The sequence below is a fragment of the Pseudomonas sp. BP11-1-1 genome (assembly GCF_052112105.1).
Lineage (GTDB): Bacteria > Pseudomonadota > Gammaproteobacteria > Pseudomonadales > Pseudomonadaceae > Aquipseudomonas > Aquipseudomonas alvandae.
This window is the reverse complement of record NZ_JAUTYU010000013.1, coordinates 1-57,303: the sequence shown is the minus strand read 5'-3', so window position 1 is coordinate 57,303 and position 57,303 is coordinate 1. Positions and strand designations below refer to the sequence as shown.

General features: G+C 61.4%; 48 protein-coding genes and 1 riboswitch. Of the genes, 30 read left to right on the top strand and 18 right to left on the bottom strand.

The window, feature by feature from the left end:
- Positions 1–631: 631 nt before the first annotated feature.
- The gene (locus Q7C33_RS21625) at positions 632–865 is read right to left on the bottom strand and encodes a hypothetical protein (protein WP_030138600.1); all 234 of its coding nucleotides are present in this window, start codon (positions 863–865) and stop codon (positions 632–634) included.
- 206 nt (positions 866–1,071) lie between these two features.
- Between Q7C33_RS21625 and Q7C33_RS21620 the strand changes: the two genes are divergently transcribed.
- The gene (locus Q7C33_RS21620; protein ID WP_030138601.1) at positions 1,072–1,656 is read left to right on the top strand and encodes a YajG family lipoprotein; all 585 of its coding nucleotides are present in this window, start codon (positions 1,072–1,074) and stop codon (positions 1,654–1,656) included.
- Positions 1,657–1,786: 130 nt separating this feature from the next.
- Here Q7C33_RS21620 and Q7C33_RS21615 read toward each other — a convergent pair whose 3' ends face one another.
- Positions 1,787–1,993: a hypothetical protein gene (locus tag Q7C33_RS21615; RefSeq protein WP_030138602.1), complete on the bottom strand. Its 207-nt coding sequence runs from the start codon at positions 1,991–1,993 to the stop codon at positions 1,787–1,789.
- A 356-nt stretch (positions 1,994–2,349) separates the two neighbouring features.
- Between Q7C33_RS21615 and Q7C33_RS21610 the strand changes: the two genes are divergently transcribed.
- The gene (locus Q7C33_RS21610) at positions 2,350–2,631 is read left to right on the top strand and encodes a hypothetical protein (protein WP_030138603.1); all 282 of its coding nucleotides are present in this window, start codon (positions 2,350–2,352) and stop codon (positions 2,629–2,631) included.
- A 162-nt stretch (positions 2,632–2,793) separates the two neighbouring features.
- Here the strand turns inward: Q7C33_RS21610 and Q7C33_RS21605 are convergent, their stop codons facing one another.
- Complete coding sequence (locus Q7C33_RS21605) at positions 2,794–3,960, bottom strand: 1-acyl-sn-glycerol-3-phosphate acyltransferase (RefSeq protein WP_033864426.1); 1,167 nt, start codon at positions 3,958–3,960, stop codon at positions 2,794–2,796.
- Positions 3,961–4,099: 139 nt separating this feature from the next.
- Here Q7C33_RS21605 and Q7C33_RS21600 point away from each other — a divergent pair, with 139 nt between their 5' ends.
- The 4 genes from Q7C33_RS21600 (at position 4,100) to Q7C33_RS21585 (ending at position 6,182) form a co-directional block, all read left to right on the top strand.
- Positions 4,100–4,282, top strand: a complete 183-nt coding sequence (locus Q7C33_RS21600; RefSeq protein WP_030138605.1) for a CPXCG motif-containing cysteine-rich protein — start codon at positions 4,100–4,102, stop codon at positions 4,280–4,282.
- A gap of 10 nt (positions 4,283–4,292) precedes the next feature.
- Positions 4,293–4,553 (top strand): putative signal transducing protein, encoded by a 261-nt coding sequence (locus Q7C33_RS21595; protein WP_030138606.1) that lies wholly within the window; start codon positions 4,293–4,295, stop codon positions 4,551–4,553.
- Between the two features lie 36 nt (positions 4,554–4,589).
- Complete coding sequence (locus tag Q7C33_RS21590; RefSeq protein ID WP_030138607.1) at positions 4,590–5,213, top strand: SOS response-associated peptidase; 624 nt, start codon at positions 4,590–4,592, stop codon at positions 5,211–5,213.
- A gap of 153 nt (positions 5,214–5,366) precedes the next feature.
- Positions 5,367–6,182: a M48 family metallopeptidase gene (locus Q7C33_RS21585; RefSeq protein ID WP_030138608.1), complete on the top strand. Its 816-nt coding sequence runs from the start codon at positions 5,367–5,369 to the stop codon at positions 6,180–6,182.
- A gap of 128 nt (positions 6,183–6,310) precedes the next feature.
- On the opposite strand, the gene Q7C33_RS21580 is transcribed toward Q7C33_RS21585, so the two are convergent.
- The 3 genes from Q7C33_RS21580 to Q7C33_RS21570 form a co-directional block, all read right to left on the bottom strand.
- Positions 6,311–6,895 (bottom strand): TMEM165/GDT1 family protein, encoded by a 585-nt coding sequence (locus Q7C33_RS21580; RefSeq protein WP_030138609.1) that lies wholly within the window; start codon positions 6,893–6,895, stop codon positions 6,311–6,313.
- 90 nt (positions 6,896–6,985) lie between these two features.
- A riboswitch (yybP-ykoY riboswitch) is annotated at positions 6,986–7,107 on the bottom strand.
- A gap of 51 nt (positions 7,108–7,158) precedes the next feature.
- Positions 7,159–8,157, bottom strand: coding sequence for a class I SAM-dependent methyltransferase (locus tag Q7C33_RS21575; RefSeq protein WP_030138610.1), 999 nt, complete (start codon positions 8,155–8,157; stop codon positions 7,159–7,161).
- 33 nt (positions 8,158–8,190) lie between these two features.
- Positions 8,191–9,156: a 2-hydroxyacid dehydrogenase gene (locus Q7C33_RS21570; RefSeq protein WP_407684139.1), complete on the bottom strand. Its 966-nt coding sequence runs from the start codon at positions 9,154–9,156 to the stop codon at positions 8,191–8,193.
- A gap of 195 nt (positions 9,157–9,351) precedes the next feature.
- On the opposite strand from Q7C33_RS21570, the gene Q7C33_RS21565 reads away from it, so the two are divergent.
- The 7 genes from Q7C33_RS21565 (at position 9,352) to Q7C33_RS21535 (ending at position 19,697) form a co-directional block, all read left to right on the top strand.
- Entirely contained in the window at positions 9,352–9,981 is a 630-nt protein-coding gene (locus tag Q7C33_RS21565; RefSeq protein WP_198796258.1) for a LysE family transporter, read from the top strand.
- Positions 9,982–10,125: 144 nt separating this feature from the next.
- Positions 10,126–11,808 (top strand): fatty acid--CoA ligase, encoded by a 1,683-nt coding sequence (locus Q7C33_RS21560; protein ID WP_030138613.1) that lies wholly within the window; start codon positions 10,126–10,128, stop codon positions 11,806–11,808.
- Positions 11,809–12,095: 287 nt separating this feature from the next.
- On the top strand, positions 12,096–13,991 hold the full coding sequence (locus Q7C33_RS21555) for a DUF1302 domain-containing protein (RefSeq protein ID WP_198796259.1): 1,896 nt from the start codon (positions 12,096–12,098) through the stop codon (positions 13,989–13,991).
- Positions 13,992–14,016: 25 nt separating this feature from the next.
- Positions 14,017–15,381: a DUF1329 domain-containing protein gene (locus Q7C33_RS21550; protein WP_198796260.1), complete on the top strand. Its 1,365-nt coding sequence runs from the start codon at positions 14,017–14,019 to the stop codon at positions 15,379–15,381.
- A 207-nt stretch (positions 15,382–15,588) separates the two neighbouring features.
- Positions 15,589–18,324: a LuxR C-terminal-related transcriptional regulator gene (locus Q7C33_RS21545; protein WP_030138616.1), complete on the top strand. Its 2,736-nt coding sequence runs from the start codon at positions 15,589–15,591 to the stop codon at positions 18,322–18,324.
- Positions 18,325–18,405: 81 nt separating this feature from the next.
- Positions 18,406–18,906 carry a methylated-DNA--[protein]-cysteine S-methyltransferase gene (locus Q7C33_RS21540; RefSeq protein ID WP_030138617.1) on the top strand — a complete coding sequence of 167 codons (501 nt, stop codon included), beginning with the start codon at positions 18,406–18,408 and terminating at the stop codon, positions 18,904–18,906.
- A gap of 182 nt (positions 18,907–19,088) precedes the next feature.
- Entirely contained in the window at positions 19,089–19,697 is a 609-nt protein-coding gene (locus tag Q7C33_RS21535; protein WP_030138618.1) for a LysE family translocator, read from the top strand.
- On the opposite strand, the gene Q7C33_RS21530 is transcribed toward Q7C33_RS21535, so the two are convergent.
- The 5 genes from Q7C33_RS21530 to Q7C33_RS21510 form a co-directional block, all read right to left on the bottom strand.
- Entirely contained in the window at positions 19,698–21,605 is a 1,908-nt protein-coding gene (locus Q7C33_RS21530) for an alkaline phosphatase D family protein (RefSeq protein ID WP_407684138.1), read from the bottom strand.
- Between the two features lie 110 nt (positions 21,606–21,715).
- The gene (gene dctM / locus Q7C33_RS21525; protein WP_030138620.1) at positions 21,716–22,999 is read right to left on the bottom strand and encodes a C4-dicarboxylate TRAP transporter large permease protein DctM; all 1,284 of its coding nucleotides are present in this window, start codon (positions 22,997–22,999) and stop codon (positions 21,716–21,718) included.
- Positions 22,996–23,628, bottom strand: coding sequence for a TRAP transporter small permease (locus Q7C33_RS21520; protein ID WP_030138621.1), 633 nt, complete (start codon positions 23,626–23,628; stop codon positions 22,996–22,998). Before Q7C33_RS21520 ends, dctM begins: the two co-directional genes overlap by 4 nt.
- 66 nt (positions 23,629–23,694) lie before the next feature.
- Positions 23,695–24,690 (bottom strand): C4-dicarboxylate TRAP substrate-binding protein DctP, encoded by a 996-nt coding sequence (dctP, locus tag Q7C33_RS21515; RefSeq protein ID WP_030138622.1) that lies wholly within the window; start codon positions 24,688–24,690, stop codon positions 23,695–23,697.
- Between the two features lie 123 nt (positions 24,691–24,813).
- A complete protein-coding gene (locus Q7C33_RS21510) occupies positions 24,814–25,806 on the bottom strand; it encodes a TRAP transporter substrate-binding protein (RefSeq protein ID WP_407684137.1) in 993 nt (330 codons plus the stop codon).
- A gap of 172 nt (positions 25,807–25,978) precedes the next feature.
- Between Q7C33_RS21510 and Q7C33_RS21505 the strand changes: the two genes are divergently transcribed.
- Both Q7C33_RS21505 and Q7C33_RS21500 read left to right on the top strand, forming a co-directional pair.
- Positions 25,979–26,491 (top strand): type VI secretion system amidase effector protein Tae4, encoded by a 513-nt coding sequence (locus Q7C33_RS21505; RefSeq protein WP_407684136.1) that lies wholly within the window; start codon positions 25,979–25,981, stop codon positions 26,489–26,491.
- Positions 26,488–26,715 (top strand): hypothetical protein, encoded by a 228-nt coding sequence (locus Q7C33_RS21500; RefSeq protein WP_407684135.1) that lies wholly within the window; start codon positions 26,488–26,490, stop codon positions 26,713–26,715. The genes Q7C33_RS21505 and Q7C33_RS21500 overlap by 4 nt, the downstream gene beginning before the upstream one ends.
- Positions 26,716–26,782: 67 nt before the next feature.
- Here Q7C33_RS21500 and Q7C33_RS21495 read toward each other — a convergent pair whose 3' ends face one another.
- On the bottom strand, positions 26,783–27,199 hold the full coding sequence (locus Q7C33_RS21495) for a VOC family protein (protein WP_030138626.1): 417 nt from the start codon (positions 27,197–27,199) through the stop codon (positions 26,783–26,785).
- 266 nt (positions 27,200–27,465) lie between these two features.
- Between Q7C33_RS21495 and Q7C33_RS21490 the strand changes: the two genes are divergently transcribed.
- The 7 genes from Q7C33_RS21490 (at position 27,466) to Q7C33_RS21460 (ending at position 34,774) form a co-directional block, all read left to right on the top strand.
- Positions 27,466–28,620: a mandelate racemase family protein gene (locus Q7C33_RS21490; protein ID WP_407684134.1), complete on the top strand. Its 1,155-nt coding sequence runs from the start codon at positions 27,466–27,468 to the stop codon at positions 28,618–28,620.
- Positions 28,621–28,690: 70 nt separating this feature from the next.
- Positions 28,691–30,313, top strand: coding sequence for an ABC transporter substrate-binding protein (locus Q7C33_RS21485; protein ID WP_407684133.1), 1,623 nt, complete (start codon positions 28,691–28,693; stop codon positions 30,311–30,313).
- Between the two features lie 34 nt (positions 30,314–30,347).
- A complete protein-coding gene (locus Q7C33_RS21480) occupies positions 30,348–31,385 on the top strand; it encodes an ABC transporter permease (RefSeq protein ID WP_030138629.1) in 1,038 nt (345 codons plus the stop codon).
- A complete protein-coding gene (locus Q7C33_RS21475) occupies positions 31,385–32,293 on the top strand; it encodes an ABC transporter permease (protein ID WP_407684132.1) in 909 nt (302 codons plus the stop codon). The genes Q7C33_RS21480 and Q7C33_RS21475 overlap by 1 nt, the downstream gene beginning before the upstream one ends.
- A gap of 10 nt (positions 32,294–32,303) precedes the next feature.
- A complete protein-coding gene (locus tag Q7C33_RS21470) occupies positions 32,304–33,143 on the top strand; it encodes an ABC transporter ATP-binding protein (RefSeq protein ID WP_407684131.1) in 840 nt (279 codons plus the stop codon).
- A gap of 10 nt (positions 33,144–33,153) precedes the next feature.
- Positions 33,154–33,921, top strand: a complete 768-nt coding sequence (locus Q7C33_RS21465) for an ABC transporter ATP-binding protein (RefSeq protein ID WP_030138632.1) — start codon at positions 33,154–33,156, stop codon at positions 33,919–33,921.
- A 130-nt stretch (positions 33,922–34,051) separates the two neighbouring features.
- Positions 34,052–34,774 carry an oligogalacturonate-specific porin KdgM family protein gene (locus tag Q7C33_RS21460; RefSeq protein ID WP_030138633.1) on the top strand — a complete coding sequence of 241 codons (723 nt, stop codon included), beginning with the start codon at positions 34,052–34,054 and terminating at the stop codon, positions 34,772–34,774.
- A 177-nt stretch (positions 34,775–34,951) separates the two neighbouring features.
- Here Q7C33_RS21460 and Q7C33_RS21455 read toward each other — a convergent pair whose 3' ends face one another.
- Positions 34,952–35,695, bottom strand: coding sequence for a FadR/GntR family transcriptional regulator (locus tag Q7C33_RS21455; protein WP_030138634.1), 744 nt, complete (start codon positions 35,693–35,695; stop codon positions 34,952–34,954).
- A 96-nt stretch (positions 35,696–35,791) separates the two neighbouring features.
- On the opposite strand from Q7C33_RS21455, the gene Q7C33_RS21450 reads away from it, so the two are divergent.
- The gene (locus Q7C33_RS21450) at positions 35,792–36,505 is read left to right on the top strand and encodes a FadR/GntR family transcriptional regulator (protein ID WP_198796271.1); all 714 of its coding nucleotides are present in this window, start codon (positions 35,792–35,794) and stop codon (positions 36,503–36,505) included.
- A 198-nt stretch (positions 36,506–36,703) separates the two neighbouring features.
- Here the strand turns inward: Q7C33_RS21450 and Q7C33_RS21445 are convergent, their stop codons facing one another.
- Positions 36,704–37,753 carry a hypothetical protein gene (locus Q7C33_RS21445; protein ID WP_407684130.1) on the bottom strand — a complete coding sequence of 350 codons (1,050 nt, stop codon included), beginning with the start codon at positions 37,751–37,753 and terminating at the stop codon, positions 36,704–36,706.
- 275 nt (positions 37,754–38,028) lie between these two features.
- Between Q7C33_RS21445 and Q7C33_RS21440 the strand changes: the two genes are divergently transcribed.
- The gene (locus tag Q7C33_RS21440) at positions 38,029–38,778 is read left to right on the top strand and encodes a hydroxypyruvate isomerase family protein (RefSeq protein ID WP_407684129.1); all 750 of its coding nucleotides are present in this window, start codon (positions 38,029–38,031) and stop codon (positions 38,776–38,778) included.
- 159 nt (positions 38,779–38,937) lie between these two features.
- Here Q7C33_RS21440 and Q7C33_RS21435 read toward each other — a convergent pair whose 3' ends face one another.
- Positions 38,938–39,540 carry a DUF695 domain-containing protein gene (locus Q7C33_RS21435; protein ID WP_407684128.1) on the bottom strand — a complete coding sequence of 201 codons (603 nt, stop codon included), beginning with the start codon at positions 39,538–39,540 and terminating at the stop codon, positions 38,938–38,940.
- Between the two features lie 176 nt (positions 39,541–39,716).
- On the opposite strand from Q7C33_RS21435, the gene Q7C33_RS21430 reads away from it, so the two are divergent.
- Positions 39,717–40,262, top strand: a complete 546-nt coding sequence (locus Q7C33_RS21430) for a DUF4256 domain-containing protein (protein WP_407684127.1) — start codon at positions 39,717–39,719, stop codon at positions 40,260–40,262.
- Positions 40,263–40,524: 262 nt separating this feature from the next.
- Here the strand turns inward: Q7C33_RS21430 and Q7C33_RS21425 are convergent, their stop codons facing one another.
- Positions 40,525–42,030 (bottom strand): hypothetical protein, encoded by a 1,506-nt coding sequence (locus Q7C33_RS21425; RefSeq protein WP_407684126.1) that lies wholly within the window; start codon positions 42,028–42,030, stop codon positions 40,525–40,527.
- Positions 42,031–42,273: 243 nt separating this feature from the next.
- Positions 42,274–42,678 carry a DUF488 domain-containing protein gene (locus Q7C33_RS21420; protein ID WP_407684125.1) on the bottom strand — a complete coding sequence of 135 codons (405 nt, stop codon included), beginning with the start codon at positions 42,676–42,678 and terminating at the stop codon, positions 42,274–42,276.
- A gap of 285 nt (positions 42,679–42,963) precedes the next feature.
- Between Q7C33_RS21420 and Q7C33_RS21415 the strand changes: the two genes are divergently transcribed.
- The 5 genes from Q7C33_RS21415 (at position 42,964) to Q7C33_RS21395 (ending at position 56,173) form a co-directional block, all read left to right on the top strand.
- Positions 42,964–48,498: a two-partner secretion domain-containing protein gene (locus Q7C33_RS21415; protein WP_407684124.1), complete on the top strand. Its 5,535-nt coding sequence runs from the start codon at positions 42,964–42,966 to the stop codon at positions 48,496–48,498.
- A gap of 89 nt (positions 48,499–48,587) precedes the next feature.
- Positions 48,588–50,252, top strand: coding sequence for a ShlB/FhaC/HecB family hemolysin secretion/activation protein (locus Q7C33_RS21410; protein ID WP_407684123.1), 1,665 nt, complete (start codon positions 48,588–48,590; stop codon positions 50,250–50,252).
- A 347-nt stretch (positions 50,253–50,599) separates the two neighbouring features.
- Positions 50,600–51,436 (top strand): response regulator transcription factor, encoded by an 837-nt coding sequence (locus tag Q7C33_RS21405; RefSeq protein ID WP_407684122.1) that lies wholly within the window; start codon positions 50,600–50,602, stop codon positions 51,434–51,436.
- Positions 51,437–51,528: 92 nt separating this feature from the next.
- On the top strand, positions 51,529–53,823 hold the full coding sequence (locus tag Q7C33_RS21400) for a hybrid sensor histidine kinase/response regulator (protein WP_407684121.1): 2,295 nt from the start codon (positions 51,529–51,531) through the stop codon (positions 53,821–53,823).
- A 1-nt stretch (position 53,824) separates the two neighbouring features.
- On the top strand, positions 53,825–56,173 hold the full coding sequence (locus tag Q7C33_RS21395; RefSeq protein WP_407684120.1) for a TonB-dependent receptor: 2,349 nt from the start codon (positions 53,825–53,827) through the stop codon (positions 56,171–56,173).
- Here the strand turns inward: Q7C33_RS21395 and Q7C33_RS21390 are convergent.
- The coding region (locus Q7C33_RS21390; protein ID WP_407684119.1) for a diguanylate cyclase domain-containing protein at positions 56,157–57,303 on the bottom strand (1,147 nt) is incomplete at its 5' end. The two genes, Q7C33_RS21395 and Q7C33_RS21390, sit on opposite strands and share 17 nt — an antisense overlap.

The window sequence follows — 57,303 nt, the reverse complement described above, 5'->3', positions numbered from 1 at the left end:
CCGAATCTTCGCAATTTTTCGCAACACTGCGGATGCATGCAGCACGGCCTCAAGAGTCACATGAACTCATTTAAGCGCCGGGCAGGCAATTCGACTTATGGCCGAGACATCCGTTCGTGCAACCAAATCCGTAGCGGACAGGCTTCAGGCGCCGGTTATTGAACGATATCCGGTCCTGTGTCGTTGGGCTGTTCCAGACGCTAATGGTGCTTGTTCAGACGCAAAACTCTTCATTTGCTCGCCACACTCTTGTGAAGTTGTGAAAACCCGTTTTTTCACGCTCTTTTGAAGACGTGAACCTCAAAAAAGGGCTGTCCCAGCCTGGCACCGCGCCCGGTTTGGTTGCCCTCATGCAGTACATGACAGGCAAAACGGGCAGACAGCTCAGTGACCGAGCGTAATGACAGCTCTGCAGATTCGTGAAAAGCGGAGATTTTGCCCGGGAACAGCAAGCGCGCCAGCTTCACTCGATCTGTGTGGGCGGCTCTCTGTGGGCGGTGCGAAGTGCCAATACAAGCGCATCAGCGATGTTGCGAGGCCCGATCAGGAGACGTCCTTATAATCGGGGGGAGATTGTAACGAAGAAACGCGTGGAAATGGTCGTGTTTTATGACTTTTATTAGCCTTCCGGTCAGACGGCCAACAGTTGCCGGCTACGGGCGCGTGCGCGGGGCGGTTGCACTCGCGCTTCGACGGGCAGGGGCTGGTGCAGCCAGTTGAGGCGGATCTCTTCGATTTCCACCCAGCCTTCGCCCATGGGTTGCAAGCTGCATTGCTTGAACGCCTGGCAGCGACCGGCGCGGTCCAGCAGGGCAAAGCAGCGATGATGGGGACGGGGGGTAAACAGATCGATCAGAAAACGCATGGTCGGATACCGTGTCGAGGGAACTTGTGGACAGCCTGACAGCCGGCCATGACATGCTGGTTTAAGGAAGGTGACAACGGGGTGACAGGAACCGCCCACGGTGGCCCTTGTCAGACATCTCGGTATTCATGCTGCGACGCTGGTTCGCCGCGATGGCGCACCGCTATACTGCCGGCCTGTTTGTGCCCGATTCTGGAGAGAAGAGCATGTTGCAACGCCTGTTGTTCGGTTTGATCGCCGTGACCAGTCTGACCCTCGTCGGCTGTGCCCACAGCCCGCAGCAACTTAACCCGGAACCCAAGCTCAACGCCCAATTGGCGCCGGTGGGCCGTGGCCAGCCGGTCGTGGTGCGTGTCGTGGACGGTCGTCCGTCGCCGACCCTCGGCACCCGCGGTGGGTTGTACCCTGAAACCAGCGTGATCACGGTGCAGGGCGCGCAGATCCTGCCGAAGTTGCAGGCCCAGGCCGAGGCGGCCGTGCGCCTGCTGGGCTTCACCCCGACCGCGAACGCCATGAACGCGCCGCAACTGACCGTGACCCTGGCGGAGCTGAAATACCAGTCGCCCAAGGAAGGCATGTACGTGACCGAAGCAACGATCGGCGCGACCTTCCGCTCCGACGTGCAGAACGCGAACCGTCGCTACAGCGGTCGTTACGGCGCTTCGCTGGACCAGCGCTTTGGCATGGCGCCGAACCAGGACACCAATACCAAGCTGGTCAGCGACGTGTTGAGCGATGCCCTGACCCGTCTGTTCAAGGACCCGACCATTGGTCAGGTGTTGGCAGAGTAAGTAACAAGCCCCATATCCCTGTGGGAGCGAGCTTGCTCGCGATAGCGGAATGTCAGCCACTTTGATGTTGGCTGATCACTGCCATCGCGAGCAAGCTCGCTCCCACAGGGTTTTTTTATGGATGAGATATTCAGGCGGCCTGGGAATAAAGCTCCAGCACGCTGATCCCGGTCAGCAGGTCTGTCTCCGGAAGATCAGCATGTGGATGGCCGCCGAGGGCGCAATACACCAGCCAGTGCCGGTCCTGGACGTTGAAGGACAGGCTGTCGACGAGGTTCTGTTGTTCGTCGCTCGGGCTGATGAGGTAGAGGCGATCCTGGTTTTCGGCGTGCAGCATGACGGGTTCCGTGCAGGTTTGGAGGGCGACAGGGTGGCCTATCCTTATGACGAAACCGTGACGGATGAAATTAGAAAGTTGAGCCCGCCCCTGTGGCGAGGGGATTTATCCCCGCTGGGCTGCGCAGCAGCCCCAAAAGAACTGGATGCGATTCGCCTGACACACCCTGGTGGCCGGTTTTAGGACTGCTTCGCAGCCCAGCGGGGATAAATCCCCTCGCCACAAACGCATTCAGTATTGAACGACATCGTTACCGGTCGGAAAAAGCCGCGCAGCGCGCCAGGCTTTCGGTAGAATCCGCGCCCTGATTTATAGGTCTTGGGCGCAAGGCGTCCGTTTTTCGCTTGAGGTTCGTGATGTCGTTGCAACTGTTTTCGTTGTTCGCTGCCCACCCCGCCAAACTGATCAACCTGCTCGCGCTGCTGTTTGCCTGCCCGGGTGGCTGGGTATTGCACGCAACGCGCCGCCGCGAGCAGCGGGCGCGGGCCTGTCTCGAAGCGCGTGGCGGCGAAAGCAATGAACGATTCGAAGCGCTGCTGGACCTGGCGACGCAACGCATGAACCGGTTTTTCTACCGCTTCGGTTTTGCTTGCCTGGGCGTGGCGCTGTTGATGTCGTGGTTCAGCACAAAGCTCTGATGAAGCAATCTGTGGCGAGGGGATTGAGCGAAACGTCGCACCGCCCCGCTGGGCTGCGTAGCAGACCCGATATCTATGGCTAGCCCAAGGGCTTGCGAGTGCTGTGCACTCGAGCGGGGATAAATCCCCTCGCCACAGGTCACTCGCTCTAAGGGCTGTCGCTTAAAGCGCCAGCCCCGCCTTGACCCGATACTGGTTACGCACCGGCGTTGCATATTGCAGCACCAGGAACGGTCGTTGTTCCACCGGACACTCATCCAGTCGACGCTGCCATTCCTCTTGGGCCTTCGCCAGTTCTTCGGCACCGAACACTTCGGCGGCCGTCGGGACCTGTAGCTGCGGGTCGGCGTCGGCCCATTGGGCATAGGCCAGGTAATGCACCGGGAACAGGCGATAACCGCCGAGGATCTGCCGGTCCATCTCCGCTGCCAGTTGCTTGGTGTCCTCGAACAGCTCGGTGATCGGCGCGGCAAAGTTCACATGGACCCGGCCTTTATAGCCAGTGATGCCCTTGGCGATGCTGACGTCATCCTCACCCGGTGCCTTGGTGTAGGTCCCGGTAGTGGCGCGGATGTACAACTCGCGGGCCTTGGCCTGGTCGCACGGATCGTATTCGTAGCTGATCGACACCGGCGTCAGGTTCAGCGAGCGGATCACTTCGCCGAACGGTTCGTCCTTGCGGCTCATGTGGAACATCTTGAGGATCGCTGATTCGGTGCGATCGTCACCGTCCTTGGCCCTACCTTCGGCCTGGGCGATCCAGATCGAGGCGCAATCGTTGCGGATCGAGTGGTTGATGTACGCCGACAGCAACTGGTACGCCGCCATTTTTTCCCGGCGACCGGTGATCGAGCGGTGCACGATAAAACTCTTGTTCAGGCGCATCAGGTCGCTGACGAACGGCTTCTGCAGCAGGTTGTCGCCAATGGCGATACGCGGGGTCGGCAGGCCGGCGTGGTACACGGCGTAGTTGACGAACGCCGGGTCCATCACGATGTCGCGGTGGTTGGCGATGAACAGGTAAGCGTTGCCGGATTTGAATTGCTCCACCCCGGTGTACGTCACGCCATCGGTGGCGCGCTCGATGGTGTGGTCGACATAGAACTCCACTTTGTCCTGCAACGTGGCGACCGATGTCACACCGGCGAACTCTCGACGCAACTTCTGCGCTATAAGGGGTTTGAGCATCCAGCCGAACGCGCCGGCCAGGCGCGGGAAGCGGAAGTGGGTGAGGATATCTAGAAACGCCTTGTCGCTGAGCAGCCGTGCCAGCACTGCTGGGACTTCACTGTCGTCGTAAGGTCGGATGGCATCGAATTCGCCCATCATGCTCTCTTGTTGGAAACGGCTAGGGTAAGTAAAGGTTCGATCGAAAATACGACAGGGCACGGCCTGGAAAATAAGCCAGACGAAAATAGCCCTGCAAATAGACCGGCGATTATACGCACAAGTCACTTGGGAGACCGCGATGCTGGAAGCCGCTGAGTATGAATGTCCGTATTGTGGGGAAGAGGTAGAGACTTCATTGGATCTTTCCGGTGGCGACCAGACCTATATCGAAGACTGTCAGGTCTGCTGTCGGCCGATTACCTTCGTACTGCAAGTCCACGGTGAGGAGTGGCACCTCGAGGTCTTCAGCGAAAACGAATGATGGGGTGGCCATGCAGCGAATCTACGAGTTGGAAAACCTGATGGAAGGCGAATTGCTCCAAGGCATGCTCGCCAGCGAAGGCATCACGGCACATCTGGTGGGCCGTGACCTGGTGGGTGGCGCGGGGGAGCTGCCGATGCACGGGCTGTTGGGGCTGGCGGTGGACGATGAACAGGCGCAATACGCCCGGGAGTTGATCGCCGCCTACAATGCCGCGCTGCCGGTGCCCGGCGATGAACCGGACAGTTACCCCGGAACGCTGGTCTGTTAGGCTGGCCGCCGTTTGATATGAGAGCCGTGTTTCCCCATGTGTGGACGTTATGCCCTGTTTCGCTGGAATCCCGCCTTCGCGGCCTTGCCCGGCTTCCCCGTCGATCAGAAGGCCCAATGGAACATTTCGCCCAACGATTCGGTGCTGATGCTGCGGGTTGGCGCCGACGGCCAGCGCGAATTGGCCCGGGCGCGCTGGGGGCTGACGCCGCCGTGGCTGACCGATCTGTCCCGTACTCCCGCCCACGCCCGGGCCGAAACCGTCGCCGAGCAACCGATGTTCCGCGAGGCCCTGCGTTTGCGCCGGTGCCTGCTGCCGGCCAACGGATTCTACGAATGGCGCGGTGGATCGCGTAAACGCCCGTACTGGCTGACGCCGGGAGAGGGTTCGTCGCTGTTTTTCGCGGCGATCTGGGAAGCGTATCCGGTGCAGGAACAGGTGTGGTTGAGCACGGCAGTCATCACCCAACCGGCGGCTGGCCAGCGTCGGCCATTGATTCTGGACGAAGAAGGCCAACGCCTCTGGCTTGATCCCGAGACACCGTTGCATGCCTTGCAAGGGCTGCTGGCGAGCGAGCCGGGGCAATTGCGCGAGCGGGTGTTGGCGAACATGGTCAACGACCCGAAACTCAATGGGCCGGAGTGCCTGACGCCGGCTTGAGGGTTGTGGCGACAGTCCCAACCCCTTCGCGAGCAGGCTCGCTCCCACCGGGAGTCGGGCCTTTCAGAAAAATCTGTAATCCTCGCGCTGTGTATCTGGCGCCGATACAAATCAACGCCTAGGATACGCGCACGTTTCCAGGGAGCTTCATAGATGAACAAGATTTTGATGGTAAGTGCGCTGAGTGCGGGTCTGCTGCTTGCCGGTTGCCAATCGGTCAACACCACCAGCGGCGGAGCCGTGGGGGTGGAGCGCAAGCAGTACATGTTCAGCATGCTGTCGACCGCCGAGGTCAACCAGATGTACGCCCAGTCCTATCAGAAAACCATGGGCGAGGCGAAAGCCCAGGGCGCTTTGGACAAGACCAGCAGCGATGCCAAGCGTCTCCAGGTCATTGCCGACCGCCTGATTGCCCAGGCGCCTGTGTTCCGCCCGGATTCGGCGCAGTGGAACTGGGAAGTCAACCTGATCAAGAGTGACGAGCTCAATGCCAACTGCGGGCCTGGCGGCAAGATCATGTTCTACTCCGGCTTGATCGACCAGCTGAAACTGACCGACGCTGAAATCGCCGCGATCATGGGCCATGAAATCGCCCATGCCTTGCGCGAGCATGGCCGTGAAGCCATGTCCAAGGCCTATGGTATCGAAATGGCCAAGCAGGGCGCCGGCGCGATATTCGGCCTGGGCCAGGACAGCCTGGCGCTGGCCGACACCGTGGCCAACTACGGCATGACCTTGCCCAACAGCCGTGGCAACGAGAACGAAGCCGACCTGATCGGCCTCGAACTGGCCGCCCGCGCCGGCTACGACCCGAACGCCGCGATCACCCTGTGGAACAAGATGGCCAAGGCTTCGGAAGGCGCTCCGCCGGAATTCATGAGCACCCACCCATCGTCGAGCAGCCGGATCGCCTCGTTGCAAGCGGCGATTCCGAAGGTGATGCCGCTTTACCAGCAGGCCAAGAAGTAAGCATCGTCACGCGGTGAGGCGGCTGGCCTCATCGCGAGCAAGCTCGCTCCCACAAGGACAACGAAGTCCCCTGTGGGAGCGAGCCTGCTCGCGAAGAACGATAACGCGGCAAGTCTGATTCAAATCAATCAAACCCACCCACTGCTCTGCATCGCCTTGTAAACCGCCACGATTGCCAGGATGAAAAACGCCGAGGCGGCCAGGCGGCGGATGAGGGCCAGGGGCAGTTTCTCGGCGGCGAAGTTGCCAGCCAATACCACCGGCACGTTGGCAATCAACATGCCCACGGTGGTGCCAATGATCACCAACCACAGTTCCGGGTATTGCGCGGCGAGCATCACCGTGGCGATCTGGGTCTTGTCGCCGATTTCCGCCAGGAAGAACGCGATCAGCGTGGTCAGGAACGGCCCGAACCTGCGAGCCGTATTGGCCTCTTCATCGTCCAGCTTGTCCGGGACCAGGGTCCACAATGCCGTGGCCGCGAAGCTTGCCGCCAATATCCAATGCAACACCGAGTCGGAGAAGAACCCACTGACCCAGGCACCCACCGCGCCCGCTGCCGCGTGGTTGGCCAGGGTCGCGGCGACGATGCCGGCGATGATCGGCCAGGGTTTGCGAAAGCGAGCGGCAAGGATCAGCGCGAGCAGTTGCGTCTTGTCGCCGATTTCGGCCAGCGCAACGATGGCGGTAGGTACGAGTAGAGAGTCCAGCATCAGGAAATTCCTAAGAGGGGCGGGTCGACACGGCTATGACACGTACAGCCTTCCCGCCCCGGGTAAGGTGTGCGTGTCATAGGTCTTGTCAAACCCAGCGACCATCTGCGTGGACGCTTGGGCCGCATACGCCATGGTCTGCTGACCAAGTATGTTGACGTATGCCGGGCGAGCAGGGCGCTCGCGGGAGACTACTCCCCTAGGACGGTGCGGATTCTGCCTAGGCAAATCCGATTGGGCAAGCGCTGTTTTTCAAGGATGCTTCAGCCGCGCTTGGCCCGGTAGATGCGAAAACCCTGGCCTTCGGCCTTGATGGTGCACGTGCCGAGGTGCTCTTCGATCAGCGGCTGGTATTTGAGGAAACTGTTGGCGACCAACCGCAGTTCGCCGCCATTTTTCAGATGTTTGGCGGCTTTTCGCAGCAGGTTTTCCGTCGCGTGATAATCGGTGTGCACCCCGACATGGAACGGCGGATTGCTCAGGATCGCGTTCAGGCCCATGGGCGCGGCGTCGATCCCGTCACCGGTCAGCACGTCGGCTTCCAGGCCGTTGGCGGCCAAGGTCAGGCGACTGCTGGCGGCGGCGAAGGCATCCACATCCAGCAGCGTCACGGTGTTGTGCGGGTAGCGGCGCTTGACCGCAGCGCCCAGCACGCCGGCGCCGCAGCCGAAGTCCAGCAGGTGGCCGCTGGGCAGCTTGTCCAAGTGCTCCAGCAACAGCGCACTGCCGCGATCCAGCCGCCCGTGACTGAATACCCCCGGCAAGCTGATGACCTTCAGCGGACCTTCGGCCAACGGCAGCTCATACGTCTGTGCAAGGCTTTCCAGCGGCTTGGCCTCGGGCGCGTTGGCGACGGTGACTTGCCAGAGCTGGCAGTGCCGCGCGCTGTCGAGCTTGCGTGGCTTGCCGAATGGGTTGAGCTGCTTGGAAGCCCCCTCGATGCCGCTGCGTTTTTCCCCCACCAAGTACACCTCGCGACCGGCCAGGCGCGCGGCCACGGCGTTGAGGATGTAGTCGGTGAGGTCCTTGGCCTTGGGCAGGAACACCACGGCGGTGTCGAACCCTCGCTCGGGTACGTTCACGCCAAAATGGCTGCGCTCCGGGAAGCGCGCATCCAGGGCCGCTTGATCGCCGGCGTGCCAGCACCAACCATGGGCCTCGGGCAGGCGGCCGAGCAGATCGTCGGCGGGCAGGCCAGCCAGCAGGACCGAACCCTGGAATAGCTCAGGTTGACGAAGCAGTACTTCACTGCGCGGATCCATGGTCTGCTCCTTGAAAAAAAGTGCGGCAGTTTATCAACTGACGATCCGTCGCGCTGTACCGCTGAAAAATCCCTGGGCGTTTTCGCTCAGTTGGCCAACGATCCGCTGCCGTGCCTCGCGGCTGCCCCAGGCGTTGTGGGGCGTGACGATCAACCGGGGGATATCGCCTGCCAACAGCGGATTGCCCTCGGTGGGCGGCTCCACGCTCAACACGTCGGTGGCCGCACCGCCCAGGTGACCGCTGCGCAGGGCGTCGGCCAAGGCTTGCTCGTCGATCAGCCCGCCGCGTGCGGTGTTGACCACGAACGTACCGGGTTTGAGCAAGGCCAGTTCGCGCGTGCCGATGAAATGACGGGTGTGCTCGTTGAGCGGACAATGCAGCGTCAGGGCGTCCACTCGCGGCAACAGTTGGTCCAATGGCAGGCGGTCGGGACGAGCGGGGCGTCCGGGAGTCTGTCCCAGCAAGACGCTCATGCCAAAGGCTTCGGCCAGCCGCGCGACGGCGCCGCCCAATTCGCCATGGCCGAGCAGTCCGAGGGTCTTGCCCTGCAGCTCGACAATCGGATAATCCAGCAGGCAGAACTGCGAAGCCTGTTGCCAGCGACCTTCGCCCACGGCTTTTTGATAATCGGCCAGGCGCGTCGCCAGGTTCAGCAACAGCATGATCGTATGCTGGGCGACCGACGGCGTGCCGTAGCCCTGGCAGTTGCTGACGGTAATGCCATGGCGGCGGGCCGCGACCAGGTCGACGTTGTTGGTGCCGGTGGCGCTGATCAGGATCAGTTGCAGTTCGGGGTTGGCGGCCATCGCGGCTGCATCGATCACGACCTTGTTGGTGATCGCCACCGTGGCGCCCTTGAGCCGCTCTGTTACCTCATCCTGGCGGGTTCCGGCGAACAGTTGCAGTTCGCCGAAGCATTCGCGCAACGGGCCGAGGTCGAGGTCGCCGAGGTCCAGGGAAGGGTGATCGAGAAAAACTGCGCGGGCGGTATTGGTCATCAGCTGTACCTGTCATGGAAAGGACTGAAGGCGTAATGTGGCGAGCCTATCAGAACATTTGCCGTGGCGAGGGAGCTTGCTCCCGCTGGCCTGCGAAGCAGGCCCCAGAGGCAAGTGACTGCTGCGCAGCCGAGCGGGAGCAAGCTCCCTCGCCACGGGATTCATTCAACAGAGATTGTCGCAAGGAGCCGCACCATGTACCTCGCCGAATTCCTCACCGTCGCCCTGATCCATTTGCTGGCCGTGGCCAGCCCTGGTCCGGATTTCGCCGTGGTGGTGCGTGAAAGCGTGACCCACGGTCGTCGCGCCGGGACGTGGACAGCGTTGGGCGTCGGCACCGCGATCTTCCTGCACGTGGGATATTCGCTGCTGGGCATCGGCCTGATCGTGTCCCAATCGATCGTGCTGTTCAACGCATTGAAGTGGGCGGCCGCCGCCTACCTGTTGTACATCGGCTTCAAGGCATTGCGTGCGCAGCCGGCCAAGGCCAGCGAGGAAAACCTGCACAAGGAAGTCGGCGAACGCACCGCTCGCGGCGCATTTACCGCCGGCTTCGTGACCAACGGCCTGAATCCCAAGGCGACGCTGTTCTTCCTGTCCCTGTTCACCGTGGTCATCAATCCCCATACCCCGATGGCGATCCAGGCCGGCTACGGCGTCTATCTCGCAGTCGCCACGGCGGCCTGGTTCTGCATGGTGGCGATGCTGTTCAGCCAGGCACGGGTGCGTGCCGCTTTTGCCCGCATGGGCCACTGGTTCGACCGGACCATGGGCGCCGTGCTGGTTGCCATCGGGGTGAAGCTGGCGTTTACCGAGGCCCATTGATTGGGCTGAACCCGTCCCGATGATGGCTCAAGGCTGGTATTTGCGAGCGGATCAAATCATTCCTTCGGCTGATTTGGTCCGTGAAGAAGCGCTTTAGAGTGCTTACTTTCCAGCCAAGACCGTGCAGTCAGAAAAGGGACACTTATGTTGCAGACTCGCGTAATTCCTCCAGCCGAAGGCGCCTATCAATACCCGCTGCTGATCAAGCGGCTGCTGATGTCCGGCGCGCGTTACGAGAAAACCCGCGAGATCATCTACCGCGACCAGTTGCGCTACAGCTACCCGACGCTGATCGAGCGCGTCGCGCGGCTGGCCAATGTGCTGACCGAGGCGGGGGTGAAGGCCGGCGATACCGTGGCGGTGATGGACTGGGACAGCCATCGTTACCTGGAATGCATGTTCGCGATCCCGATGATCGGCGCGGTGATCCACACCATCAACGTGCGCCTGTCGCCGGAGCAGATCCTCTACACCATGAACCACGCCGAGGACCGCTTCGTGCTGGTCAACAGCGAGTTCGTCGGGTTGTACCAGGCGATTGCCGGGCACCTGACCACGGTGAAGAAAACCCTGCTGTTGACCGACCTGCCGGAAAAAACCGCCGACCTGCCAGATCTGGTTGGCGAGTACGAGCAACTCCTGGCCGGTGCAAGCCCGGTCTACGACTTCCAGGATTTCGACGAGAACTCCGTCGCCACCACGTTCTATACCACCGGCACTACAGGCAACCCCAAGGGCGTGTATTTCACCCATCGGCAACTGGTGCTGCATACCCTGGGCGTGTCGACCATCATGGGCGCCATCGACAGCGTGCGACTGCTGGGCACCAACGACGTGTACATGCCGATCACGCCAATGTTCCATGTCCACGCCTGGGGCCTGCCGTACGTGGCGACCATGCTGGGGCTCAAGCAGGTCTACCCCGGTCGTTACGACCCGGAGTTCCTGGTGGAGCTGTGGCGCAAGGAAAAGGTCACGTTCTCCCACTGCGTGCCGACCATCCTGCAGATGGTCCTCAACGCCAAGGGCGCCCAGGACACCGATTTTGGCGGCTGGAAAATCGTCATCGGTGGCAGCGCCCTCAACCGCAGCCTGTACGAGGCGGCCAAAGCCAAGGGCATCCAGCTCACCGCCGCCTACGGCATGTCCGAGACCGGCCCGCTGGTGTCCTGCGCCCACCTCAACGACGAACTGATGGCCGGCAGCGAAGACGAACGCATCACCTACCGGATCAAGGCCGGCGTGCCAGGGCCGCTGGTGGAGGCGGCGATCGTCGATGGCGAGGGCCGCTTCCTGCCCGCCGACGGCGAGACCCAGGGCGAATTGGTGCTGCGCGCGCCGTGGCTCACCGAAGGTTATTTCAATGAACCACAGAAGGGCGCCGAGCTCTGGAGCGGCGGCTGGTTGCACACCGGCGATGTCGCCACCCTCGATGGCATGGGCTTCATCGACATTCGCGACCGCATCAAGGACGTGATCAAGACCGGTGGCGAGTGGATCTCCTCCCTGGACCTCGAAGACCTCATCAGCCGTCATGCGGCGGTACGTGAAGTAGCAGTGGTCGGCATTCCCGATCCGCAGTGGGGCGAGCGGCCGTTTGCCTTGCTGGTGATTCGCGAAGGGCATGAGATCGGGGCTCGCGAGCTCAAGGAACACCTCAAGCCGTTTGTCGAGCTGGGGCACCTGAGCAAGTGGGCGATCCCGAGCCAGATTGCCCTTGTTACGGAAATTCCCAAGACCAGCGTCGGCAAGCTCGACAAGAAGCGTATCCGCGTCGACATCACCGAATGGCAAAGCAACAACAGCACCTTCCTCTCGACGCTCTGAGCGTCCCTGCCGTGCCCGAAAAGGGCACGGCAGCCCCACCAAGCAAGCGCTTGTCTTGTCAAAACCGAAAATTCAGCCATCCTTGCCGTGCCGACAGGTGTCGGCCTGGCGAAGGACTGTTCCAGAGTGGTCGTGGGCTGCAAATCACACTTTAGAGGGATCAAGCCGTACTACCTGCTGGCTATAGTCCGCTCAAGGTTTTCTGGAATGGGACGCACGTGCCAGCACGGCGAAGGGTTTCCGGAAATACCCACTGCCATAACAATAAAACACATGGAGTTGCGTCGATGACCTCAGCAAACACTTTCTGGCGCCGGGCAAAATTGCCGCTGGCCGTCAGTCTTGCCTCCTCGCTCGCCGGCCCGGCTTTCGGCGTCAGCTTCAACATCGGTGAAATCGAAGGCCAGTTCGATTCGTCCCTGTCGGTCGGCGCGAGCTGGTCCACGGCCAAGGCCAACAAGAACCTGATCGGCGTCAACAATGGTGGCCATGGTTTGTCCCAGACCTCTGATGACGGTCACTTGAATTTCAAGCGTGGGGAAACCTTCTCGAAGATCTTCAAGGGTATCCATGACCTGGAGCTGAAGTACGGCGACACCGGTGTGTTTGTGCGTGGCAAGTATTGGTATGACTTTGAGCTCAAGGACGAAAGCCGTCCGTTCAAGGACATCAGCGACAGCAACCGAAAAGAAGGCGCTCAGTCTTCCGGCGGGCAGATTCTCGATGCGTTCATTTACCACAACTACGCCATTGCCGATCAGCCCGGCTCGGTGCGCCTCGGCAAGCAGGTGGTTAGTTGGGGCGAGAGCACCTTCATTCAGAACGGCATCAATGCCATCAACCCGGTCGATGTATCCGCGTTCCGTCGTCCGGGCGCCGAGGTCAAGGAAGGGCTGATCCCGGTCAATATGTTCTATGTGTCCCAGAGCCTGACCGACAATTTGTCAGCTGAAGCTTTCTACCAGTTGGAGTGGGACCAGACCGTTACTGACAATTGCGGGACTTTCTTCTCGCAGCCGGACGTCATTTCCGATGGTTGTGACAGTAACCTGCGAGTGCTGAGGAGCGCGTCGGCGATTCCAGCTGCTGCGATGCCTACCTTGGGTGCGTTCGGAGTGGACGTTGATGGCGAAGGCACTTTGGTTCGTCGTGGCGCCGACCGGGATGCTCGGGACAGCGGCCAGTTTGGCGTGTCTTTCAAGTACATGTACGAGCCGCTGGATACTGAGTTTGGCGCTTATTTCATGAACTACCACAGCCGTGCGCCAATTTTCAGCGGTCATGGTGCACCCGCCAGCGCTTATACCAGCGGACCAGGGTTGGTAGGGTCGCTGATGGCCGCTGGCATTCCGTTTGCTCAAGCGGTTGCCATGGCTCAAGCCATGGTACCGATGGTGGTCGCAGGTAATTCAAACTACTACGTCGAGTATCCCGAAGATATCCGCCTGTATGGCCTGAGCTTCTCGACCACATTGCCCACAGGTACCGCATGGAGCGGCGAAATCAGCTACCGTCCGAATGCACCGGTCCAGCTCAATACCACTGACATCCTGTTTTCCGGATTAACGCCTCTGAACCCCGATGTTTCTGTACTGCCAGGACAGGCAGACACGGACCAGCCAGGCTATCGCCGCAAGGAAGTGACACAACTGCAAACCACCTTTACCCACTTCTTCGATCAGGTCATGGGCGCCGAGCGCCTGACATTGGTAGGCGAGGTCGGTTTCACTCACGTCGGTGGTCTGGAAAGCACTTCCAAGGCGCGTTATGGCCGTGATCCAAGCTATGGCCCTGGGCCATTGCCGAATGGCCAATGCGAGATATTGAACGGTTCGACCCTGGCAGGCGGAGCGCAGAACAACGCTAGTCGCTATTGCGAAAATGATGGCTTCACCACGGCAAACTCCTGGGGTTATCGCGGTCGCGCGATCTGGGACTACAACGACGTGTTCGCCGGTGTAAACCTGCGGCCGAACGTGGCTTGGTCCCATGATGTGAAAGGCTACTCGCCAGGCCCTGGCGCCAACTTCGAGGAAGGTCGCAAGGCCGTCAGCCTCGGGCTGGATGCCGAGTACCAGAACACCTACACCGCCAGCCTGGCCTACACCAACTTCTTCGACGGCAAGTACACCACTGTGGACGATCGCGACTTCGTGGCGCTCAGCGTCGGCGTGAACTTCTAAGCACCGTATTTCAGGACGACACACTATGAAAATAACAAAGAATCTGTTGCAAGTCGGTGCGCTGGGATTATCCCTGTTGGCGGCCAGCGTCATGGCCGCCGTGCCTGCCGCCGAGGCCGATAAGCTGGGCAAGAGCCTGACGCCGATGGGCGCCGAGATGGCCGGCAACGCCGATGGTTCGATTACAGCCTGGAAACCCATGGCCAAGAACGCCGGCAGCGTGGACGGCAAGGGCTTCCTCTCCGACCCATACGCCAGTGAAAAACCGGTCTTCACCATCACCGCGCAGAACGTCGAGCAGTACAAGGACAAGCTCGCCCCGGGCCAGTACGCGATGTTCAAGCGCTACCCGGAAACCTTCAAGATGCCGGTCTACCCGACCCATCGCGGCGCCACCGTGCCGGATGACGTGTTGGCCTCCATCAAGAAAAACGCCGTGAACACCAAGCTGGTGGGCGCTGGCAACGGCCTGGAGAATTTCGAGACGGCGGTGCCGTTCCCGATTCCCCAGAGCGGGCTCGAAGTGATCTGGAACCACATCACCCGCTATCGCGGCGGCAGCGTGACACGTCTGGTCACCCAGGCCACGCCGCAGCCCAACGGTTCGTACAACCTCGTGTACTTCCAGGATCAGTTCGTGTTCCGCGACAAGATCAAGGGCTTCGATCCGGCCAACCCGGGCAACGTGCTGTTCTACTTCAAGCAGCAAGTGACTGCGCCGGCGCGCCTGGCCGGTACCGTGCTGCTGGTGCACGAAACCCTCGACCAGGTGAAGGAGCCGCGCAAGGCCTGGATCTACAACGCCGGCCAACGCCGCGTGCGCCAGGCCCCGCAAGTCGCCTACGACGGCCCGGGTACCGCCGCCGACGGCCTGCGCACCTCCGATAACCTGGATATGTACAACGGCGCGCCGGACCGTTACGACTGGAAGCTGGAAGGCAAGAAAGAGCTGTACATCGCCTCCAACAGCCACAAGATCGATTCGCCGCAGCTCAAGTACGCCGACATCCTCAAGGCCGGCCACATCAACCAGGACTTGGCGCGCTATGAGCTGCGTCGCGTCTGGCATGTGACCGCAACCCTGAAGGAAGGCCAGCGCCACATCTACGCCAAGCGTGACTTCTACATCGACGAAGACACCTGGCAAGCCGCGGTCATTGATCACTACGACGGTCGTGGCCAACTGTGGCGCGTGGCCGAAGCCCATGCCGAGAACTACTACGACAAGCAAGTGCCGTGGTACGCCATGGAGGTTATCTATGACCTGCAGTCCGGTCGCTACCTGGCCCTGGGCATGAAGAACGAAGAGAAATCGGCCTACGACTTCGGCTTCACCGCGTCCACCAGCGACTTCACCCCGGCGGCCCTGCGCCAGGAAGGCGTTCGCTAAATCGCTCCACCCGAGGCCGCATCCTCGAAAAAAACGCCCCGACTGGTTCGGGGCGTTTTTTTTGACCGACACAAAAGCAGCACTCCAAGGCATTTGGTTTGTAGCCTTTTTGTAGCCATTTGTAGCACTCCCTTCAATACCTCTCCGTTTACGGCTAGTCTGCGGACATCTGCAACGCCGCCACCCGCATTCCAACAAGAGCCGGCCATGACTGATTTGTCTTCACTTCCGGATTCTTCCCGCGCAGCCATTGCGGTACAGGAAGGGCGCTTCTACCGCCCACCCTTGCCCGACGGCCATGTCGTGCGGCCGCGGTTGTGCGAGCGCCTGGGTGCCGGGCTTGGTGGCCGGTTGCTGTTGGTGAGTGCGCCGGCGGGGTTTGGCAAAAGCTCGCTGGCGGTGGAGTTCTGCCAGGGCCTGCCGGCCCACTGGCATAGCCTCTGGTTGGGGCTCAGTGCCAGGGACAACGACCCGGGGCGTTTCCTGGAGCGGCTGCTCGAAGGGCTCCAGGCGTTTTTCCCGCAACTGGGTGGCCGGGCGTTGGGCCTGCTGAAAATGCGCCAGCGCCATCAGCCCTTCGCGTTCGAAGAATGGCTCGATGGTCTGCTCGATGAGCTGTCGGCGCATCTGTCCCCTCGCACTCCCTTGTTGCTGGTGCTCGATGACTACCATCTCGCCCAGAGCCCGGTGCTGGATCGCTGCCTGCAGTTTTTTCTCAATCACCTGCCCGACGGGCTGCTGGTACTGGTCACCAGCCGTCAGCGACCGGACTGGCACCTGGCACGGCTACGCCTGTCGCGGCAATTGCTCGAACTCAACGAACAAGACCTGCGCCTGACTCATGACGAAGCGCTGACCTTGCTCCAGCGTCACAGCAGTTCACTGCGCGGGGAGGCGCTGGAAAGCCTCATCCAGCGCAGTGAAGGTTGGGTGGCCGGGCTGCGTTTCTGGTTGCTCGCGGCTTCCGAGGCCGGCAATGACGGACGGCTGCCCCAGGCCCTGCACGGTGGGGAAGGGCTGATCCGCGATTACCTGCTGGAGGAAGTCATTGATTGCCTGCCCGCCGAGGTGCAGGCGTTTCTCTATGACATCGCCCCGCAAGAGCGCTTCTGCAGCGAGCTGTGCGATGCGGTGCGCGATGCCCATGACAGTCAGGAAATTCTTCAATACCTGGCCGCGCACCAAGTGTTCCTGGTGCCGTTGGACGAACATGGCCACTGGTACCGTTTTCATCACCTGTTTTCCGACCTGTTGCGCAGCCGTCCCAGTGCGCCGGCCATGGTGCCGGCCGCGACCCTGCACCTTCGGGCTTGCCGTTGGTTCAACGCCCAGGGCTTGATCGACGAAGCCGTGGAGCAGGCGCTGCGGGCGGGGCACCTGGATGTGGCGGCGAACCTCGTGCAGAACCTGTCGGAAGAGCAACTGCTGGCCGAGCAGAACGTCGGCATGTTGCTGCGCTGGAAAATGGACTTGCCCGACAGCCTCCTCATCAGCACCCCGAGGTTGATCGTGCTCTACAGTTGGGCGCTGGGCCTGGCCTGCCAACTGGATGCCGCCGAGGAGTTGGCCGCACACTTGAGCCGCTTCCTGCCAGCCCCATCGGCCACTGCGCAAAAGTCCATGCTCGCGCAATGGCTAGCCCTGAGCGGCATTGTTGCCCGAGGGCGTGGCGACCGCGCGGCTACGTTGCGCTATTGCACCGAAGCCCTGGAAAGCCTGCCGCAAAAACGCTATGGCCAACGCCTGATGTGCTTGTCCACGCTGTCGAACCTGGCGATTGCCGATGGCGACCTGTGGCGGGCTCGTGCCTTGAACCGGGATTCCCTGGAGCTGGCGCAACGGGTCGGCAATCCGCTCTTCGAGGCCCTCGCCCATTACGATCGGGCCCGGGTACTGCAAGCCCGGGGAGAAATCCTGCGGGCGCTCGAAGAAGTGAGACAAGGGCTGCAACGTCTGCAGGGTTTGTCGCCACAACGGTTGTACGCGGTGCGAGCGCGTTTGGTCCTGTATGAGGGATTTCTGCTGACCCTGCGCATGCAGTCCCAGGCTGGATTGGCACGGTTGCAAGCCGGCCTGACCGAAGCCAGGGCCTGCCGTGACATCAGCGTGTTGATCGGCCATTGCGTGATTGCACGCGTCGAAGGCTACAACGGCGAGTTCGCCCGGGCCTTTGCCGAACTGGCCGAGGCGGAGCGCCTGATGCATATCTGGGACGTTCCGCCGGTGTATTACCTGGCGATGATCACCCTGGTCAAATGCGAGCTCTGGCTTGCCCAGGGCCGCACCGAGCTGGCCGAAGCCTGGTTGGCGCGACTGGGACAGACCTACACTGGCGAACGGGCTGCCGCGCCTCCGGAATTCCATCCGCAACTGCCACTGCACGTTGAACTGCAACAGGCCTTGCTGGAATCCATCCGCGGGCAACCGATGCAGGCCGAAGGGCGCCTCGATGCGTTGCTGGAGCACGCGCAGCAAACCGGCCGGCAAATGCTCAGCGTCATGGTGCTCAATCAGAAGGTCGCGTTGCTGCTCGCTGTGGAGCGTGAGCCGCAAGCACGAAGCGCTCTGGCCCAAGCCTTCGAGGCCGCCATCGGCGGGGTGCTGCAACCTTTCGAGTGGTTGTTGAAAGAACATCCGGAGTGGCTGCGCGAGCAACTGTTGCAGGCACCGCCCAGCGACTTGCGCCAACAACTGCTCGAATCCTTGCCATCGGCGGCGACGCCAGCTACCGAATCCATGACGCCGGTCGAGACCCTCAGTAGCCGCGAACGCGCGGTGTTGCAACTGATCGCCCAGGGCTGTTCCAACCAGGAGATCAGCGAGCAATTGTTCATTTCGCTGCACACGGTGAAAACCCACGCCAGCCATATCAACAGTAAACTCGGCGTAGAACGCCGCACCCAGGCCGTGGCGCGGGCTAAGGCGTTGGGGTTGTTGGGATGAGGTTGCTGTGACAAAACTGTGGCGAGGGAGCAAGCTCCCTCGCCACAAGAGCCATTACGCGTGAGTCGAGGATTCCATTCGATGTTGCCGTTGTACAAAACCATCCCGTCCCCCGTCGGCGAGCTGATCCTTGTTGCCCGAGGCACGAAGCTGGCGGCGATCCTGTGGGAAAACGAACGGCTCAATCGTGTGCGCCTCGGGCCGCTGGAGCCAGACGACGATCACCCGACGCTCAAGGAGACCGAGCGTCAGCTGCTGGAATACTTCGCCGGCCAGCGCCGCCGTTTCGAATTGGAGCTGGACTTCGCCGGCACTGATTTCCAGGTGCGGGTCTGGCAGGCTTTGCTGACGATCCCATTCGGCGAGACCCGCAGCTACCGCGACATTGCCATCCAGATTGGCCAGCCGACCGCGACCCGCGCCGTCGGAGCGGCCAACGGACGCAACCCGATCTCCATCATCGCCCCCTGCCATCGCGTCATCGGCACGTCCGGCAGCCTCACCGGTTTCGCGGGCGGCCTCGCCGCCAAGCAGTTTTTGCTCAGCCTCGAAGGCCAGCAAAGCCTGCAGCTGGCGTTCTGACCCTCACCCAATCCCCATGTGGGAGCGAGCTTGCTCGCGATGACGGCCCAACATTCAGCATCTTCATCACCTGACACTCCGTCATCGCGAGCAAGCTCGCTCCCACAGATTTTTCCTGCGCCAATATGAAATCCGTCTACAGTGTCTGTCGCCTGCAAACATAAATCGCCAACGGAGCCACTATGGCCAGCTATGGATTGTTCCTGCTGCTCGCAACCCTGACCATCCTCAGCCCTGGCCCGGGCGTGGTCCTGACCCTGTCCAACTCGGTGCGTCATGGCTGGAGCGGCGCCTTGCCCGGTATCCTCGGCATCGCCCTGGGCGGTTTCCTGGTGGCGGGCATCTCGGCCAGCAGTGTGGGCTTGATCCTGGCGACGTCGGCGACGGCCTTCACCGTGTTGAAATACATCGGCGCGGCTTACTTGCTGTATCTGGGCGTGAAGATGTGGAACACCAAGACCTTCATTCCGACCCTCAACGACACGCCTTCACGTCCTTGGCGGCGATTTGTCGAGGCGTTGTCGATCCAGTTGCTCAACCCCAAGGCCGGGTTCTTTTTCCTGGCGGTGTTCCCGCAGTTCATCGAGCCGGCCGGCAACTACTACACGCAGTTTCTCCTGCTGGTGGCGTCCTACGGCCTGCTCGTCATCGGCATACACAGTGGCTATGCGCTGATGGCGAGCCGTGCCAGGGGCTGGCTATCCACGCGCCAAGGCACGCGCGTTGTCGGCAAGTTGTCCGGCCTGACGTTCTTTTCCTTCGGCGTGCTGATGGCCTCGGCCAGCAAGTGATCAGCCTGGGGGCGATTTCGGCGCCAGCATGCGTGTCGGCGGATGGCCGTTGGCGTTGTGCTGGTAGATGTCCGCCGGTTGCCCCTGCTCATTGAAAAACACCTGGCCGATACCCGCCGAATTCCACAAGCGTTCCCCGGCCTCGGCGTGTTCCGGGACGTGGGGAATGATGCGCATGCTGCGGCGCTTGGTGAACCAGTTCAAGGGGGATCGGGGGGAATAGAGCCAGCGGTTCAGTCGATCGAACCACTCCAGCAGCGCCGGAGGAAACTCATTCTTGATGCCGCTGCTGGTGATCTGCCAAATGCGCGGACCGCCCTTGCGATGTGGGATCAATACCTCATAGACGAAGGAATAATGCACGTCACCCGAGAGCACCACGTAGCTGCCGGGCGTACGTGAATGTCGGAAAATATTCAGGATCACCTGGGCCGCGCCGCGATGGGCCATCCAGTTTTCCGCGTCCACCAACAGTGGATAACCGCACCAACTGAACACCCGCTGCACGGTCTCGATCAGTTTCACGCCGAAGATCGGCGCCGGTGACACGATGATCGCCGAGGGATGGTCCAGCAGTTCTTGTTGCAGCTCGCTCAGCGCTTCCCAGTCCAGCAGGCCCGACGGCTGCTTGAGGTTGTTTTCGCTGCGCCAGCGGCGCGTACGGGTGTCGAGCACCACCAGCGCCGGCGTGCTCGGCAGCACGTAGTGCCATTGCTGGAAACCGAGCAGCGTGTCGATCAGCGTGTCCTGCGGCGCGCTGTCGAGGTAGCGGTCTTTGGCGGTGCCGCATAACGCCACGGTTTGCTGGATCACGTCGCCAAACACGTCCGGGTTATTGCCCCAGCCCTGGCAGAGCATATAGGCGATCAGCGCGTTGCCGATGATGCGCTTGGAGAACGGATGCCCGTAGGCCGTTTCCTCCCATTGTGCGGATAAATTCCAGTCGTCGGTGATGTCGTGGTCATCGAAGATCATCAAGCAGGACAGGTGCGCGAACACCCGGGCCACGCCGCCAAGTCCGGCCCTGAAAGCCTCGATGCGTTGTTGCTCCACGTCATAGCGTTGACGTCGTTCGGCGGTCAATTCGGGTGGTTGCGGGTCGATCAACGTCCACGGCACGGGCGACCACACCAGCAGATACATCGCCATGACTTCGGCGAAGGTCACCAGGTGATTATCTGCGCTGCTGCTGGTGAAGATCGGCTTGCGTGCCCCGCCGAAGAAACGCTCACGCAGGGTTTCGTTGCTTTCGAGCGCTGGCAGCAAGTCTGCACGGTGGTAATAACTGGCGGGGTGTTGGTAAAGCTTGGCGCTGTCTTCAACCACCGCACCTTCGAGGCATTCTTCGAACAACCCCAGGCGCTCGATCAAGGCATGGATCGCCCGCAACATCGGCCCGGCGACATCGTCGGCATACACCTGGTCGCCGCTCATCATCAACAACGCCGGCCGTTGCTCGGGAGATTGCGCCAACAGTCGGTCGACACAGAGCAAACCGTCGTTGGCCGGGTAGTGGGGTTTGCGGCAGGAGCCATGGACCAGTTGCCCGATGCGCGAATGCAGCATGAAATTAGGGCACTTCGCACCGCCGTACAGCAGGTGCGGCGCCCATTCGGCGATGGGCGTGCCGTCTACCAGCAGGTCGTAGTCAATCGTCACATCCAGCGCCAGGGCAGTATCGAGATGCACGTCGATCAAGTGCAAGAATGCCTGCCGCCCCACGGGCACCACCGTGCAGCGCGTGGCGTCGAGCTCGAGATCGCCTGCTTCGTCGAGGCGCAAAGTCAACGTCAAGGGTCGTGAACCCACCAGCCACATCACCAGCCGCCGGGCTTCCAATCGCCGCAGCAGCGGACCGACGAGGACGGAGGGTAGGGTGGTTGGTGTGTCGGAAGGGGACGGCAACATTCGTAGGAAAAGCTCTGCTTCAGAAGGAAGCAGGGATCATAACGCAATGCGCCCAAGGGCTGTGGCGGCTGCGTCTTTGTGGCGAGGGAGCAAGCTCCCTCGCCACAGGATCAGCTCATTCCCAACCAGTTCGGCAGAACCAGCGAAATCCACGGCACATAGGTAATCAACACCAGGAACGCCAGCAAGATCATCAGCCACGGCATGGCTGCGCGGATGGTGGCCGTCAGCGACATGCCGGTCACCGCCGAGGTGACAAACAGGTTCAAGCCCACCGGCGGCGTGATCAAGCCGATTTCCAGGTTCACCACCATGATGATGCCCAGGTGAATCGGATCGATGCCCAGTTTCATGGCGATCGGGAACAGGATCGGCGCCAGGATCAGGATGATCGCCGACGGCTCCATGAACGCACCGGCAATCAGCAGCACGATGTTCACCACCAGCAGGAAGGTCACTGGCGTCAACCCGGCCTCGATCACCCACGCGGTGATCTGTTGCGGCAGTTGCTCAGTGGTCAGCACATGGGCGAAGAGCATGGCGTTGGCAATGATGAACATCAGCATGATGCTCAACTTGGCCGACTCCAGCAGCACCTTCGGCGTCTCGCGGAACGTCAGGTCCTTGTAGACGAACAGTGCGATAAACGCCGAATACACCGCTGCGACCGCCGCAGCCTCGGTGGGTGTGAACATCCCCGAATAGATCCCGCCGAGGATGATGACCATCAGCAGCAGGCCCCAGACCGCCTTGCGTGCCGCCGTCAGCCATTCGCGCAAGGTTGCCCTGGGCAAGGCTGGCAGGTTTTTCTTCACCGCGACGATGTAGATCGCCACCATCAAGAAGACACCCAGCAACAGGCCCGGCACCACACCGGCCATGAATAACTTGCCTACGGAGGTTTCGGTCGCGGCCGCGTACACCACCATCACGATCGACGGCGGAATCAGGATGCCCAAAGTGCCGGCGTTGCAGACGATGCCGGCGCCAAACGCTTGTGGATAACCCGAACGCACCATGCCGGCAATCGCGATGGAGCCCACCGCCGCCACCGTTGCGGGGCTGGAACCGGACAGCGCGGCAAACAACATGCACGCCAACACTGCCGCAATCGCCAGGCCGCCACGGATGTGGCCGACACAGGCGTTGGCAAAATCGATCAACCGTCGTGCCACGCCACCGGTGGTCATGAACGCACCGGCCAGCAGGAAGAACGGAATCGCCAGCAAAGTGTAGTGCTCGCTGGTTTCGAACAGCTTGATCGCCAGGGAACGCACCGAGTCGGGGCTGAAGAAAATGATCGTCAGCGATCCGGCTAGGCCCAGGGAAATCGCAATCGGCACGCCGATGAACATGAGCACGAACAGCGCAATGAACAGGAAGGCAATGGTCATGGCTTGTCTTCCTCGATCTCGGTCAGTTTGATCGCTTCCGCTGCTTCATCCGCCAGGCCCAGGCCCGTCTGACGATTCATCAAAATGCGTACGAGAATCTCCGCGAAACGGATAAACACCAGGGCGAATCCTACGGGCACGATCAGCCCGACATGCCATTGCATGATGCCGAAATGGCCGAGGTCTTCGGCGCCGATCTCAGCAATCATCAACGTGTTGATCCACTCGAAACTCGCCACTGCCAGCAACCCGGCATAACCCAGGCAGCACAGGCAGGCGATCACGCCGATGTAGCGTTGCACTGGTTTGCTCGCCAGTTTCACCAGCGCGTCGACACCGATGTGTCCTGCGGTGCGCACGCCGTAGGAAAGACCGAAGAAAATCAGCCAGCCAAATAGCGCCTTGGTCAGCGAGCTGCTCCAGGTCATCGCCTGGGCCATGCCCATGATGCCGTCGCCAATGGCGAACATCGACTCGCTGGCGGCCGGCCAGTTGTCGCCAAGGCTATAGAACACGGCATAAAGGTTGTTGAGGACCACGTAGACGAAGGTGACCAACGTCATGGCGGCCAAAAGGAAGGCAATGAAAGCTTCCTCGAAATGTTCCCAAGTGCGCCGAAGGGCGTTCATGGATGGCATCTCCTGCAGGGAGGACGACAGGCCGGCGCTGCCTCGACAGCAGCGCCGGCCAACCCATTACTGTGCCTTGTTGGAGGCTTCGGCGGCTTTGATCAGGTCGGCACCGATGTCACCTTCGAACTTCTTCCATACCGGCTTCATCTTGTCGCGCCATTCGTTGCGCTCTTCAGGCGTGAGGGTGATGATTTCGGTGGTCTTGGCGTCGACAATGCGCTGCTTGTCGTTCTGGTTAAGTTGCGCGGCTTCTTTGTTCACGTGCGCGGTCACTTCAACCAGGATCTTGTCCAGTTCGCTACGCACGTCCGGCTGCAGGCCGTTCCAGAACTTGGTGTTGGTGATCAGCATGTAGTCGAGTACACCGTGGTTGGATTCGGTGATGTACTTCTGCACTTCATGCATCTTCTGGCTGTAGATGTTCGAGTAGGGGTTCTCCGCACCGTTCACCACACCGGTCTGCAGGCCTTGGTACACCTCGGCGAAACTCATCTTGCGCGGGTTGGCGTTGACGGCCTTGAACTGTTCCTCGAGCACCGCAGACGCCTGTACGCGGAACTTCAAGCCACGGGCATCCTTGGGTTCGCGTAGCGGTTTGTTGGCGGACATTTGCTTCATGCCGTTGTGCCAATAGGCCAGGCCGGTGATGTTCTTGCTTTCCATGGACTTGAGCAGTTTCTGACCTTCTGGGCTCAACTGGAAACGGTCCACGGCGGAGATGTCGTCGAACAGGAACGGCAAGTCGAACAACTGCACGGTCTTGGTGTACTGCTCGAACTTGGCCAGGGACGGCGCGATCATCTGCACGTCGCCCAACAGCAGGGCTTCCATTTCCTTGCCGTCGCCGAACAGCGAGGAGTTGGGGTACACCTCGACTTTGACTTTGCCCGGCAAGCGTTCTTCCACCAACTTCTTGAACAGCAACGCACCTTGGCCTTTAGGGGTTTGTTCGGCCACCACGTGCGAGAACTTGATGACCACCGGATCGGCTGCCATGGCCGAGCCCAGCGCGCTGAGGGCCAGCGTGCAGACGAGTGCTTTCCACATAGGTTTGAACATTGGGGTTCCCTTTTATTTTTAGTTTTGCCCGTGCGGGCTCATTCAACAAAACGCACGGTGGGACAGTTGCAAGTCTAGGCAGAAAATAGCTTGCCGGGGCATTGTGACATCAAGTGCCGCGTATTACTGCGCCGGGTTGGACGCTTCGGCAGCCTGGATCAGGTCCGGGCCGATGTCCTTTTCAAACTTCGCCCACACCGGTTTCATCTTGTCGCGCCAGGCGTTGCGCTCTTGCGGCGTGAGGGTAATGATCTCGGTGGTCTTGGCGTCCAGGACGTGCTGTTTGTCCAGCTGGTTGAATCGCTCCGCTTCCTTGTTGGCATGGGCAGTGGATTCGACCACGATCTTCTGCAGTTCCGCGCGGATATCCGGCGGCAGGCCGTTCCAGAAGTCCGACGTGGTAATCAGCATGTAATCAAGTATGCCGTGGTTGGATTCGGTAACGTATTTCTGCACCTCATGGAGTTTCTGGTTGTAGAAATTCGAATAGGTGTTTTCCGTGCCGTTGACCAGGCCCGTACGCAAGCCCTGATACACCACCGAAAAAATCATCGGTTGCCCTTTGGCGCCCACTGCCTTGAATTGCTCCTCCAGTACGGCGGAAGTCTGCACGCGAAAGACCAGGCCGCGCGCATCTTCGGGCGTACGAAGTGGCCTGGTCGCCGACAATTGCTTCATGCCGTTATGCCAATAGGCCAGGCCCGTGATGTTCTTGCTTTCCATGGACTTGAGCAATTGCTGGCCCTGGGGGCTCTGTTGGAAACGGTCTACCGCGGCAATGTCGTCGAACAGGAACGGCAAGTCGAACAGCTGTACCTTGCGGGTGTACTGCTCGAACTTGGCCAGCGAACGCGCAATGATCTGCACGTCTCCCAGCAGTAACGCTTCCGTTTCCTTGTCATCGCCATAAAGCGTGGAATTGGGATAAACCTCCACCTTGACCTTGCCCGGCAAGCGTTCCTCCACCAGCTTCTTGAACATCAAGGCGCCTTGGCCCTTGGGCGTCTGCTCGCCCACCACGTGGGAGAACTTGATGACGATGGGGTCCGCCGCAGCGGTGCCCAGCGTGGTGAAAGCCAGCGTGAAGGCGAGCGCGTTCCATAAGGGTCTGAGCATGGCGATTCTCTTGGAATTATGTTTATCGTGCGGGCTCATCCCAGCCCCGGCGAACTGCAAACATGGCAAGTCTAGGAGAAAAAACGCGGGTGATTGGGTGATAGGTAAAATGAAGCTGTTTCGCCATCTGCTAGGCTAGGCCTCCAGGATCAAAAGCCGCAGGGGGAACAGGGTGTTTACGTTTGATACGTTATGGAAGAGTCATCCCGAAATATTCGGCGACGCCGCGCCTTGCAGGACGAATGGTTCCAAGAACTTTAGCGATCAATGCGCGATCAATCTCGGCGTGGCCCTGCGGCGCGCAGGCGCCGACATGAGCCAGCTCAGGAGTGTGCGTCATTGTTGGCAGCATCCCAAGAGCGAAGGGCACATATTGGCTGCCGAAGAACTCGCCAAAGCCTTGAGTCGAGCCAGGATTCCCGGCTTGCAAGGCATGAAAACCGTCAAAAGCGAAGACTTTGAAGACAGCCTGGAAGGGCAGCAGGGAATCATTTTCTTCAAGGACTTCTGGCGCCGGGCAAATGAAACCTCTGCCAATCGCAGTGGCGATCACATCGACCTTTGGAATGGTCGCCGGCTGACGGACTGGTTGAGTTACCCACGAATACAAATGGGCTTCTCCATCGAAGGTACCTTCTCGGATTACCATGAGTCCAAGGACATCTGGTTCTGGAAGGTCATATGAAGGTCATCAAAGGAGTCTTGTTCGTCTTGCTGCTGGTCGCTTCGGCCATGGGTGCTTTTAATCTGATTTTCATACTGATCGGAACCTATTTGGGTCCGCTGTATGAAAGCGATGCGGACCAGAGTCGCAATTTCGCGATCTGGCTGTTCGGAAATATCGGAGTGATGATTATCGCGGCTGCGGCGGGCATTATCTGGAGCCGTCGGCGCGCGAAAAGGATTTAACCAAACAGTGCACGCGATAGGCGTTTTTTCATACCTCTTGGCCTGACCGCATCAGGCTGGCTGGAGCTCAAGGCTCCAGCGATGGCCCCTTCAACTCGATCTGGTTGCCATCCGGATCGGCGCAATAGATCGACAATCCCTTACCCTCCGCGCCAAAACGCATCTGTGCTTTCTCGACGGCCAGGCCGGCTGCGTGCAGATGAGCGAGCAGCGCTGGTTCGTCAAACGGCTCGATGCGCAGGCAGAAGTGATCGACGTTGTGGCCCTGCTTGCCGGCAGCCGCGCCACCCTGGCGGCCAAGCGGGCCATCGACAGCCACCAGATCGATCATCGATGCACCGGCACCGAGATGGATCAATCCCAGATCGTCCCGACGCTTCCTGAGCTCGCAGCCGAACACCGAGGTGTAGAAGGCGAGACTGCGCTCGATGTCGGTTACCCGCAGGACGATGTGGTCGATGCGTTCGATGGTGAAGTCCTTCATACCGGCCTCCGCATGGGGTGTCGCGCCAATGACCCAGTCACTTTAGTCCAACAATTCCCGCAGAGGGAGCGAGCTGATTCCCAGCGATGACGTACCGCGTGGTATGACAACTTTTGCAGTCGTCATCTTCATGAGAAAGATGAGTTGACGAAAAAATCTCCTGTTTGTGTGGCTTTGTGGGTTGACACGCCTGCGGAAACATTCGAATAATCCATCACGTTGTATGACGACATACAAATAAAAAATAACAACACGGTGGCCCTCCCATGAGAATCACAGGCGTTAACGTCGAAATCTTTTCCACCCCGTCGCGTCGCGCCCAAGACAGTGCCGGCCACGCCCATCCCGGCGACGAAGTCATGATCAAGATGGCCCTGCTGCGAATCAGTTGCGACGACGGATCGGAGGGTTATGCCTTCGGTACGCCTGAATTGATTCGCCCGCAGATCATCGAATCCTTCGTGCGCAAGGTGCTGATCGGCCGCGACCCGATGGACCGTGAGAGCATCTGGCAGGATCTGGCGCACTGGCAGCGCGGCAGCGCCGGGCAATTCACCGATCGGGCCCTGGCCCTGGTGGAACAAGCCTTGTGGGATCTGGCCGGGCGCAAGCTGAAGTTGCCGGTGCACAAGCTCATCGGCGGTTACCGCGACAAGGTCCTGGCCTATGGCTCGACGATGTGCGGCGACGATTTGCCGGGTGGTCTGTCGACGCCGGATGAGTACGGCCAGTTTGCCGAGAAGCTGGTCAAGCGCGGCTACAAGGCAATCAAGCTGCACACCTGGATGCCGCCGATTTCCTTCGCACCAAATCCGCAAATGGACATCCAGGCCTGCGCCGCCGTCCGCGAGGCGGTTGGCCCGGACATCGCCCTGATGCTCGATGGCTACCACTGGTACAGCCGCATGGATGCGCTGACCATCGGCAAGGCCTTGGAGAAGCTGAATTTCGCCTGGTTCGAAGAGCCGATGATGGAAGACTCCGCCGAGTCTTACGCCTGGCTCGCTGCGAACCTGGACATCCCGGTGCTGGGCCCGGAAAGCATCGCCGGCAAATTCCACAGCCGCGCCAGTTGGGTGACGCAGAAGTCTTGTGACATCCTGCGCGCCGGCGTGGCCGGCGTCGGCGGTATCGGGCCGTGCCTGAAAGTGGCGCATCTGGCCGAGTCGTTCGGCATGGATTGCGAAGTCCACGGCAACGGCGCGGCGAACCTCGCCGTGGTCGGGGCGATCAGCAATTGTCGTTGGTACGAGCGTGGCCTGCTGCACCCGTTTCTCGACTACGAGGAAGTGCCGGCGCACCTCAACAGCCTCGTCGATCCGATGGATGCCGACGGTTATGTGCATCTGTCGGATCGGCCGGGGTTGGGCGAGGACATCAACTTCGCGTATATCGAAGCCAATACATTATCCCGGCACTGATGGCGCACTGCGTCCGAGGCTGAACGGCCCGGACGACAAAGTCTTTATAAATATAAGAAAGGACTGAACCATGAAACTCTGGCCCAAGCGCCTGTCCAGGCTGCTCTGTGTCATCGTGGCCCTGTGCGCAGTGCAGGTGCCCGTCAGCCTGGCCCAAGGCGAAACGCCCGCCGACCAATTGGTGGTGGGCATGAGCATGATCAACCTGCTGTCCCTCGACCCGGCTGCCGCGACGGGGCTCGAAGTGGCCGAGGTCAACGCCAACGTCTATGACATGCTCCTGGAGCAAGACGCGGCGAAGCCGGACACGCTGATTCCCGCCCTGGCCAAAAGCTGGGAAATCAGCCCGGACCGTATGCGCCTGACCTTTCAATTGCGCGACGACGTGCGCTTTCACTCCGGTGCGCCGCTCACTGCGCAAGACGTCGCCTGGTCCTTGCAGCGGGTGGTCACGCTCAATCGCGCCCTGGCTTCGACCTGGAAAGCCTACGGCTTCACCGCCGAAAACGTCGTCAAACTGATGCGCGCCGAAGGGCCGCACACCTTTGTCATGGAGCTGCCGCGCAGCACCGATCCGTTGCTGGTGCTCAACACGTTGGCGACCTCGCCCAGTGCCTTCATCGTCGATCGCTCGGTGGCCTTGCAGCATCAGGTCGGCGACGATCAGGGCGCGGCGTGGCTGGCCACGCATACGGCAGGTTCCGGTGCGTTCAAGCTGGATATCTGGCGCGCCAACGACGTGATCCTGATGAGTCGCAACGATGACTACTGGCGCGGCGCGCCGAAGTTGCGCCGGGTGATCATGCGCAACATGACCGAATCCCAGGCCTTGCGCCTGATGGTCGAGCGCGGTGACCTGGACGTTGCCCGCGGCATGGCGGCCACCGACATCAAGGCCCTGGGCGCGGTCGATGACGTGCACATCCAGAGCATCGCCCGGGGCACGCTGTACTACGTGGCGTTGAGCATGCAGCAGCCGCTGTTCCAGGACATCCGCGTGCGCCAGGCGATCCGATTGTTGATCGACTACCAGGGCATCAACGACGTGGTGATGCCGCACTACGGCGTGATCAACCAACGGCCGATGCAACTGGGCTTGCCGGCGCGCCTGGACGATCCGGGTTATCGCCTGGACGTGGCCAAGGCCAAGCGCCTCCTGGCGGAAGCCGGTCACGCCGACGGCTTCAAGGTGAGCATCCGTTCGCTGACCGATCCACCGTTCATCAATATCGCCACCAGCCTGCAAGCGACGCTCGCCCAAGCGGGCATCCAGGCGACGATCATCACCGGCACCGGCAACCAGATCTACGGGGCGATGCGCGACCGTCAATTCGACATCCTCGTCGGGCGTGGCGGCGGCGGGGCTGAGCGGCATCCGCATTCGAGCCTGCGCGCCCTGGTGTACAACCCGGACAACCGCACCGAAGCCAAGTTGAGCAATTTCCAGGGCTGGCGCACCTCGTTCTTCGACCCGCAGCTCAACCAGTTGATCGAGCAGGCCGAGCGCGAGCGCGACCCCGAGCGCCAGCGGCAGATGTACGCCCAGGTCCAGACCCTCTACGACCAACAAGCCGGGGCAATCATGCCGGTCTCGCAAATGGTCGACGAGGTGGTGATCCACGCCGACGTGCGCAACTACATCGGCCACACCGCCGCCACCACGCGCCTTCGCGACGTCTATAAGCAGCGCTGAAATCGACGGCCCCAAGGCCAAGGCAGGAATGAATATGTCGACTGCATCCTTTTCAATCTGGACCACCCGGGCCGCTTCGGCGACCCGGCGCGGCGGCTCGGTGGCGGTGACGCTGCTGGGGTTGCTGCTGCTGACTTTCTTTATCGGACGGGTGATGCCGCTGGACCCGGTGCTGGCCATCGTCGGCCCGGACGCCGACGCCTCGGCCTATGCCCAGGTCTACAAGGAGCTGGGCCTGGACAAACCGTTGTGGACGCAGTTTGCGATCTACCTCGGCGACCTGCTCCACGGTGACTTCGGCATGGCGTTGCTGACCGGCAATCCAGTCATCACCGACATCGCCCGGGTGTTTCCGGCCACGTTGGAACTGGCGACCCTGGCCATTCTGTTTGGCGTGTTGGCGGGGCTGCCGCTGGGTGTCTACGCGGCGACCCATCAGGGCCGTGCCGGTGACCATGTCGCTCGGCTGATCACGCTGTTCGGTTACTCCACGCCGATTTTCTGGATCGGCATGATGGCTTTCCTGGTGTTCTACGCCTGGTTGGGTTGGGCCGGCGGTGTCGGGCGGATCGGCCTGGCTTATGACGGGTTGATTCCGACGCACACCGGGCTGTTGTTGATCGACACTGCCTGGTCCGGCGATTGGGAAGCCTTTCGCAGCGCACTGCGGCACATCCTGCTGCCGGCGGTGATCCTCAGTTTCAACTCGGTCGCCTACATCAGTCGCATGACCCGCAGCTTCATGCTTGAGCAGTTGTCCCAGGAATACATCATTACCGCGCGGGTCAAGGGTCTGTCCCAGCGCAAGATCGTCTGGGGCCACGCCTTCGGCAACATCCGCGTGCAGCTGTTGACCATTGTTGCGCTGGCCTACGGCGGGTTGCTCGAAGGCGCGGTGCTGATCGAAACCGTCTTCGCCTGGCCGGGCTTCGGCCAGTACCTGACGAGCAGTTTGTTGCTCGGCGACATGAACGCGGTGATGGCGTGCGTGCTGTTGATCGGCCTCATCTTCGTGACGCTGAACCTGATCAGCGACGCGCTCTACAAGATCTTCGACCCGAGGACCCGCTAATGAACCTGCCCCTTGCTTCCAGCGCAGCCGGCAGCGCCGCGCTGCCCGCTTCGAGTACGGCAGCCCTGGTTGCCAGCGCCGCTCGACTGCTGCGATTTCTGCTGCGCAACCCGATGACGTTTGCCGGCCTGGTTGTGGTCTCGACCTTGATGGTGGTGGCGGCGTTGGCGCCGTGGATCGCCGGTCACGATCCCCTGTTGCAGAACCTTGCCGGCGCGTTGCAAGCGCCCAGCAGCGCGCATTGGTTCGGCACGGACGAATACGGTCGCGATGTGTTCGCCCGGCTGGTGTACGGCTCGCGCATCACCCTGTACATCGTCTTGCTGGTGACGGTGATCGTCGGCCCCATCGGCCTGCTGGTCGGCACCGTTTCCGGTTACTTCGGCGGCTGGGTCGACAGCCTGTTCATGCGCATCACCGACATCTTCATCTCGTTCCCCAGCCTGGTGTTGGCGCTGGCTTTCATTGCCGCCCTCGGCCCGGGCCTGGAGCACGCGGTGATCGCCATCGCACTCACCGCCTGGCCGCCGATTGCCCGGCTCGCTCGCGCCGAAACGCTGCCGCTGCGCAACGCTGACTTCGTCGTCGCGGTTCAACTTCAAGGCGCGTCGAGCACCCGGATCATCCTGCGCCACATCATCCCGATGTGCCTGTCGTCGGTGATCATCCGCCTGACCATGAACATGGCGAGCATCATCCTCACTGCCGCTGCCCTGGGCTTTCTCGGTCTCGGCGCCCAGGCACCGCTGCCGGAGTGGGGCGCGATGATCTCCACCGGGCGGCGCTACATGCTCGAAAGCTGGTGGCTGGTGGCGGCGCCCGGTGCGGCGATCATGCTGGTCAGCCTGGCCTTCAACCTGTTGGGCGACGGCTTGCGCGACGTCCTCGACCCCCGCAGCCAATCCTGAGGAAAGTCCCATGACTGAGATAAAACTGGCCGTACAGGATTTATGCGTGGAGTTTCGCAACGCGGGCAAAACCTCGCTGGCGGTGCGCGATGTGTCGTTCACCCTGGGCCGGGAAAAACTCGCCATCGTCGGTGAATCCGGCTCGGGTAAATCGACCGTCGGCCGCAGCCTTTTGCGCTTGCATCCACCGACGGCGCGGGTCACCGCCAAGACCTTGCGTTTTGCCGATATCGACTTTCTGAGCGCCAGCGAAAAGCAGATCCAGGCGATTCGCGGGGCGCGCATGTCGATGATCATGCAAGACCCGAAGTACTCGCTGAACCCGGTGGTGCGCGTTGGCGAGCAAATCGCCGAAGCCTATCTCGCCCACCACAAGGTGCCCCATCACCAAGCCCGGGAACGGGCCCTGGATATGCTCGCCAAGGTGCACATCCGCGACCCTCGGCGGGTTTATGACCTGTATCCGCACGAGGTGTCGGGCGGCATGGGCCAGCGGATCATGATCGCCATGATGGTCATCACCGATCCCCAGGTGATCATCGCCGACGAGCCCACATCGGCGCTGGACGTGTCGGTGCGCCGGCAGGTGCTCAACGTGCTTGAAGAGTTGGTCTGCGAGCGTGACCTCGGGCTGATTTTCATCAGCCACGACCTGAACCTGGTGCGGCATTTCTGTGATCGGGTGCTGGTGATGTACGCCGGGCGCGTGGTCGAGTCGATTGCCGCCGCCGACCTGGACAACGCCACCCATCCGTACACCCAAGGCCTGTTGGCGGCGTTGCCCAGCCTGGACCATCCGCGCGCCACGCTGCCGGTGTTGCAGCGCGACCCACACTGGTTGAACCCTTGAGGAGCCTGTCATGAGCATGATCGAAATCACCGGCCTGAACCTCAGTTTCGGCACGGGCGCGGCACTGAATGCGGTATTGCACGACGTCGATTTGAGCGTCGCCGAAGGTGAAGCCTTCGGCCTGGTGGGGGAGTCCGGTTCGGGCAAGACCACCGTGCTGCGTTGCCTGGCCGGACAGTACCAGCACTGGACCGGACAATTGCAAGTCGCCGGCCGGGCGGTGACGCGCAAGCTGCCGCTGGACCACTACCGCACCGTGCAGATGGTTTTTCAGGATCCATACGCTTCACTGCATCCGCGCTACACCATCGACGCCGCTTTGCAGGAACCACTGCGCATCCATGGCATCGACGGGCGTGGGCAAAAGGTCAGCGAGATCCTGCGCAAAGTCGGCTTGAACGACAGCTTTCGCTTTCGTTACCCGCATCAATTGTCCGGCGGCCAGCGCCAGCGCGTGGCGATTGCCCGGGCGCTGATCCTGCGCCCACGGGTGTTGCTGCTGGATGAGCCAACCTCGGCGCTGGACGTCTCGGTGCAGGCGGAAATCCTCAACCTGTTGGCCGAACTGCGCCGCCAGGAAGGGCTGACTTATCTGATGGTCACCCACGACCTGGCCGTCGTTGCGCATTTGTGCGATCGGCTGGCGGTGATGCAGCAGGGCAGGGTAGTGGAGACGCTCGACAGTCATCGACTGGCAAACGATGGCGCCGCCCACGAATACACACGCCTGCTGGTGCAAGCCAGTCGCGACATACAACGAGTCCCTATCGCCGTTTGAAGTAACTAACCCGCTGTACCTGTTTTAAACCGCAGAACACGTTGAACCGCACGTTTCAATGCGCGCACGCGCTCGCCTGCGATTTGGCGTTCAACCCAACTATTGATTTCAACTTACAAGAATAAAAAACATGAAAAAGACCCTGGTAGTTTTGTCGATCGCTTCGCTGTTCACTTCGGTTGTCGCTCAGGCGGATACCGGTTATATCAACGTCCGCCATCAATACGCTGAAAAGACCCGCATGCACGCCGACCGCGCCAAGTTCGGCATCAGGCTGGATAACGGTGTGGGCCTGGAAGGTGAGCTCAAATACAAGACCGCTGGTGACCGGGAAGATGTCGCTTTCGACAACACCGTCGGCAGCGGTCACGAATTTACCGTCAACTACCAGCACAAGATCGATGATCGCTGGACGCTGACGCCTTCGTTCGCCATGGAAAGCGACGAGGAATCCACCACCTACAAGACGGGCATGCGCCTGGGCTACAAGATCACCAAGGAACTGAGCATCGCCGGTCGCTATCGCTACGACGTCAGCAAGCTGGACCGTGACAAGGTCGATCGCGACGTGCCGGACAACGGCCAGGACGACCAGACGATCCATCGCTACGACGTCTATATCAACTATGCAAACCAAGGGCCTTGGGCTTACGAGTATCAACTGACTTACTTCGATGCCGATTACATCCGCTACAACGGCGGCACCGATGACTATGAGCAGAATGCCGTGGTCAAGTACAAATGGGATAAGCGCTGGGCACCGTTCTTTGAAGTGGGTGATATCAAAGTCAACTCGGTGGACAGTGATCGGCAACTGCGGTTGCGGGTGGGGGTCCAGTACAACTTTTTCTGAGTTGTGGGAGAGGTAGTCAACACTGAATAAAACTGTGGGAGCGAGCTTGCTCGCGATAGCGGTCTGCCTGTGCCGATGATATTGGATGTGCCGCCGCCTTCGCGAGCAAGCTCGCTCCCACAGGGGGCGGTGGAGGATACAAATGCTGTGGTCACTGCAGCCACAAAACTGCGGGGGTTACTCGTTGTAGAACGCCTGGCGTTGTTGGGTTTCACACAGGCGCATGCGGCTGTTGCTCAAGTGCAGGTACATGGCCGCCCGCGCCGCGTCGACATTGTGACTGGCGATGGCATCGAAAATCTGTTGGTGTTCGGCATTGATCCCCTGCAGGTAGGCGCTGCGATCACTCTGCCCCGAATAGGCGGAGTTCATCCGGGTACGCGGGATCAGCTTGGTGCCCAGGTGCTTCATGATATCGATCAGGTAGTAATTGCCGGCCGCCTTGGCGATCTTCAGGTGGAACTGGAAATCGGCATTGATCGTGGTGCCGGATTTCTCAGGCCCTTGCAACAACGCTTCCAGCGCCTGGGCCAGCTCGGCCAGGGCTTCGGGCGTGGCGCGCTCGGCGGCCATGCCGGCGGCCTGTACTTCCAGGCTCAGGCGAAACTCCAGCAAATTGAGCACATCGGACAACGTGGCAATCGTTGCCGGCCCGAGGGTAAAGCCTTCCGGCGCCGGCATGTCCAGCACAAAGGTGCCGACGCCATGGCGCGTCTCCACCAACCCCGCCGCCTGCAAGCGCGACAATGCCTCGCGCACCACCGAACGGCTGACGCCTTCGGCTTCCATGATGTGCACTTCGGTGGGGAGCTTTTCGCCGCATTTCAGAATGCCGTCGCGCATGCGCTGGGCAAAACGGTCGACCAGTGTCTCGGCGAGGCGGCGCGGCTTGTTCAATGGAGATAACGCTTGGTCCGTCATCGGCGTGCTCTAGTGTGATCAGCGGGCATTATAGTGAGTTTTGGGGCAAGGTCGCGGCTATAATGCCGCGATCGTCTGGCTTGATGGATAGGTGCAATGGAGCGTGTCACAACCGATCGACGCCTGAGCATGACTCAGCAACTGGTGGTCGACCTGACGCAGCAGATACTCGCCGGCGAGCTGCCCGCGGGCAGCAAGCTGCCGACCGAACAGGTCATCATCAAGGAACGCGGCGTCAGTCGGACCGTGGTCCGTGAAGCCATGTCCCGGCTGCAGGCCGAAGGTTTGGTCGAGACACGCCACGGCATTGGCACCTTTGTGGTCGACACCGCCCGGCCGGGAGATTTCCAGGGCAGCAAGCACGTCAAGGGCGGCGCCTACGACGCATTGGCCGTCATCGAACTGCGCCTGAGCCTGGAAGTGGAAGCCGCCGGCATCGCCGCGCAACGGGCTACGCCGGAGCAATTGCTGGCGATGCGTGAAGCGCTCGACGTAGCGAATGCGCTTGACCCAACGGATGACGACAGCGCCCGGGCCGATTTCGAATTTCATCTGCAGATCGCCCAATGCACCGGCAACAGTTTCTTCATCGATGCCATCGCCCATGTCGGCAATACATTGCTCGCGGTTGTGCAACAGGCCGGGCCGGTGGTGACGGGCGAGAACCGGGCGTTGGTGGTGCGTGAGCGGGAGCAGGTCTACGCGGCGTTGGCGCGCCGTGATGCCGATGCGGCGCGGGCTTCGATGCGGCTGCATTTGATCAATGTGCAGCAGCGGGTTCGTGCTTTGACCGAGTTGACCGCGCAGTAACCTTCCGCCGTCCCCCCCTGTGGGAGCGAGCTTGCTCGCGAAAGCGGCGGATCAGTCAACATTAATGCGACTGACACACCGCCATCGCGAGCAAGCTCGCTCCCACAGTCGGGGGCTCGGGCGTTTGCAGATGCTGCGTTTACCGCCGCCCCCCTGTGGGAGCGGGCTTGCTCGCGAAGATGGTGGCCCATCCTCCTGCTAGTTGCGCTTCCAGCACTCCGCGTACCGCGCGCACACCCCGTAACGCTCATCCATCAGCGCCATCCTGTCCAGGTGATGACCCACCGCTTCGACCGTTACCACATTCACGATCCGGAAATACTCCACCATCATGGCGACGTCCAGGTCGACCTCGGCTTTCTCCGGCTTGGCATCGGCGGTTTTAGGCAACGCCCACTGTTCCAACTGCTCGTCCTTCAACTGCCGCAGGCGCGCCTGGTATTCCTCCTTGAAGCGTTCCATCGAGTGCGCCTTGTTCTGCGCCATGTCATCGCCAAACGTCTTCAGGTTTTCCCGGTACAGCGTCCAGTAGTCAGCCGGCAGGTCGAAGCCGAGCTTGGCCTTGCGTTCGCTGATCAGGGTGTCCAGCTTCTCTGGCGAATAGCTCTCGACTTTTTCCTTGGCCGGATCCGTCTTCACCGTGACGACCAGGCTTTTGTCGATGACTCGATTCATCAGCTCCAAGCGATGGGGAGTGTCCGGGTAGATCTTGGGAAACAGCGCATTGCGCCCGGCGCAGGCGGGAAAGTCCTTTTTCAGGATCGGGATCGGTGTGCGCACGTCCTTGCCGTCGATCCGTTGCAAGCGTTGCAACTGAGTCAGGCAGAAGTTCTTCTCGGACTTGAACGTCACCTCGTATTCGGCATTGGCCTCGGGCGTGAAGTTGAAGCCCTTGCCACACACGGCATAACCGCTGTTCATGTTGGTGCGCAGGTGAATCTGCTCGCCGGGCTTGAGCTTGACCTCCAGATAACCCCTGGCATCCTTGGGCGCCGGAACGCTCATCCCCACCCGCCGCGCGGTATCGCTCAGCAGCATGTTGTTGAGAATGCCCGTGGTCTGCCCGTCGCAATGGGCCGCGTCGAAATAATCCAGGGTGGCGTTGCTGGTATTGGCGACGAACCGCAACTTGGCGGCGTCCGGTTCGATGGCATCGGGGTAACTGCCATGGACGCTGCAGCCGCCGAGCAATACAAACAACGCGGACAACGCTAACAAGGGGGCAGGGGAGCGAGGCAGGGCGAGCATGGGTCATCCTTGAGGGGATCGATGAAGGGGGTGAATGCTACTTAAGTGCCACTATTGCGTCCATCGCCTGCAGGGGACTGGTGAAACAAAATGCTGCGAGGCTGATGATCAATTGTGGGGGCGCTTTGAACAGGTTTCGCGCGCGCTATCAAGGTATCTAATACCGTGCGAAAAACTTGATCCGAACGGTGCCCCACGCCCGACAGGCGGTGCTGGCGCTGCGCAAGTTGTTCTCAACGGATGATTTCTTTTTCCCAGGATGGATGATTTACCCAATGCTCAAGTTCAACGCTCATCTCGGTTTTCAGTTCAATGAAGTGCCATTTCTGCAACGCATCGAAGCCGCTGCCGCGGCGGGTTTTCGTGCGGTGGAATTTCCTTCGCCCTATGAGTTCGACGCCAGTCTTCTGGCTGATCATCTGGCTCAATACAATCTGCCGCTGATCCAGTTCGCCGCACCGGCTGGCGTGACCAAAGGTATTGCGGCCTTGCACGGCAAGGGTGAGGAATTTCGCAGCGGCCTGCTCCAGGCTGCTCGTTATGCAAAAGCGCTGGCGTGCTCCGACGTCCATATCATGTCCGGCGTTACGACGCAGGAAGATGCCGCGCTGGTCTATTGGGGCAACCTGGAATATGCCGTCAAATTCCTCAAAGACCAAGGTTTGCGGCCGCTGGTCGAAGTCATCTGCGCGCAGGAAATGCCCGGCTATTACATGTCCGACTTCAGCAAGGCTCAACAGGTGCTGGAGCGTTTTCCGAGTGTCGGGCTGATCCTCGATCTTTACCACGCGCAACGGCTTACCGGAGACGCGGTGGATATCCTGGCCCGCTTCTATGACCGAACCGTCCATTTGCAAATTGCCGACTGCCCAGGGCGTCATGAGCCGGGGACGGGGAGCATGGATTTTGCGGGCTTGTTCGCAGAGTTGGAGCAGCGTGGCTATAAAGGATGGATCGGGTGTGAATACCGTCCTACCGGCTCTACCGTGGCAGGCCTTGATTGGATCAAGCAGTTCAGCGCCTGACACAAAGCTGGCGATACGCGCGCTTGTGGGAGCGAGCTTGCTCGCATAGCGGATTCACATTCAACCAAATGGTCGGTGGATACACCGTCATCGCGAGCAAGCTCGCTCCCACAAAAAACGGCTAGGTTTCTGGTTCGAGTTTGTACCCCTTCGCCTTTGCTACGGTGCTCCGTTTACCCTCATCTCGATTGGGTACGTCCCATTTAATGCGGTCCTTGCCTGCGTGAAAAAATCTTCGTGGTTTCGCGTGAGGAAAAGCCATTCCCGCTGATATTCAGACGTGATGGTGCAAAGCCATTTCGCCAACCCTTTCTCCTGTATGGCGGGCAGCAACAATGCTTCCATCTTCTTCATCCGGGCCGCGTCTTCGGGCGTCGGCAAGGCCGTCTCGGAGGAAAATTTCCAGCTGACGATCACCGATACAGGAAGCGCTTGTTCCTCTGCCGGGGACAACGACTTCGTACAGTGCTCCTCGTCTAGGTCGACGATTACGAGGGCTTTTTCGTGGGAGGGGCCATCGTCGAGAAGCGCGCTGAGGGCCACTTTTTGGCGCGCTTCTCGATCCGCTACGCAACGGTCGAATACCTGGCTTTTGACCGGTCCCGCATCCAGGCAAGGGTCCCGTTCAACCGCTTTGGGGGAATAGGGTTTATAGCTTGAGCAACCAACAAGCAGTAGGCTCGCCAGTGCCAACAACCGGAGTCGGTTATGCGTGTCCATCCGGCTAAGCTGCAAAAAGCACTGTGTTTTTTCTATAACCATCGGGGTTACTCCGTTAACTCGGGACTTCATTCCTGAAGACTGGTCTTGTTCATTCAAGGTTAATCGCGGCGCGATTCTGCCAGAGGGCTGCGAGTGCGGCGATCTATTGCTGGTTCAACGCATGCCGTCAGAGTCACTATCATTGGATGACCGATTAACACGCGGACACCCGAACCATGAAAAAACAAGAACAAGAAAGCCTCATCCAAACCCTGAAAACCCGCTTCGAACAACACCCGAACCGTCACCCAGACATTCCCTGGTCCGACATCCAGACCCGGCTCGAAAACAACCCCAATGCCCTGAAAACTCTCCAGGCCATGGAAGCCACCGGTGGCGAGCCCGACGTGATCGGTCTCGACCCGCAGACCGGCGCCGTCACTTTCTGCGATTGCGCAAAGGAAAGCCCCACCGGTCGTCGCAGCCTCTGCTACGACCGTGCGGCCCTGGATGCGCGCAAGGAGAACAAGCCCAAGGGCAGCGCGATCGAGATGGCTGACGACATGGGGATAACCCTGTTGACCGAGGAGCAATACCGAGCCCTGCAGACGCTCGGTGAGTTCGATGCCAAGACGTCCAGTTGGCTGGCGACACCTCCGGAACTTCGTGCGCTCGATGGGGCGATTTTTGGCGACTACCGTTATGGTCGGGTGTTCATCTACCACAACGGCGTGCAGTCGTATTACGCGGCGCGTGGGTTTCGTGGGGTGCTGCGCGTTTGAGCCCTCAAGGACACCGCTGCCCCTGTGGCGAGGGAGCTTGCTCCCGCTGGGCTGCGTAGGAGCTGGCGCAGCCTGCGATCTTTTGATCTTTCGCTTGATATTTCAAGTGTCTGGGGAAAGATCGCAGCCTCGTTTCACTCGGCAGCTCCTACACAGCACCTACACAGCTCCTTCGTAGCACCTACAGCGCAGTCGAGCGGGAGCAAGCTCCCTCGCCACAACGGCTCATGCGTTCGAAGGGTCGCAGTGCAACAAGACCACCTCACTCAAAAACCAAAACCTCACAGCCCTTGGTCTCAACGATCTCGCTAAACTCCGGCAACTGCGCCACAAAATCCGCCTCGAACGCCAGGTACCGATCCAGCGACGGCAGATAACGAATCTCCGGTTTGATGCGCGGGATATCCTTGCTGGTCAGCTTCACCACCTCATTGCTGCGCTGATTCCAAAACCAGGCCTGCGTGTGTGTGCCAAAGGTGTTGGCGCGGTAGCTCCACACCCACCAATCGCCATGCCCGCGCGCTACCTGCAGTTGCCCATGGAACGTGCGCAACGTAATCACCTGCTTGGGCTGCGTGACGAGCAGACGTGTGTCCTGGCGCAGCTCACTGCCGAAACCGTCCAGCGTCGCCTTCGATTTGGCGCCGGTGATGAAATTGAAGCGCCACGCCAATAGCACGGTCTCTTGATAACCCGAGTGCTCGACGTTCTGCCGCGCGCCTTCGCTGAACAGCAGAATCTCGTCACCGCCCAAGTACGCGGTCGATGCCCTCAGCTTATAAGCCTCGGCGGGCATCGACTGGGCGACGATGGCCTGTTGGGTGTCCTGGTTCCAGACCCAGCAGCACTTGCCGTTGTGCTGCATGAACAACAATCGACGCCCGCCGACAGGCAGGATGGTGAGCTCGTCCGAGTCGTCGAAAATCACCTCGCTGCTGTCCGCCGTGATCCGCCAGATCCTTGTCAGGTGCTCGGGTTCGTAGATGCGCTGGCGCTCGAATATCTCATCGTCTACGACGACGCAGAGCTCTTCGAATGCCGGCCACTGCAGCCCGGCAGGGCCGAAGTCCTCGATGGCATCGCCCCGGCGAATCTCGTATTTGAACCGATCATCCGCGCTGTAATCGCCGTGTTTGACCTGGCGTCTCCACAGGCTGCGCCGGGCGTTGGCGTCGATCAGGCGCAGGTCCGCGCCATCCACTTCATCGGTGCGTTGTTCGAGCATGTCCTGTTCGGCGGGCGGCCACTGGTTGTAGTCGATCAAAAAGCACAGCCAGCGATCTTCATCCTGTTCGGTGATTGCAGCCCAGCCGTTGCGGTAGTTGTATTCATGCACGTAGGTAGGGCCGGGGTAGTCATGGACTTCCTGCAACCACTTCAGCTTGGCGCGCTTGGGTTTGGCCGGCTTATGCTCGGTGACGGCAGGCTTCTGCGGCTCGATCAAAATCGGCGTGAACCTCGGCTCGCCACGTGGGCTTTGCCAATGCTGGGCAAACGCCTCGCGTTGATCGGAAGGGAAGATCACCGGTCGGTAATCGTCAGCGCCGGCGTCCAGGTTCCACAGGTCATAACCCCGGCCAGCCAGCACCAGCGCCAGGGCTTCGAAGCAGACCTCGGGCATCTCGTTGGACAGCTCGTCCAGCAACGCCTCGAACCCCGGACCGGCGAACACATCGATGTCGGGATAGTAATGCTGCAACAGCCCGAGCAAATCGCAGCCCGGGGTTTTCCAATCGATATGAACCAACGGATCAAATGGCGATTGCATTACGGTGGTCTTCCTTGTGATTTCTCTGCGCCGATCTTAGGCAAATCAATAACCCGTGGCGAGGGAGCTTGCTCCCGCTGGGCTGCGTAGGAGCTGGCGCAGCCTGCGATCTTTTGATCTTTTGATCTTTCGCTTGATATTCAAGTGTCTGGGGAAAGATCGCAGCCTCGTTGCACTCGACAGCTCCTACAACGCAGTCGCGAGGGAGCAAGCTCCCTCGCCACGGGTCAAAGCAAGCCCATCTCAGAGCTCCGGGAACTCATCCAGATAACACACCGGCGAATTCCCCTCCGCCCGCTTATCCACCTCATCCTCCAACCACTGGGCCAACACCACCGCATTGTTCTCGAGCGTCGACTTGGCCGCATACACCAGGGTAAGCGTCCCGCCCCGCGCGACGTCCACCAACTTCCACCAATGCTCCGGTCGCGCCGCCAGCTCACGCCGATAGGCCGCCCTGAACTCGGCAAACGAAACCGCCCCCGCCTTGAACGCCTTGCGCAGTGCGTGGGAAGGCCCCACCTCCGGCAGCCACTCGGCAATCGCCAGGGCATCCTTGGGGCAACTACGCGGCCACAGCCGGTCGACCAGCACCCGCACGCCATCCTCGGCGCTGGCTGTTTCATAGGCGCGTTTGCATTGGATCATCAGGGCCCGCCTGTCGAAATTGAACCGACTCAGCATAGGTCGCCCACGACGAGGCGACCAGCAAGCCACCCCATCGTAAAAATTTTTTCATCCCATCCCGTCAATCAAAAGCCATGGGCACTCAAGCAAAAGTGCGCGTCGCTGGCCGCCGACATGATGGCGCGGAGCACTGTGGGATTTTGCGAGCCGCAATCCGTCCGGGTGCGTTTTTCCATTTGATTGGTCGACAGCGAACCGCCTGGTCGTCATTGCGCGACCCGCCGTATTAAGGATGAGTGAATAAAAATGAATAGAGCTTACCGAGTCGTCTGGAATGCCGTGATGGGCGCGTGGCAGGTGGCATCCGAGTTGGTCAGGAGCCAGGGCAAAGACAAAAGCCGTAAAACATTGAGCCTCGTCATCGGCGTGGGCGGCGGCGTGTTTGCTTCGGTTGCCATGGCGGGGGCGTTGCCGTCCGGCGGTCACATCGTGGCGGGTAGCGGCAGCATCCAGCAGAACGGCACGGGCATGACCATTCACCAGGGCAGCGATAAGCTCGGGATCGACTGGCAGAGCTTTTCCATCGGCAAAGGCAACACCGTCCAGTTCGTTCAGCCTGGCGCGAACTCCATCGCTTTGAACCGCGTCCTGGGCTCGGATGTGTCGGTGATCCAGGGCGCGCTGAAAGCCAACGGCCAGGTGTTCCTGGTCAACCCCAACGGTGTGCTGTTCACCCCCGGTGCGCAGGTTGACGTCGGCGGCCTGGTGGCCTCCACGCTTAACTTGTCCACAGAAGATTTCCTCGCCGGCAACTACCGTTTCAGCGGCGACAGCGCCGCATCGGTGGTCAACCAGGGCAACATCAATGCAGCGCAAGGCGGCACCATTGCGCTGATCGCTGCAAAAATCGTCAACGAAGGCAACCTCACCGCGCACAAGGGCAATGTGCTGCTGGGCGCCGGCAGTGTCGTGACGCTCGACTTGGGCGGGCCGGTGCAGTTGGAAGTCAAGGAAGGTGCGCTTCAGGCGTTGATCGAGAACGGCGGTGCCATTCGTGCCGATGCCGGGAAAATCCTGCTGACCGCCCGTGCGGCGGAAACCCTGGCGAGCACCGTTATCAACAACACCGGTTTGATCGAAGCCCGTTCGCTGGATGTCGGTGAAAACGGTGTGGTCACGTTGATGGGCGACCGGGGCGATGTGCAAGTCGCCGGGCGTATCGATGTGTCCTCCGACACCGCCAAGGGCGGCAAGATCGTCGTGACCGGCGAGCGCGTGGCCATCAAGGCCGGTGCTGAGCTCGACGCCACCGGCGCCAAGGGCGGCGGCGAGATTTTTGTGGGCGGTAGCTGGCAAGGCAAGGACCCGGCGATCAAACAGGCCAGCCAGACCACCGTCGCCGCCGGTGCGGTGCTCGATGCATCGGCGACCGACAACGGCAAGGGCGGAACCGTGGTGGCCTGGTCCGATGTCAAGAAACCGGGCAGCGTCACGCGGGTGGACGGCACCCTGAAAGCCACCGGCGGCGCCAAGGGCGGCGACGGCGGCAAGATCGAGACCAGCGGCGCCAAGCTGGCGGTGAGCAAGGCCGCCGATGCCTCGGCTAAAAAAGGCAAGGGCGGCTTGTGGTTGCTCGATCCGGACAGCGTCACGGTGGGGCCGGGCGACGGCGGCTTGACCGGTGGCACCAATGGGATAGACGCCACGGTCGGCTTCAATGCGATCGATACGGCCCTGGCCGGCGGCACCGATGTTGCGATCAAGGCCGACAACAGCATCCACTGGAACGGCGACTACACCCCGACGAGCATCAGCGGCGACCGGACGCTGACCTTGCAGTCCGGACATAACGACGTCGGAACGGGCCGCTACGTCTTCGGCAATATTTTCTTCAACGGTGATATCGATGCCAGCGGCGCGGGCAATGGCAACAGCCTGGCGTTGATCCTCAACGGCAAGATCGCGCTCAACACCGACGTCAGCCTGAAGAGCAACGGTGGCAACATCGTTTTTGCGGGCGTGGTGGATTCCGATGCGGTGGCTAACAAGCGCGAACTGCGTGTGGACGCCGGTTCAGGCTCGATCATTTTCAGCGACATGGTTGGCGGTAACAGCGCCCTGGGCGCCCTGTACGCGACGACCACCGGCGCCGGCAAAACCTTTATCAACGGTGCAAAAGTCTTCACCAGCGGCGAGCAGGTCTACAACGGCGCCGTTGAGATGGGCGCCTCACAGTTCCTGAACGCCGACTTCGAAAACGGCCTGGTCGGCTGGAAGACCTCCATCGACCAGTTCTTCGCCGGCGTCACCGTCGTCGATGGCGTGGTGTCGCCGAATGACCCGACGTTGCCGACCACCTCGCCAACCAACGGCAGTGCACCGAGCGTTTCGCCTGGCGACCAGGGCAACATGGACTACAAACCCCTCACCCCGGTCGCCGCTGCCGGACAGGGCAAGGACGGCGGCGCTGCGCTGTTGCTGGGTACCGAGAACAACTCCAACTGCCAGAACGCCCCCGCCGGTTGCATCATGCGTGGTCCGTCGGTGGTCAGCGAAGGTACGGTTTCCCTGGCGGCAGGGGAGTCGGTCAGTTTCGATTACAAACCGGTCGCGGGCGGCGATACCTATGACGTCTTCGGCTATCTGTTGAACGTCAACACTGGCGAATACCAGATCATCCTGAACGAAACCGGTAACGGCACCGGTGCGGTGAACTGGCAAAGCCATACAGCCACGGCTGACAAGGCCGGCACGTACAAATTCGTCTTCGTGTCAGGCAGTTTCGACCAGACCGCGGGCAAGCAGGTCGGCGGCTCGCTGTATGTCGACAACATCAAGACCAACACCTCGGGCAGCAAGGGCTTGCAAGGCAGTTCCATCACCTTCAACGGCAGCCTCAACAGCACCGACAACAACCTGGCCATCAAGGCCGACGACATCAACTTCAACGGCGGCGCCGGCAGCGTCACCGGCAATGGCTCGATTGCCCTTGAAACCAACACCCCGAGCAAAAACATCGCCGTGGGCGGCAGCACCGGCGACGCCCCCGGTTCGTTGGAACTGACCGGCACCGACATCAGCGCCCTGGGCGACGGGTTCACTTCCGTGAAGATCGGTGGCGCGGACATGACCGGTGACGTCAACATCATCGGAGCGACCCGGATCAACGACGACCTTATCCTCGACGCCGGTACCGGCAATATCCACATCAATGACCAGTTGACCGTGGCGGACGCACCGGGCACCGGCAACGATGACAGCAAGCCGGCCCCGGTCCTGGCGCTGCAGAGCAATGGCGGCAAGATCGACCAGACCGCCGACGGCGCCATTGTCGCCGATGGCCTGGTGCTGCTGGGTGACGGTGCCGTTCATGACCTGGACAACGCCGCCAACGACGTCAACACGATTGCCAGCGACACCGGCACGGTGAGCTTTGCCGATGTCGATGACCTGACCGTCGGCGTCGTGACCATTCCCGGCAGCCAGACCCCGGCGAACCCGCAAGGCGTGCCGGTGGCCGGCATGACCCAGACCGGTGACCTGAACCTTGTCGCCGACACGCTCACGGTCGGCCAGGCATTGCTCACCCAAGGCGATACCAGCCTGGGCGCCGATGAAATCGACATCGCCGCGAGTGTTGCCGGTGGCGGCAGCCTCACTTTGCAGCAGAAGACCCCAGGCCTGGACATCCATGTGGGTGGCAGCGATGACCCGGAGGTGACCGGGCCTAACGATCCGCTGGTGCTGTCCGACGCTGACCTGGCGAATATCCAGGATGGCTTCGACAAGATCGTCATCGGCAACGACAAGACCCGCAACATCACCGTCGACGACGAAGGCGCGACGCTCAAGGACGACCTGGCGTTGGTCGCCAATGGCGTGCTGAACTTGCTGGGCGACCTGACCCTCAAGGATCCCGAAGGCACCGACGAAGACGGCGCGACCGGCAAGGGCCTGACCCTCAGTGTCGACGCGGGCAAAGGCGCTACCCAGGCAACGGGCGCGACCATCACCGCCGACGAACTGGCCCTGCGCGGCGAAGGCGATTTCGACCTGGGCAAGGGGCATGACGTGGGCATCATCGCCGCCGATGTGGGCAGCTTGAAGTTCGCCGGCAACGGCAACCTGACGGTCGGCGTCGTGGACGGCACCGTGGGGATTACCTCCGACGAAGCGGTTAGCTTGAAAACCGACCACGACCTGACGCTGGTAAAAGGCATCACCATCGAGAACGGCCCGCAGGATGACGCCAGCCAGGGTCAAACCCGGGCCGACGACATCATCACCCTGGAAGTGGCGGGTAAAACCACCCAGGCCGGCGACGCCGGGGCCAAGCTCGATGCCAGCGGCCTGGTGCTGCTGGGGGGCGATTACGCGCTGGGCAACACCGGCAACGTGATCGGCGATATCGCCAGCGACGCGGGCAAGGTCCAGTTCAACAACAGCGGCAACCTCAAGGTCGGTACGCTGACCGCGACCCATGTCGACGGCACGCAGACCACCGTCACCGGCGTGAACAACACCGGCGACGTGAGCATCGGCACCCAAGGCAACCTGGCGATCAACGAAGCGCTGGCCACCAGCGGCAACGTGTTTCTCAATGTCGCGGGCAAGACCACCCAGAACACCAACGGCAACATCACCGCCGATGGCTTGGCACTCAAGGGTGGCGATTTCGACCTGCGCAACGCCAGCAACTGGGTTGGCGACATCGCCAGCCGGGCGAATGACGTCAATTTCGTCAACCGCACTGACGTCACCGTCGGCAGGCTGACCGAGACCGCACTGGACGGCACCCAGCTGGATCAGATCGTCGGCATCGGCAACACCGGCAAAGTCCAGGTGGTGACCACCACCGGCAACATCACCCTGACCGAGAACGTCGGCACCAGCAGCCGTGCGTCCGATGCAATCGTGCTTAACGCCGGTCAATCCGCTTCGGCGGGCGTGGCCGCGGGCGGTGACGTGAAGGCCGACGCGGGCGTGACGGTGTCCACCGGGGCCGGCGGCCGGGCGGTGATCTACACCGGCAGCCTCGCCGGCAGCACCGGCGTGGTGAATGTCGTGGGCAGTGGCAGCGGCAACTTCCGCTACAACAGTGACGAACAGCAGAGCAATTTCGGCCGGGCGCTGGGCAACGGCGTTCATGCCGTGTACCGCGAGCAACCGACGCTGGTGGTGTCGACCAACGGTGCGACCACCCAGACCAAGCCGTTCGATGGCCGAACCACGTTCAATGGCGGCGGTGTCGCCGGTTTCGACGCCAGCGGCCTGTGGAATGGCGACACCAAGCAGATGCTCGGCCAGCCGGTGTATTCGATTGGGAGTCCGGACGTGGGCACCCACCAGATCAACATCGGTGGGTTGGCGGACCTTGGTTACCTGATCGTCAGCGACCCAGCCAACGCCAATGTCACCGTGACGCAGTCCCTGGACCTTGAAGCCATCCAGCAGAGCGTCGCCGATGCCACGCGCGTGGGCGCGCAAGTGACTTCGCCCCATGCGCCGGAGCTCAATCCAGCCCAGCCGAAACCGGCTGACTGGTCCGGCGCCGGGGTCGAGAACGGCGGCCTGCTGCTAGTGGATCAAGGTGGCGCGCCGGCGAACGCCAATGGCGGCAACGGTGCGGGCAACGCTACAGGCAATGTTCTGGCGCAAGGCGACGGCGATTCGGCTGCCCAGGCCCAGGACACCGACAGCGAGCGGGAACTGGCCGGCAACGTCTGCGCCGACGGCGGTGTATCCGGTGGAGGCGCCTGTGCGGCCTATCCGCCGCAGACCGTGTTCGTCGTGCGCGGCGGTGTGCGCTTGCCAGGTGCAGGTCTGGCCATGCGTCCCTGATTCCCACTTTCCCTTTGAAGGAGTCCCTTGGCCGCGTCCCCGGACGCGGTCACGGGCTCAGGCAACCCGAATTCTTCGAGACTTATTCAATGCATAACAAATTGATGTCCTGCGCCGCAGGTCTGGCGCTGCTGTCCACTGCACCGGCTTGGGCGGCGACCCTGCCGGCACGCCCGATCCCCGACGCCGGCCGTATCCTGCAAGAGCTGCCGATTCCCCAACAGGAGCTGCCGCAAAGCATTCGCCTGGATGTCGAGGCGCCGCAACCGGTTCAGGAAAAAGTCGGCGGCGCCAAGGTCCAGCTCAACGCCGTCCACTTCACCGACAACACCCGCATCGACGAGGCCAGCCTGCAACGCGTCGTCGCGCCAGCCATCGGCAAGGCCCACGATCTTGACGAACTGCGGGAAATCGCCCGGCAGGTCACGCTTTACTACCGCGAGCAGGGTTATCCGTTTGCCCGTGCCTACCTGCCGGCGCAGCGCATGGCCAATGGCGAGCTGACCATCGCGGTGATCGAAGGGCGTTACGGCAAAGTCACCGCCGTCAACGACGATGCGAAACTGGCCGCCCAGGCGCAGCCTTTCCTGGACGACTTGCAGCCCGGCGACGTGATCGAGCGTGACCGCCTGGAGCGCAGCATCCTGGTCCTGTCCGACCTGCCGGGCGTGGCGGTTCGTCCGGTCATCCGCCCGGGTGAAGATCTCGGTACGGGCGACCTCAATGCCCAAGTGAGCAAGACCAAGGCCTTCGAGGGCAAGGCCACCTTGGATAACCATGGCAACCGCTATTCGGGGCGCAACCGCCTGACGGTCCAAGGTGACTGGAACAGTCCGGTGATGCTGGGCGACAAGCTCAGCGCCGCGGTGATTGCCACCGACGAAGAACTGTATTTCGGCAGCCTCGGCTACTCGATGCCATTGGGCACCTCAGGCCTGCGGGGCAACGTGGGTTACGCCCAGAGTTCCTATGACCTGGGCGCTGAATTCGCCGACCTGGGGGCGACCGGTACCGCCGAGGTCAGCAGCATCGGCTTGAGTTATCCGCTCATTCGCAGCAACCAGGCGAACCTCCTGTTGGCCGGGCAGTACCAGCACAAAGAACTTGAAGATAAATACGAAGTGCTCGGCCTGAGCTTTGAAAAAAGCAGCAACTCGGTGCCCATCAGCTTGCAGTTCGACGTCAGGGACACCTTGCTCGGCGGCGGCATCACCTACGGCGGCGCGACGCTGACCTACGGTGACCTGAAACTCGATTCGGCCCTGCGCGAGGGCGACCGCCAGACTGCCCAGACCGAAGGCCGGTTCAGCAAAGTCAACGTCGACCTCGCCCGCCTGCAAGCGCTGCCCGCCAACTTCACGCTGTTCGCCCGTTTCCTCGGCCAATGGAGCCAGGACAACCTCGACTCCTCCGAAGACTTCAGCCTCGGCGGCATCGATGGCGTACGGGCTTATCCACAGAGCGAAGGTTCGGGCGACGAAGGCATGCTGACCCAGATCGAACTTCGCTACCCGATCGACAAGCTCACGCCTTACCTGTTCTGGGACGCCGGCAAAGTGCGCATCAACCACGACGAGTGGGCCGACGAGAAAAACACCCGCAGCATCTCCGGCGGCGGTGTGGGCCTGCGCGCTCAGTACGGGCCGCTCTCGTTCGACACCACGGTGGCCTGGCGTCACTCCGGCGGTGAAGCGCAAAGCGACACGCGTCAGGAAAACCCGCAACTGCTTGCGCAGATTGGCTACCAGTTCTAACCGACCGCTGCTCATTCAAGGTACTCAACAAATCCGTGGCGAGGGAGCTTGCTCCCGCTGGGCTGCGTAGCAGCCCCAATGCAGTTAACTCAATCCTCTGAAACACCGAGTTGCCTGGTTTGGGGGCTGCTGCGCAGCCCAGCGGGGCGGTGCGACGTCTCGCTAAATCCCCTCGCCACATGTCTTTGCGCCCGGACGGCATGACCATTTATCGTCCAATAAAAATTTGATAGCTTCAGTTCTCGCCTGTTCTGCCGTTATATCGACGTGTTGCCGGCCCGATACGTGATTTTCGCCCGGTAACTTCGTGACAGTGGCCTGGCTAAACACGACTAGAGAGCTGGCGAATGGACAACGGGCGAGACCAAAGGCAGTCAGCGACAGCGGGGGGCGCGGCGGCGTCCGAGCCGTTGCCGCATATCCTGCTGATCGACGATGTCCCCGAAGACATCCGCGCCACGCTCGTTCTGTTGAAAACCCTGCCCTGGCGCATTTCCCTGGCCAGCGACGCCTATCAGGGCTACCAACGGGCCCTGGCTCTGCGCCCCGACCTGATCGTCCTGGACGTGCACATGCCGCAGATGGACGGCTTCAGCCTGTGCCGCCTGTTGCGCGAGGCTCCGGCGACCCGGCAGACGCCCATTCTCTTTCTGTCGTCGGCCAACAGCTCGATTGAACGCCTTGAAGGCTTGACCGTCGGTGGCGTCGATTACATTCCCAAATCCTGCGCCCCGGAAGAAGTGCTCGCACGTATCAAGATCCACCTGCAATTGACCTGGCGCGCGCCACCGGCCATGCCTAAAAGCCCCGCCGATCCGGAACCGGAAGGCGACGAAATCGTCCTGCGCGCGGCGATGCGACTGATTGAAAACCAGTTGGACGACATCCCGTCCCTGGCCAGCCTCGCGCAAAAGGTCGGCACCCATGAAAAACGTCTCACCGCGATTTTTCGCGAGCACCTGGGCATGACCGTGTTTGCCTACATTCGCGACGCGCGATTGCGGCGCGGCCAGGATCTGCTCTGCGAAAGCGCCATGAGCGTGCAGGACGTCGCCGAGCTGGTGGGCTTTCGCAACGCCTGCAATTTCACCACCGCCTTCCGCCAGCGAATCGGCATGACGCCCAGCCAGTTTCGCCAGCAAGCCCTGGGCCTCGTTGAAACCGAGTCGGCCGGGCGCGCCTGATGCGGCTTCTACAGTTTTTATTGCTGACGATAACGCTGTTATCCACAGGCCTACTGCGTGCGGAGCCTGTGGATATCTGCCGCGCTGATCATTTGGACCTACTGTCCTTAGCGCAGATTTTCGAGGACACCCAGGCACGCCTGAGCCTGCAAGAAGTCGCGCAACGGCCTGACGCCGATTTCAAGGTAGCGACCCCAGGCTGGCCGACGCAGGGTTACAGTCGCTCGGCCTTCTGGTTGAAATTACAACTGACCAACTCAAGCGCTGCGACGTGTGCGCGCCTGCTGGTGGTCGGCGCGCCGCGCCTGGAAGACATCCGCGTCTACCAACCGGGGCAAGAAACCCATGGCGGAGCCGCCTATCCCCGGGCGGAATGGCCGCAGCTGGCGGCGCGTCAACCGGCGTTCCGGGTATCGTTGGCGGCGGGGGAGAGCACCACGGTGTTCGTCCGAGTGGCGAGCAATTTTCAAATGCTGTTGGAGCCGGAACTGTGGTCCGAACCGGCGCTGCTGCGCAGTCAGCAACAGACGTACCTGAGCGACGGACTGACCCTCGGCATCGTCCTGCTGGTCGTGCCGTTCGGCCTGATCGTCGGCTGGATCCTGCGCTCTCCACTGCTGAGCGTGAATGCGGGCGCGGTCCTGAGCTACATCCTGATGACCTGCATCATCAACGGTTACTTGATCTACTGGCCCACCGCGCTGGGCTGGACACGGGAGCTGCTGACCTGTGCCAGCGCGCTTTCAATCGTCCTCTTCCTCGCCTACATGCGCGTGCTGTTGCAGGTTGCCCGCCTGCCCAGAATCATTGGCTGGAGCTATTGGGTGCCGCTGTTGGGCTGCATTCTCGGCCGCGTCTGGTGGCTGAAGGTCGATCCAGTCCAGGGCGCACAGATAGTCCAGATGTCCCTGCTGAGTTTCTACGGCGCGTTGTTCCCTACGTTATTCATGGCGTGGCGCAAAAGGCTTAGCTACAACTGGATGGCCTGGCTGGTGCCAGGGCTGCTGGTTGGGCAAATGCTGATGCGGAATTTTTTCCCGCAGGAACAGTTGCCCTGGCAGTCGCCGCACAGCAAAAACAATTTATCGTCGACCTTGCCGGGTGTTGTGTTGCTGGTGTGCACCTTGATCATGGAAGTTGCCCGCAGCCGCAACCGCGAAAAACACGCCCTGTCCACCCTCGACCAACAACGCCAGGCCGAGCACGAACGCCTGGAAAGTACCGTGGCGCTGCGCACGTCACAGCTGCGCGAATCCCTGGTGGCGCGCAGTGCGTTGATGGCGCGGATCAGCCACGACCTGCGCTCGCCGCTGGTGCGCATCATCGACTACGCGCGCCTGCTCCACGCTGGGCCGAACCGTGACTACCAAGCCACCATCGAGCGCAGCGCCCGCCAGCAACTGGAGCTGATCGACGAGATGCTCGAATTTTCCCGTGGCGAGCTGGAGCAAATGCAACTGACCCTCGCGCCGGGTTATCTGTACGGATTCCTCCAAGAGATCGCAGACGAGGCGGGCTTTCTCGCCGCGCGCCAGGGCAACGTTTTCAACGCTGTCATGGCCGATGACCTGCCGCCACTTGTCGAGGCGGATTTCAAGCGGTTGCGGCAGGTGCTCATGAACCTCCTGGCGAACGCGGCGAAATTCACCCGCGACGGCCAGATCCGTTTCGAAGTGAGCTGTTCTCGGGGGACCACCGCTGACACCGTGGAACTGCGCTTCAGCGTGATCGACACCGGCATCGGCATCGACCCGCAAGAATTCGAACAACTGCTGCAACCGTTTCGCCGCGGCCGCAACGCGCAGCGTTACGAAGGCAGCGGCCTTGGCCTGTCCATCGTCACCCAATTGCTCGAACGCATGGGCAGCCGCCTCGAACCCCAGGCCACGGGGCAGGGCAGCCACTTCAGTTTCCGTCTGCAGTTGAAATGCGCCGACGAGCACGACCTGGAAAACGGCATCGTCGACAATAACGTCACGCCGCTCGATGGCGAGGGCAAACACGTGCTGCTGGTGGACGACATCGAGCAGAACAGCGAATGGCTCTATGACCTGCTGGCCGGCTATGGTTTCGATGTCAGCATCGCGGCGAGCGGCGAGGACGCCTTGGCGTGTTTGGCGGAGCAACCGGTCGACCTGCTGATCAGCGACCAGATGATGCCCGGCATGGACGGTTGGGAACTGCTGCGACACGTGCGTGACCGTGAGCACGATCTCCCCGTGATGCTTTACTCAGCGGTCCCGCCGCATAGACCGCAGGGTTACCCCGAGGACCTGGCCTTCGACGAGGTGCTGCTCAAGCCCGCCGACAGCCGAGAATTGCTGGCGCGGATCAAGACACTGGTTTGCCCGGACACGGTGCATCGCGAAATGGCGCGGGAGTTCTAGCATGCCGGTCCTGGGGTATCGGCTGCTCTTGCTCGGCAGCCTTTGCGCATTGCCTTGGGCGTCGGCCCATGCCGCGCAAGAGACGGCCAGCGCTCTCACGCTCGACGCAACCACCGTCACCGCCCGCCGCCGCGAAGAAGATCCACAAGACGTGCCGATCCCGATCAACGTCCTCTACGGCGATCAACTGGACGAAGCCGGCCTTCACCGGCTGCAAGACATCCAACAACGCGTGCCCGGCCTGGTGGTGTCCGGCCACGACGCCCGCTACGCCGGCTTCGGCCTGCGCGGCTTCGGCGCCACCGCCTACAACGACGGCCTGGAAGGCGGCGTCGGCACCTACGTCGATGGCGTTTACCAGGCGCGCCAGGGTATGGCCTTCACCGAGTTGATGGACATCGAACGCATCGAAGTTTTGCGCGGCCCCCAAGGCACCTTGTTCGGCAAAAACACCACCGCCGGCGCGCTGAACATCGTCACCAGACAACCCACCTTCCAGCCCGAAGCCAACCTCGAAGCCAGCTACGGTGAGCGTGGCCTGCGGGAATATCGCGGAACGGTTTCCGGGCCGCTGCAAGACGACGTGCTTGCGGGTCGACTCAACGTGTTCGACAGCTCCAGCGAAGGTTCTGTGGAAAACCTGCAAGACGGCAGCCGCCTCGGCGATGCTGACAGCCACGGCCTGCGCGGCCAATTGCTGTGGACGCCGAACAGCGACTTCAGCGCCCGCCTGATCGCCGACTACGCCGAGCAGAACGAAGCCGGCAACGTGCTGCTGGTCAATCACTACGGCGAGCAAACCCGCAAGCGCGCCAAATTCCTCGGCTATCCGCTGGCCGAGCCCGACCCCTACAAACGCGAATCCCGCATCGACGCGCCGGGACATCCGCAAACCCTGCAAAATGGCGTTTCACTGGAATTGAACTGGGACCTCGACGAGGCCATGCGCTTGACCAGCATCACCGCCTACCGCGACTGGGATTACCGCGCCGACCGCGACGCCGACAGCACCGCACGCTCGGTGATGCAATCCGAAGCCGCATTGGACCACCGGCAGTTCAGCCAGGAATGGCGCCTGTCCGGCACGGCCGGCTCGTCCGTCGATTACGTCGCCGGCCTGTATTACCTGCGCCAACAGCTCGACCGCCAGATCGACGTCGAATACGGCAAGGACGCCGCGTCCTGGTTCGTCGGCGATCAACTGGAACAGCTGAAGAAATTGGGCATCAACATCACCGATCCGAGCCAAGTGCCGGCCCTGTTGCTGGACGGTGCGCGGCAACGCTACGACGGCGAGCAGAACGGCGACAGCCGCGCCGTTTTCGGCCAACTCTCCTGGCGCCCGATTGACCCGCTGGAACTCACCGGCGGCCTGCGCTACAGCCAGGAGCGCAAGGACGGCTGGATCTCCCGCGACGTCAGCAACCTCGCCCCGCTGACGGGTTTGCCCCCGGTGTTCCAAGTGGGCGGGCAACTGCTGCGGGACATCGCCCTCGGCCGTGCTTACTACCGCGAAGACTCCATCAAAGAAAATAACGTCTCCGGCCTGCTCAGCGCCAGCTACCGCTTCAACGACGGGATGATGGGTTACGTCAGTTGGTCGCGAGGCTACAAGGCTGGCGGCATCAACTTCGACGTGATCGGCCCGTTTACCGCGGCGACCTTCGAGCTGGAACGCGCCACCTCCCTGGAAGTGGGCATGAAGACGCGGTTCTGGGACCAGCGCGCGATGCTCGATCTCGCCGTCTACCAGACCGACGTCGACGACTACCAGGCGCTCACCTACAGCCCGCCCACATCGCTGTTCGCGCCGCCGCTGCGGGACAACCTGATCAACGTCGGCAAAGTCCGCCTGCGCGGCATCGAACTTGATTCCGCCTGGCAACTCACCCCGCAACTCACCGGCCGCCTGGGCGTGGCCTGGAGCGATGCGCGCTACCGCAGCTTCCCCAACGCGCCGTGCCCACCGGCCTCGGGCCAATGGACCTGCGACCTTAGCGGCGAGCGGCTCTACAACGCGCCGGAATGGAGCCTCAGCAGCGGCCTCGACCACACCCACCCGCTGCCCTACGGCCTGGAACTCTACAGCAGCGTCGACTACAGCTTCCGCACCGGCTACTACGGCACCCTCGAAGGCGGCGAAGGCAGCTATCAACCCAGCTACGGCCTCACCAACCTGCGCCTGGGCGTGCGCAGCCAGGGCCGTGCCTGGGAAGTCGAAGGCTGGGTGCGCAACGTCTTCGACCGCAACTACATCACCGCCGTCTACTCACTGCTCGGCGCCGGCGACTACGGCGTCATGACCGGCAGCGAACGCACCCTCGGCACCACCGTCAGACTTCGCTATTGAGCGAAATAAACCGCGTCGGACAAAACGCCAGGCGATTACCGCCAGCCTTCTTCGACAAGTACATGGCCTGATCCGCCTTGCTGATCAACCCATCGATCTCATGCCCGTGCTCAGGATAGAACGCCACCCCGATACTCGCCGCTATCTCTACTTTCTGCGCACCAATCACTATCGGTGCGTTCGCCGCCGCCAACATCCGCTTGAGCAGCGGCTCGCTGTCCTCCTCCGCGTGCAAACCCACCAGCCCGGCGACAAACTCATCACCCCCCAGCCGGGCCAACGTATCGCCTTCACGCAACGTCGCATTGATCCGCGCCGCGACAATCTGCAACACCCGATCGCCCCAGTCATGCCCATAACTGTCGTTCAACGCCTTGAACCCATCCAGGTCAATAAACGCGATCGCCACCTTCTGCTGATAAATCCGCGCCTTGCCCAACGCCTGCCGCATCCGTTCGGCCAACAACAACCGATTGGGCAACTGCGTGAGCGCGTCATACCGCGCATCCCGCTCCAGCAACTGCAAACGCTGCTTCATCTGCGTCATGTCGCTGAACAACGCCACGTAGTGCTGAACATTGCCGTGACGGTCATGCACCGCGCTGATGCTGATCCGCGACGTCATCTCCCGCCCGTCCTTGTGGTTGCTTTGGATCTCGCCGGACCAATGGCCATGGAAATCCAGGGCGTTTTTCATGGGGGCGTAAAAAGCGGTGAGGCGACGGACCATGCGGTGGGAATTCAGCTCGCGGCCCTGCAACTCTTCCTGGCTGTAGCCGGTGAGACGGGTGAAGGCCTCGTTCACGCCAATGACCCGGCCGAACGGATCGACCAGCATGATGCCCTCGCGGGCGTGGGTGAACACCGTTGTTGCCAGCTCAGGGCACAGGTTGTTGAGGTGACGGTCCAACTCGGCTTCATCACGGATGGCCGGCCAAATGTTGGAATCGAAGCCTTGCTGGGCCAGGTAGACGACCAGGGAGGAGAGCGATTTGTGCAGGCGGGTGAGTGCATTCGTGGCGAGCCTGGAGTTGAGGCAGTAGCTGCGAATGAAGGTGCGTAGGTTCATGGGGGGACGCGGTGCTCGGTTGTAGCGCTTGGGGTGGGTGAAGCGGGGGATTATCGGGGTG

Bases quoted from the DNA above. Each gene is read 5' to 3' on its own strand.
- Q7C33_RS21530 (WP_407684138.1), bottom strand. From the start codon at position 21,605: ATGTTGCCGTCCCCTTCCGACACACCAACCACCCTACCCTCCGTCCTC.
- Q7C33_RS21590 (WP_030138607.1), top strand. From the start codon at position 4,590: ATGTGTGGACGTTATGCCCTGTTTCGCTGGAATCCCGCCTTCGCGGCC.
- Q7C33_RS21500 (WP_407684135.1), top strand. From the start codon at position 26,488: ATGAAGGTCATCAAAGGAGTCTTGTTCGTCTTGCTGCTGGTCGCTTCG.
- Q7C33_RS21430 (WP_407684127.1), top strand. From the start codon at position 39,717: ATGAAAAAACAAGAACAAGAAAGCCTCATCCAAACCCTGAAAACCCGC.
- Q7C33_RS21610 (WP_030138603.1), top strand. From the start codon at position 2,350: ATGTCGTTGCAACTGTTTTCGTTGTTCGCTGCCCACCCCGCCAAACTG.
- Q7C33_RS21480 (WP_030138629.1), top strand. From the start codon at position 30,348: ATGTCGACTGCATCCTTTTCAATCTGGACCACCCGGGCCGCTTCGGCG.
- Q7C33_RS21540 (WP_030138617.1), top strand. From the start codon at position 18,406: ATGTTGCCGTTGTACAAAACCATCCCGTCCCCCGTCGGCGAGCTGATC.
- Q7C33_RS21475 (WP_407684132.1), top strand. From the start codon at position 31,385: ATGAACCTGCCCCTTGCTTCCAGCGCAGCCGGCAGCGCCGCGCTGCCC.
- Q7C33_RS21440 (WP_407684129.1), top strand. From the start codon at position 38,029: ATGCTCAAGTTCAACGCTCATCTCGGTTTTCAGTTCAATGAAGTGCCA.
- Q7C33_RS21435 (WP_407684128.1), bottom strand. From the start codon at position 39,540: ATGGTTATAGAAAAAACACAGTGCTTTTTGCAGCTTAGCCGGATGGAC.
- Q7C33_RS21395 (WP_407684120.1), top strand. From the start codon at position 53,825: ATGCCGGTCCTGGGGTATCGGCTGCTCTTGCTCGGCAGCCTTTGCGCA.
- Q7C33_RS21595 (WP_030138606.1), top strand. From the start codon at position 4,293: ATGCAGCGAATCTACGAGTTGGAAAACCTGATGGAAGGCGAATTGCTC.
- Q7C33_RS21420 (WP_407684125.1), bottom strand. From the start codon at position 42,678: ATGATCCAATGCAAACGCGCCTATGAAACAGCCAGCGCCGAGGATGGC.
- Q7C33_RS21410 (WP_407684123.1), top strand. From the start codon at position 48,588: ATGCATAACAAATTGATGTCCTGCGCCGCAGGTCTGGCGCTGCTGTCC.
- Q7C33_RS21405 (WP_407684122.1), top strand. From the start codon at position 50,600: ATGGACAACGGGCGAGACCAAAGGCAGTCAGCGACAGCGGGGGGCGCG.
- Q7C33_RS21455 (WP_030138634.1), bottom strand. From the start codon at position 35,695: ATGACGGACCAAGCGTTATCTCCATTGAACAAGCCGCGCCGCCTCGCC.
- Q7C33_RS21570 (WP_407684139.1), bottom strand. From the start codon at position 9,156: ATGACCAATACCGCCCGCGCAGTTTTTCTCGATCACCCTTCCCTGGAC.
- Q7C33_RS21415 (WP_407684124.1), top strand. From the start codon at position 42,964: ATGAATAGAGCTTACCGAGTCGTCTGGAATGCCGTGATGGGCGCGTGG.
- Q7C33_RS21560 (WP_030138613.1), top strand. From the start codon at position 10,126: ATGTTGCAGACTCGCGTAATTCCTCCAGCCGAAGGCGCCTATCAATAC.
- Q7C33_RS21575 (WP_030138610.1), bottom strand. From the start codon at position 8,157: ATGGATCCGCGCAGTGAAGTACTGCTTCGTCAACCTGAGCTATTCCAG.
- Q7C33_RS21545 (WP_030138616.1), top strand. From the start codon at position 15,589: ATGACTGATTTGTCTTCACTTCCGGATTCTTCCCGCGCAGCCATTGCG.
- Q7C33_RS21425 (WP_407684126.1), bottom strand. From the start codon at position 42,030: ATGCAATCGCCATTTGATCCGTTGGTTCATATCGATTGGAAAACCCCG.
- Q7C33_RS21600 (WP_030138605.1), top strand. From the start codon at position 4,100: ATGCTGGAAGCCGCTGAGTATGAATGTCCGTATTGTGGGGAAGAGGTA.
- Q7C33_RS21520 (WP_030138621.1), bottom strand. From the start codon at position 23,628: ATGAACGCCCTTCGGCGCACTTGGGAACATTTCGAGGAAGCTTTCATT.
- Q7C33_RS21490 (WP_407684134.1), top strand. From the start codon at position 27,466: ATGAGAATCACAGGCGTTAACGTCGAAATCTTTTCCACCCCGTCGCGT.
- Q7C33_RS21535 (WP_030138618.1), top strand. From the start codon at position 19,089: ATGGCCAGCTATGGATTGTTCCTGCTGCTCGCAACCCTGACCATCCTC.
- Q7C33_RS21625 (WP_030138600.1), bottom strand. From the start codon at position 865: ATGCGTTTTCTGATCGATCTGTTTACCCCCCGTCCCCATCATCGCTGC.
- Q7C33_RS21465 (WP_030138632.1), top strand. From the start codon at position 33,154: ATGAGCATGATCGAAATCACCGGCCTGAACCTCAGTTTCGGCACGGGC.
- Q7C33_RS21485 (WP_407684133.1), top strand. From the start codon at position 28,691: ATGAAACTCTGGCCCAAGCGCCTGTCCAGGCTGCTCTGTGTCATCGTG.
- Q7C33_RS21565 (WP_198796258.1), top strand. From the start codon at position 9,352: ATGTACCTCGCCGAATTCCTCACCGTCGCCCTGATCCATTTGCTGGCC.
- Q7C33_RS21555 (WP_198796259.1), top strand. From the start codon at position 12,096: ATGACCTCAGCAAACACTTTCTGGCGCCGGGCAAAATTGCCGCTGGCC.
- Q7C33_RS21605 (WP_033864426.1), bottom strand. From the start codon at position 3,960: ATGATGGGCGAATTCGATGCCATCCGACCTTACGACGACAGTGAAGTC.
- Q7C33_RS21460 (WP_030138633.1), top strand. From the start codon at position 34,052: ATGAAAAAGACCCTGGTAGTTTTGTCGATCGCTTCGCTGTTCACTTCG.
- Q7C33_RS21585 (WP_030138608.1), top strand. From the start codon at position 5,367: ATGAACAAGATTTTGATGGTAAGTGCGCTGAGTGCGGGTCTGCTGCTT.
- dctM (WP_030138620.1), bottom strand. From the start codon at position 22,999: ATGACCATTGCCTTCCTGTTCATTGCGCTGTTCGTGCTCATGTTCATC.
- Q7C33_RS21445 (WP_407684130.1), bottom strand. From the start codon at position 37,753: ATGCTCGCCCTGCCTCGCTCCCCTGCCCCCTTGTTAGCGTTGTCCGCG.
- Q7C33_RS21620 (WP_030138601.1), top strand. From the start codon at position 1,072: ATGTTGCAACGCCTGTTGTTCGGTTTGATCGCCGTGACCAGTCTGACC.
- Q7C33_RS21550 (WP_198796260.1), top strand. From the start codon at position 14,017: ATGAAAATAACAAAGAATCTGTTGCAAGTCGGTGCGCTGGGATTATCC.
- Q7C33_RS21495 (WP_030138626.1), bottom strand. From the start codon at position 27,199: ATGAAGGACTTCACCATCGAACGCATCGACCACATCGTCCTGCGGGTA.
- Q7C33_RS21580 (WP_030138609.1), bottom strand. From the start codon at position 6,895: ATGCTGGACTCTCTACTCGTACCTACCGCCATCGTTGCGCTGGCCGAA.
- Q7C33_RS21510 (WP_407684137.1), bottom strand. From the start codon at position 25,806: ATGCTCAGACCCTTATGGAACGCGCTCGCCTTCACGCTGGCTTTCACC.
- Q7C33_RS21450 (WP_198796271.1), top strand. From the start codon at position 35,792: ATGGAGCGTGTCACAACCGATCGACGCCTGAGCATGACTCAGCAACTG.
- Q7C33_RS21470 (WP_407684131.1), top strand. From the start codon at position 32,304: ATGACTGAGATAAAACTGGCCGTACAGGATTTATGCGTGGAGTTTCGC.
- Q7C33_RS21615 (WP_030138602.1), bottom strand. From the start codon at position 1,993: ATGCTGCACGCCGAAAACCAGGATCGCCTCTACCTCATCAGCCCGAGC.
- dctP (WP_030138622.1), bottom strand. From the start codon at position 24,690: ATGTTCAAACCTATGTGGAAAGCACTCGTCTGCACGCTGGCCCTCAGC.